Genomic DNA, 54759 nt, shown 5'->3' on the forward strand with positions numbered 1-54759 from the left:
CGAAAAAGTACAAAACCGAAGTTTTGTTTTTCGTCAGCGTTTGACTGACTACCTATGATATATCATAGGATTTTTTTATAAAAACTCGAATTAACAGGTACGTTTTGTCTTGTTTAGTTTTCAAAGATCATCTTCGCCGTTCTTAGCGGCTTTAAAAATATAACATTTCGCTTCATCTTATGTCAACAACTTTTTTTAAGTTTATTTCCCGAAGCGTTTTGTGTTTGTCACCGTGTGTCAGCGACGATTAATAACATATCACGAAAACTTTCTATTGGTCAACGCCTTTTCAAAATTTTTTTTGAAATAGTTTTATCGTGCATCTCAAACCCTTGTCCTGCATACAATCAAGTAACAATCTCGGACAAGGCAGGAGTGTTTGAATTGAGTCGACTATATGTGTTGCCTATTAAACGGCTGAAGCAAGTTGTCATTATTCTTGTAGCAGCCCTTGCAGCTGCAACCTTTTTTTATGTACAAAAGGCACCGCCGCTGTCGGTATTTAAAACAGAACACGGACCCCGAGCCATTTATAAAGGCGAGACTTCCTCAAAACATGTCTCCCTCACTTTTAATATCGGCTGGGGAGATGAGAAGGCTGTTCCTATTTTAAATGTCCTTCGAGAGTATGATATAAAGAACGCTACTTTCTTTCTGTCTGCTTCTTGGGCTGAGCGTCATCCTGATATCGTCAAACAAATTAGAGAGGACGGCCACCAAATCGGAAGCCTTGGCTATGCTTATAAAAATTATAGCCAGCTTGAAGACAGTGAAATCAAGCGAGATCTTGTCCGGGCACAAAATTCATTTCAAAAGCTTGGACTAGATGACATTCAACTATTAAGACCGCCAACTGGCCAATTTAACGAAAAAGCATTGAAAATTGCCACACAGTACGGTTATACAGTTGTCCATTACAGCGTCAATTCGCAGGATTGGCTGAATCCGGGCGTCGACCAGATTGTTCAGAATGTAAATGATCGAATGAAAAGCGGAGACATTGTTCTCCTGCACGCCTCAGATTCAGCAACCCAAACCGCTCAAGCCTTACCAGCTATTTTGAAACAAATCAAAGAAAAGAATTTAAAAAATGTGACGGTTGGCGAACTGATCTCCAATACCAAAACAAGGTCATCGGAAGTTAAGTAGTTTTCGCCTTTGAAAAACGCGGCATAGCTAATAACTGAAACGCATTACAGCCTAATAGCGGGAATAGCATCAAATACAGCCAGTCCTCTTCATTGACTCTGAGCGCCGGGAACCATTCTAACGACGTGATGACGACCATGAGAAACATTGCGGAAACAAAAGTTTTCTTAGAGGACTGCTGCTGTTTAAAGTAAGCCACGATCAATGCGAACACACCGATAAAGACAGGCAGCCATAGGTATGGAAGAAATGATTCATTCTCCCCGAAAAACAAAAATCGCAAGTAAGCTAAATCAAACAGCACAAAGATCACAAGAAACAGCTGAATGGTATTCCATAAAGAATGTGACCGGAATATCTCTAGCGCAAACCGGTGCACCGTCAAAAAGACAACAAACCCCATCTGGCTAATGACACTAAAGATCATCCCCACACCAATGAACCAAAACAATACAGATGCGATCTCTAGAATTTCAAACGATATAAAAAGCTTCTGATATTTCCCCCACTCCAGTGCAAAGCCTACTACGCTTGTAATGGCCGCTCCAACAGCTAGCACAGAGAAGAAAAAACGAACTAAATCCCGACTTTTCATTGAATTGATCCAACCCCTATTTTTGTTATGTATAAATTTACGTGAAACATTCATATTAAAAGTAAGACATGTAACGAAAGGAGCCACAGTATGTCAAAAGGCATCTTGCGTATAATGAGCTGTTTTCTTCTTTTATCTCTAACAGCTTGTGCTCCCAAAACCCAATCCTCATCTAATATGGACTATGACGAAACAAAGAAAATGGTCGTCGATATATTGAAGACAGATGACGGTAAAAAGGCCATTCAACAGTTATTAAATGACGAGGCAATGAATGAAGCTTTGGTAATGGATGAACAAACTGTGAAAAAAACGATAGAGAAAACACTGACTTCTGATAAAGGCAAAGAGTTCTGGAAGAAGGTCTTTGAGGATTCTAAATTTGCCGAGACTTTCGCAAAATCAATGCAGCAACAGCATGAAAAGATGTTAAAACAGTTAATGAAGGACCCTGACTATCAGCAATTGATGATGGATATTCTCAAGGATCCTGAAATGGAAAAGAAATACGGTGAACTGGTGAAAAGCAAAGAGTTCAGAAAGCACTTAGAAAAAGTCATTACAGAAACATTAAGCAGTCCTCTTTATAAGAAGAAATTCGAAGATGAGCTTAAAAAAGCAGCATCTGAAAGCAGTGATTCCGGTTCAAAAGGAAGCGAAGAAAGCGGCAGTTAAACATCACCCGAGTGAACATACATCCACTCGGGCTTTCATTATGCTTTTACTGCTAACTGTTCAATGACTTTATTCGCAATGTGTTGATACACTTCTCCTGTTGGATGACTCGCATCATAGACGGATGGAGCAAAATCATCTTCATTCCAATCAGGCTGTCTTAAAGGAATTTGGCCAAGGACCGATACACGCAGTTCTTCTGCCAGCTTGTCCCCGCCGCCTTTTCCAAAGACGTATTCTTTCTCACCTGTTTTTTTGCTTTCATAATAGCTCATATTCTCAACGACCCCTAGCACTTCGTGATCTGTTTGCAGTGCCATTGCGCCTGCTCTAGCAGCAACGAAGGCAGCTGTAGGATGCGGTGTTGTGACAATGATTTCTTTACAGCTTGGAAGCATTGTATGAATATCAAGCGCCACATCTCCCGTTCCAGGCGGAAGGTCTAATAGTAAGTAATCTAATTCTCCCCACTCGACTTCGTGGAAGAAGTTATTTAGCATTTTACCAAGCATCGGTCCTCTCCATATGACCGGTGCATTTTCTTCAACAAAAAAGCCCATTGAAATCACTTTGACACCAAAGCGTTCCACAGGAATAATTTTTTCCCCTTTAACCGTTGGTCTGACGGTGATTCCCATCATATCCGGTACACTAAAGCCATAAATATCTGCATCAATCAGTCCGACTTTTTTCCCTAGACGAGCCAGCGCTACAGCAAGGTTAACAGACACGGTGGATTTCCCAACGCCGCCCTTTCCACTCGCTATCGCTAAGAACTCAGGCGGATTTTTAGAGTTGAGCAGGTTTTCTTCCTCATCTTGTGCCGGCATAAACCTTTCAAGTGTTTCCTGAGGAAGTTCTTCAAAACGAAGTCCTACTGTGTTAGCACCCTCTGCTTTCAAGGCTTTTACGATGTCTTGCTGCAGCTTCATTTGCTCAGCAGTGCCCGTTTTGGCAATAGCCACCTTTAAGCTCACATGTTCTTTTTCAGGCTTTAGGCTGATTTCTTTGATGGCATCCAGCTCACCAAGCGGTATATGAAGGAAAGGTTCGTCCATCTTCCCAACTAGTTTTCTCACATCATCTTGTCCGATCATAGCAGAACCTCACCCTTTATTGAATTCGTTTACAATCCAAGTATATCATACATATCCTTACAATGTCTGTCCTGTTTGCCTGCGATCAAAAGGAAAAAGCCCCTTATTCAGGCGGCTCTTTTTGCTCTGTTAAATATCTGAGAATGCCTTTATAAATGGAGGCAGCAATTTGATCCTGATATTTAGGTGTTGCCAGCTGACCTGCCTCTTTCGGGTTGGAGAGAAATCCAATTTCCACAAGGGCTCCTGGCTTTGTGACATTTTGCATTAAATAAATGCCATTGATCCGCTTCGCCTTTCGATCTGTGTTTTCAAGATTCCTGCGTAATTCATCTTGGATGAACTTCGCTGCCTTTTCATTCTCTTCATACTTTCCATAAAAAAACGTCTGCGCTCCGCTCCATTTGTTCGATGGGATCGCATTTAAATGAATGCTTAAATAGAGATCCGCTTCAGACTCATTAATGACTTTTACGCGGTTCCTCAAATCCTCCGCTTTCTTCCGGGCATATCCCTTTGTATTCTTTGATGATAAATCAGAATCATCCTCGCGGGTCATAAGAACAAGCGCTCCCTGCTCCTGTAAATAGTCACGTATCTTCATGGATACATCCAGTGCAATTTCTTTTTCTAGCAGCTCTCCTCCTACGGCCCCGCCATCTGGACCACCATGACCTGGATCTAGATAGATGATCTTCCCGCTTAGAGGCAAATTCCACGATTTCCACGAATCATCATTTAGAAATTGAAACCTGAATAAGAATAAGAGGACAATAAACCCGATTAAAAACCCTGTCCATTTCAGCTTTCTTTTCATCCCTGTCCCTCCCATACACCATTATTTTATAGATATGGGACAAGGGCTGGAAATATGCTTAGTGCAGCCGAAGCTTATGCCTTTTTTGTGATTCTCGAAAGCCTTCCTGCCACCACATGCTTAAAAAATCCCTCGCAAATGGATACAGACATGACATCTTCCGCTCCATTCGGAACATATTTCCCCACGATTGCAAACACCCTGCCAGCTCTTCAACCAGCTCATCTTCCTCATGAATTGACCGCTTCTTCATATCATCGAACGATTCACTGTACTTACTTGACTCACCGTATTTCCCACCTGCTAAAAAAGCTTCAATGGCGAAATCGATACAGCCATCACTCATAATACCGGCTGGATCATCTGCAAATGGGAACAGTTTCTTCGTGAATTTCTCAGAAGCGACCGTCACTTGTTGAAGAGACAATGTACGCAACAGCTTCTTTTCAAGCGTGACATCTCTTTTTGTTTTCAATTGATAAAATGAAAGAACTTCTGCCATGGACTGAACTCCTTTTTTCTTTGTATTGTTCGTTGGTTTGAACAAAACATGCAGTTCAGTAAATGGAAATCGGAATGGAAAATTGTGATAAAATGAACTCTTATATAGAAAGAATGGAAAAGGGGCAAAATCAATGAAGAAATGGATGTATATCCTGCTGCTATTAACAGTCGTCCTATCTGGATGCAGCAGTCACGCGACCGAGCAGAAGAGCGACATAAAAGGAATAGAAGACATATCCTTAAAACAGCTTTCTAAGCACAAAAATTCTTATATTGGAGACAACGGAGCAATTGGCGCTATTTTATCAGATCTTCCAGGTAACGTGATTCGTGAGTTTGAAATCGTAGATGAAAAAGAGCTAAAAGTGACATACGGCGTGAAAGAAAATGCCAATTATACAGAAGAACAATTTGATACATTTTGGTTTGATAAGAAGGATACCATTGAAAAAAACTACTTATATAATGCATTGGCACTTTTTATTCTTATCGATAACGTAAAGCAAGTAACACTTAATATGAGCTCTAAAGACGAGCCGTCCGTCACGTTTAAAAGAAAACAGCTAGAAAAAAAGCTCCCTCACTCTTTTAAAGTTTACAAAGACGATACAGCGCTTTGGCAAAAGGAACTGGTTGATGGAGTTGTGAAGTCAAAAGAGAAACGCCAAGATGTATACAAAGTGTTTCCAATGCAGAAATAATAAAACAGAGGGGTATCTCCCTCTGTTTTTTTGATGATTATGTAGTAAAAGCCTTAATTAAACGTTGTCTAAAGTTTTGATCCACTGCTGCAGTAAGCATAAATTCATTGAATACTTCCTCAATCCAGTGAGAATTGTTCGCTTTCGGATCATTGATAAAAAGAGAGATGGATATAGAGGATGTATCTGTTCTTCGATATAAAGCACCTGTGAAAACAAACAATGTTGCTCCGCCTTTATACCAAAGGTATTGATCTGTTTCCGTCTTCAATGTTTCCCCCAGCACAATTTGGCTAAAAAGACGCTTTTCTTCTGTTGTTAACAGCTCATCCTGCAGACGTTTCATAAAATGTGCATATTGATTCGTTGTAGACTTTGTCATCTTTTGCGTCAGTAATGATTGAATACGCAAGCTTAATAAGTTCTTTTTCATCATTTTTTCTTCTAACGCCTTTTTTTGCTCTGGGTTATTTTTCATGATATTAAAAATCTCAATCATCAGAGATTTGTATTGCTCATCAGTTACACCGCTCATTTTCTTTAATGCATCCCGCCGATGATTAGATACATAGGCTGGCCACAACAGCTTGGGTGTCAGCGGCATGAGTTCATCATGTTCTGTAAGACCCGCTTGTTTCATCCGATCATTGATCTTATCTAAGCCGAGCCGGTCAATCAAATAATCAGTACAAGCATTCGAACTGACTTGCATCATCCCTTTGGCAACATCTAATAAAGTTGCATGCTCAGAAAAATCGTTGACCTCCAGCCAGTACGTGTGAGCACCTCCGTCTGTTCTATCAATATAAAACCGCTCTATATCAGACAATGCCACTTTTTCATCTAGCTTGATGTCACCGCTGGATACAGCTTTAACAAAATGAAACAAAACCACTAATTTCACCGTACTTGCAAGTGGTGTTTTTTGATGACCATTCCAATCTAATACCACATCTTCATTTTCAATGATTGTCACTGATACGTCCTTTTTGTTTTTTGTGACAAATGTCAAAAGATCTTCCTTCGTTTTCTTCATATCTTTTTTATACAGCAAGACATCAACCACCACGTAAAGTATGACCACACCTAAGACAACTAGACCGATTTTGAGTAACATGTTTCTCCTTTCCAAATAATTGAGGATTTATATATTTAATATAACAAATATTTCAAATAAAGGCACAAAAAAGCAAAGGCAAGTGAACCCTTCGCTTCTTGGTGTTCTTATTCATGGAGGAGATGTAGCTTCATTCCTTCATGCGTGGCTTCAAACCCTAATTTTTCATAAAAACGGTGTGCATCTGGCCTCTGTTTGTCTGTTGTTAGCTGAACCATATGACATCCGCGGTCGCTGGCGCATTGAATCGCCCATTTTATGAGCAGCGCGCCGACTCCTTTTCCTCTATGAGTAGAAGCCGTACGAACTCCTTCTATTGATGCTCTCCATCCTCCTTGATGTGTAAGAAATGGCGTCATGGTTAATTGGAGAACACCGACAGCTTCTTCCTGATCACACGCAACAATGAGTTCAATATTTGGATCAGCATCTATTGAGTGAAAGGCTTTGATATAGCTTTCTAATAATGGTTGAGTGTAGCGCTCTCTTTTTTGACCTAACATATCATCTGAAAGCATGAAGACGATCCTGTCGAGATCTTCCCGCGTGGCTTCTCTACAAGTCATTTGACTTAAATCCAAAGAACGCACCTCCTATGAAATGAAGTGGAACTTATTGACCAAAATACCAATGATGTGCGTTCTTATATAAGATGTGATCAGCTGCTTTTTCATCAAAAAGCTGTTGAATCAACTCAACATCACCGTATTCAAATGGACGCTTTGCCCTTGTGGATGGAAGGTCTGTTCCAAACATAAGGGCATCAGGATTCGTTTGATAAATAGACGTCAGCGCATGTTCGACGTTTAAATCAACACGTCCAAAACCTGTTGCTTTCACACGAACCCCTTTTTCAACCAGCTTGAGCAAATGCGGCAAGCCTTCTTCCGATAAGCCTAAATGATCAATTGAAACGGCCGGCAGCTTTTCAAGCGTAGATGAGATGTCAGGGAGATGCTTAGCGTCTATGTAGAGCTCACTATGCCATCCCGCCAGTTCATACACCCTTCTCGCAAAATAATCGAGCTTCGAAATATCCTCCGAACCGCCTCTCTCCACGTTAAAACGTAAAGCTTTTACCCCATGTTGATCCAAATGAACAATTTCATCATCAGTTGCAGTAAAAGGTAATTGAGTCACGCCGCAAAAAGCTGGGCCCAGTTCATCTAGCGCCTTCAACAAATAGCCTTGGTCAAAGCCTTGAAATGACCCCGACACAATCGCTCCACCTACAATCCCAAGATCAGCCGTCTCTCTCTTATAATCATTCACCACATAACTAGGCGGTGTGTACCCTTGGTTTTCTTGAATGGGAAAATCAAAATCAATGATATGAAAATGTGCATCAAAGATCCTCATGCTCGGCGCCCCTCTTCCGCTTATTTGACCTGATTATATCAACAGTGAAAGCCAAGGGATATTTGGAATGACGAATTACTTCATATCATGAAAACTTATCAAGCCCTCTTCATGAACCATTCCTCTCGTAAGATGGCATAGTAAAACTCATCCCACCACTCATTTCCTTGTGGTATACACTTTTTAAAATATCCTTCTCTTCTCATCCCCATTTTCTCCATCACTCTCCAAGATGGCACATTTTCAGGCTGACAAGTGGCAATGATCCGATGTAAATTCATTGTGTGAAAGCCATGATTTAGTACAGCAAACGCCGCTTCTGATGCATAGCCTTTGTTGTGATATGCAGGATTGAAGACCCACCCAATTTCATATGTGTGCTCACCAAAGTACGGATGAAACGCGATATGGCCAATGCATGTATGATCTTCTTTTATTAGAACAGCGACATACTTAGCATTTTCATGACGATTAATTTTGACAAATTCCTTCGCATCTTCTTTAGAAAATACACCTTCCGGAATATACATCATCACTGCCGGATCAGATGTATATGCATAGACATCCTGCCAATCATCATCAGCAAATGGACGAATGAGACACCTTTCTGTTGTTAGATTCATAGGACAACCTCCATAAAAAATCGTCTTTTAAACAGAAAACTTTCTATACTCATATTTTATACGTATTCAAAAGGAACTGACCAGTCATTATCTATCACATAAAAAAAAGCACCAGCAGGATGCTGATGCTTTTGTTATCAGGTTTGTCTGTAACAAACCTTTGTAAAACGTCCATACAATATAAAATTGATTAACGTTTTGAGAACTGAGGTGCTCTACGTGCGCCTTTAAGACCGTATTTCTTACGCTCTTTCATACGAGGGTCACGAGTAAGAAGTCCAGCACGTTTAAGTGATGTACGGTACTCAGGATCTACTTCTAGAAGAGCACGAGAGATACCGTGACGAATTGCTCCAGCTTGACCAGAGAATCCACCACCGTGAACCGTTACAAGAACATCGTAGCTGTTAGCTGTTTCTGTGATGTTCAAAGGCTGTTTCACGTCTTCGATTAAAGCAGCGAATGGAATGTATTCAGTAATTTCACGATTATTAACGACGATACGGCCTTCACCTGGAACTAAGCGAACGCGCGCTACAGAACTTTTACGACGACCTGTACCGTAATATTGAACCTGTGCCAAATTGTTAACCTCCCTTATAATTAACCGCGAAGTTCGTAAACTTCAGGTTGTTGTGCTTGATGTGGATGCTCAGAACCACGGTACACATTTAATTTTTTGAACATTTGACGGCCTAATGGACCCTTTGGAAGCATACCTTTGATAGCAAGCTCCAACATTTTTTCAGGGTAGTTTGTACGCATCTCAAGAGCAGTTCTTTGTTTCAAACCACCTGGGTGCATCGTGTGACGGTAGTAAATTTTGTCCGTCAATTTCTTACCTGTTAATTCGATTTTCTCAGCATTGATGATGATGACGTGATCACCTGTATCAACGTGTGGTGTATAAGTTGGTTTGTGCTTACCGCGCAAAAGTGATGCTACTTCAGTAGAAAGACGACCTAGAGTCTTGCCTGCCGCATCAACAACTAGCCATTTGCGCTCAATTGTGCTTGCGTTCGCCATTGGTGTTGTACGCATGAGTTTCCCTCCTAAATAAATCAATGATTTTTCCTTGAATCAAATGCTACGTTCTATTTCAAAACACAAGATAAGTCTTCCGGGGCTTATTTGTGGGGTTGAAATACATACCATATGATATCTTATAACTTTCTGCTTCCTGTGTCAAGAACATGTTACACCTGGTTTAGTTGTCATAGAAAACTTCCCATAAATACAGTCCGTGACTAGGCGCAGTCTTGCCTGCCGCTTCGCGATTTCGGGCGGCAAGCATGGCTTTTATCTCTTCAGGGTGAAATTTACCAGATCCGATTTCAAGTAACGTTCCAGCGATAATTCGCACCATGTTGTATAAAAAGCCATTTCCTCTCACACGCATTTCAAGCCCGTCTGAGACGTTTTTCCACTCGAGGGTGTAAATCTCCCTCATCTTGTCCTGAACCTCTGTATTGGCCGCACAAAAGCTTGTGAAGTCGTGTGTGCCAATGAGGTGCCCAGCTGCTTCTCTCATTTTGTCTGCATCCAGCCGGTAAGGAAAGTGGCAGGCATACTGTCTCGTGAACACATTTTGGTGCGTTTCCGTTGAGACCTTATAACGGTACTCCTTCGAAACGACACTAAAACGTGCATGAAACGACTCATCCACTTCCTCAGCCTTTAGAACCCTGATGTCATCCGGCAGGAGACTGTTGAGGGCAAATGGCCATCTCTCCATCGGGATCGAGAGCGGGGTGTCGAAATGGATGACCTGCCCCTTCGCATGGACACCGCTGTCCGTGCGGCCAGAAGCCACAATCGGAATCAGTTCACCCTGTTTGTGCATTCTTGCAAGGGCAGACTCGATCTCCGTCTGAACAGTCCGCTGCCCAGGCTGCACCTGATAGCCTTTAAAATGTGTCCCATCGTAGGATACGGTACATTTGACCTTCATCTAGGAATCACCTAATTTCTCAGAAGCACAAGGAGTGCTGTTAACAGGATGAATAGAAGCAGCGAGAACGTGTCTTTCATGCCCCAGACAAGCTGGCGGTATTTCGTCCGCCCTTCCCCTCCGCGGTAGCCTCTTGCTTCCATAGCAGTCGCCAGTTCCTCTGCACGCTTAAACGCACTGACAAAAAGCGGGACAAGTAAAGGAACGATTGCTTTCATACGATCTTTAAGAGGTCCGCTAGTAAAATCAACGCCTCTTGCCATTTGTGCCTTCATGATTTTGTCCGTCTCTTCTAGTAAAGTCGGAATAAACCGAAGAGAGATGGACATCATGAGAGCAAGCTCATGAACAGGCAGCTTGATTTTACGGAATGGGTGAAGCAGCTTTTCCATACCGTCTGTCACTTCTATAGGCGTTGTGGTTAACGTCAGAAGTGTCGTCATCATGATGAGATAGACAAAACGGAGTGAAATGAAAATCCCTTGCTTTAGACCTTCTTCATAAATATTCAAAAAACCAAAGTGAAATAGCAAGGCGCCATCCTTTGTCATGAAGATATGCAGAATGAAGGTAAACAGGACAATCCATAGGATCGGCTTCATTCCCTTGAGAATAAAGTATAGCGGCACCTGAGAAACCATCACCACAAGGATGGTAAAGACACCTAAAAGCCCGTATGTGATGTAATTATTAGCAAAAAAGACAATAAAGACAAAAAAGAAAATTGATAACAGCTTTGTCCTTGGATCAAGACGATGGACAAAGGATGAACCTGGCACATATTTGCCGATAATCATACTATCCATCATGATGTCGTGTCCTCCTGATAAAGAGCTGTTAAGGCTTCTGCCATTTCATCCATGGTCAGAAGCGGCCTTGGAAACGTAATGCCCAGCTTTTCTTCTACAGTCTGCTGGAATTTAATCGTTTCTGGGAGGTCGAGACCAAACGAAGACATGTCTGTACGATTGGCAAACAATTCTCTCGGCGTACCTGTCGCCTTCACCGTTCCTTTATGCATCACAATCATTTGATCCGCATAATGAGCGGCGTCCTCCATACTGTGTGTGACCAGAATCGTGGTGAGGTTTGCCTTTTGATGAAGCTCATAGAACATGTCCATGATTTCCTTCCGTCCGCGTGGATCTAATCCTGCAGTCGGCTCATCAAGCACAAGCACTTCTGGCTCCATCGCTAGAACACCCGCAATCGCCACACGTCTCATTTGACCGCCGCTTAGTTCAAAGGGAGATCGAGATAATAGGGATTCAGGAAGACCGACCAGCTTCAGCATTTCCTTTGCCTTCGCTTCCGCCTTTTCCTGAGGAACACCGAAATTCATCGGACCAAAACAGATATCCTTAAGGATCGTTTCTTCAAAGAGCTGATGCTCAGGAAACTGAAACACGATGCCTACTTTTTTCCGGAGGGACTTTAAATCTTTCTGCTTTTTATTGGCTTGTAAGACGGTATCTCCAAGCGCAATGCTCCCCTTCGTTGGTTTGAGCAATCCATTTAAGTGCTGCAGCAACGTGGACTTGCCAGAGCCTGTATGACCAATGACAGCGACATAGCTGCCCTCTTGGATGGAAGCATTGACATCATACAAAGCGAGACGCTCAAACGGCGTTTTCTTTTGATAACGATGCTCTAGTTCTTTGATCGTAATGTCCATAGCTCTTTCACCAATCCTTCTTGTGTCAAATGGGCATTTGCAAGCGGTACACCTTGCTGCTTCAATTGTTTGCTCAACCGATAGGAGAATGGCAGATCAAGTCCAATCTGAACCAGCTGTTCATCTAGTTCAAATACTTCCTCTGGGGTTCCCTCGGCAAATTTTTTCCCGCCATTCATTACAATGACCCGGTCTGCCTTGGCGGCCTCGTCTAAATCATGTGTGATAGAAATGACTGTGACCGTGCCTTGTTCCTTCAGTAGTCTAACAGTCTCTAACACTTCTTCACGGCCAATCGGATCAAGCATCGATGTTGCTTCATCCAAGATCATGATGTCAGGGCTTGCGGCAAGCACACCTGCAATGGCGACTCTCTGCTTCTGCCCGCCTGATAGATGGTGCGGCTCTTGATCAAGAAACTCCTGCATATTGACCTGTTTGACAGCCCAATCTACACGCTCTATCATCAATTCCCGCTCAACCCCGTTATTTTCTAAACCAAAAGCCACATCATCACGAACCGTTGAGCCAACGAATTGGTTATCTGGGTTTTGAAAGACCATTCCGACCTTTTTGCGAACATCCCAAACACTCTCTTCTTTGAGCTCAATCTCTCCAACCTTGACCGTTCCAGCATCCGGTAAAATGAGCCCATTCAGTACACGGGCAAGTGTGGATTTACCTGAACCGTTATGGCCAACAATGGCGAGCCATTCATTTTGATTCACATGCAATGACACTTGATCTAAAGCGGGCTTGTCCGCATCCTTGTGATAACGAAATACAATGTCCTTTACGTCAATTAATGTCTTCCCCATCTCTACCGGACCTCCTCTCAGCTCAACCTCTTCTTTGCTTATTGCTAAAAAGCCGTAGTATCTAAAAAAGGGCATAGATCCAGTTATGAACTGTCCCGCCCTTTCTTAGATACACGCTATATGATTAAACTAATTCAATGACAGCCATTGGTGCGCCATCGCCGCGACGAGGTCCAAGCTTCATGATACGAGTGTATCCACCTTGGCGATCTTCGTAGCGAGTTGCAACGTCAGCGAATAATTTTTGAAGTGCATCTTGGTTTGTTTCAGCGTTAGCTACTTCATTACGAATGTAAGCTGCAGCTTGACGGCGAGCATGAAGATCTCCGCGTTTGCCAAGAGTGATCATTTTTTCAACTACAGAGCGAAGTTCTTTCGCACGTGTTTCAGTTGTTTCGATGCGTTCGTTGATGATCAAATCAGTCGTTAGGTCACGAAGCATTGCTTTACGTTGTGCACTAGTGCGTCCTAGCTTTCTGTATGCCATGTGATGTCCCCTCCTTAGTTAGAGATGCTGTATGAATAAAAAACACACGAAAATCCTAGTTCACAATGAAACTAGTCAATCGTCTTTACGAAGACCCAGTCCAAGTTCTTCTAGTTTCGCTTTCACTTCTTCAAGAGATTTACGTCCAAGGTTACGAACTTTCATCATATCCTCTTCTGTCTTGTTAGCAAGCTCTTGAACAGTGTTAATACCCGCACGCTTCAAACAGTTGTAAGAACGAACAGAAAGATCAAGCTCTTCAATTGTCATTTCAAGCACTTTTTCTTTTTGGTCTTCTTCTTTCTCAACCATGATTTCAGCATGCTGAGCTTCGTCAGTTAACCCAACGAAAATATTCAGGTGTTCAGTTAAAATCTTAGAACCTAGAGCGATCGCTTCTTTCGGTCCTGTGCTTCCATCAGTCCATACATCTAGTGTTAATTTATCATAGTTTGTGATTTGCCCAACACGGGTGTTCTCCACTTGATAAGTCACACGAGATACAGGTGTATAGATTGAGTCGATCGGAATCACACCGATTGGCTGATCGTCTCTTTTGTTTGCATCAGCAGGATTATACCCGCGACCTCTTTGTGCAGTTAAGCGAACACGGAAGCTCGCATTCTTGCCAAGAGTTGCGATGTGGAGATCTGGATTTAAGATTTCAATATCGCTGTCGTGTGTAATATCAGCAGCTGTTACAGTACCTTCATCTTGTACATCAATTTCAAGCGTCTTCTCTTCTTCAGAGTAGATTTTGAGTGCAAGCTTTTTAATGTTTAAGATAATCGTTGTAACATCTTCAACCACGCCTTCGATCGTTGAGAATTCGTGTAAGACACCATCTATCTGGATCGATGTTACAGCTGCACCAGGAAGTGAGGATAAAAGGATACGACGAAGGGAGTTCCCTAAAGTGGTACCATATCCACGCTCAAGTGGCTCTACGACAAACTTGCCATACTTGGCATCGTCGCTGATTTCAACCGTTTCGATTTTTGGTTTTTCAATTTCGATCATCTAATAAAACCCTCCTTCAAAACGTCGAAACCTCGAATAGAATCATATGAGATTCCATCCGAAATTCCTCATTGTTTAGTCCCGTATGTGCTCAGGCAACGAGTCGTGTATTCGTCTCATAAATAACTGTATCATAACCCATTATTGACAGGGACACAAAATCTATACAAACAAATTACACGCGGCGACGTTTTGGTGGACGGCATCCGTTATGAGGAACTGGAGTTACGTCTCTGATTGCAGTAACCTCAAGACCTGCAGCTTGAAGCGCACGAATTGCAGCTTCACGACCAGAACCAGGACCTTTAACAGTTACTTCAAGTGTTTTAAGACCATGTTCGATAGAACCTTTAGCAGCAGTTTCAGCAGCCATTTGTGCAGCGAAAGGAGTAGATTTACGAGAACCTCTGAATCCTAATGCACCAGCACTTGACCAAGAAATTGCGTTTCCATGAACATCAGTAATCGTTACAATCGTGTTGTTGAAAGTGGAACGGATATGAGCGATTCCAGCTTCAATATTCTTTTTCACGCGACGTTTACGCGTATTTGATTTACGAGCAGCAGCCATTCTTTAACTACCTCCTTTACTTATTTTTTCTTGTTAGCTACAGTACGACGCGGTCCTTTACGAGTACGCGCGTTGTTTTTTGTGTTTTGTCCACGAACAGGAAGTCCTCTACGATGACGGATTCCGCGGTAGCTTCCGATTTCAATTAGACGCTTAATGTTAAGTGAAACTTCACGACGAAGGTCACCTTCTACTTTAAGTTTGTCAATGATATCACGGATTTTACCAAGTTCGTCTTCAGTTAGATCGCGAACGCGAGTGTCTTCAGAAACACCTGCTTCTTTAAGGACTTGTTGCGCAGTCGTACGACCAATTCCAAAAACATATGTTAAAGAAATGACAACACGTTTATCACGTGGAATATCTACACCAGCAATACGAGCCATGATTTGGGCACCTCCTTGTTATTAGCCTTGTTTTTGTTTATGTTTTGGGTTTTCACAGATCACCATTACTTTTCCTTTTCTGCGAATCACTTTACATTTTTCACAGATAGGTTTAACAGATGGTCTCACTTTCATGTGTTTCCAACCTCCTTCTTCCGGAGTTGCTTTATTTGTAACGGTACGTAATTCTACCACGAGTTAAGTCATATGGAGATAATTCTACCGTAACTTTGTCTCCAGGTAAAATGCGAATGAAGTGCATACGGATTTTTCCTGATACATGAGCCAAAACTGTATGACCATTCTCTAGTTCAACTTTGAACATTGCATTTGGCAAAGTTTCTGCTACAGTACCTTCCACTTCAATTACATCGTCTTTCGCCATTCAAGTGTTCTCCCTTCTTCAAATCAGTAACTTGCTCTCTGACAAATGTCCAAATGAGATCATCTCAATTGTCCATCTATCACCCGACCTGTTTTGAATATACTGTTCTGAACTTCCGGAGATACGCAACCATAAAAGGTTATATGATTGATATTTTTTCTTAGGAGAATGAAATTTACGCTTTTCTCCGTCTGCGATTAGTACATGGCACCGAACATGCCGATGACACCTGTATACTGATCTTGTTCTTTCCTTTGGACTATACAGACAACCTGCCCGATTTGGGTCTGAAAGGCTTCAGTGAAGACCTAAATCTTAGTCAGTATATCAAAACCTGTATCTGTAATCGCAATCGTATGCTCAAAGTGAGCACACTTTTTCCCATCAACCGTTACAACCGTCCAGTTATCAGCCAATGTTTTCACATATCGGCTGCCTGCGTTCACCATCGGTTCGATGGCCAACACCATTCCAGGTTTTAGCCGCGGGCCTTTGTTGGGCGGACCATAATGAGGAATTTGAGGGTCCTCATGAAGATCCTGTCCGACCCCATGTCCAACATATTCTCTAACAACTGAAAAATTCTCATTTTCTACATACGTTTGTATGGCATGGGAAATGTTCGACAGACGTTCGCCTGGCTTTGCTTCCTGTAAGCCTTTATATAGAGATTCCTCTGTGACTTCCAGTAGTTTGCGGTCTTCATCACTGATTACCCCAACTGGATAAGTCCAAGCAGAGTCACCATGATAGCCATTTAACTTTGCGCCAATATCGATACTAATGATGTCACCATCACGTAAAACCCGTTTACCAGGAATACCGTGAACGAGTTCTTCATTCACCGAAACGCAAATGCTCCCGCGAAAACCATTATACCCTTTAAAAGATGGGATTGCACCCTGCTTTGTAATAAAACGTTCGGCAATTTGATCCAATTCTTTTGTCGAAATACCTGGTTTTATGTGTTTCTTCAGCTCTTCATGAGTCAGTGCGACAATGCGTCCAGCTTCTCTCATAATCTCAAGCTCGCGAGGAGTTTTACAGATAATCATTTATTTAATCCCCCAAGCAGGTCCTTGATATCTGCATATACATCATTAATGTGCTTCGCACCATCAATGTTTGCAAGATATCCTTTTTCTGAATAGAAGTTCAGCAAAGGTTCAGTCTGCTTTAAGTTTACTTCAAGTCTAGTCGAAACGGTTTCTGCATTATCATCTGCACGTTGATAAAGCTCGCCTCCACACTTATCACAAACATTTTCTTTCGCAGGTGGATTGAATACTAAATGATATGTCGCTCCGCAATTTTTGCAAATTCTTCGGCCAGTCAGACGCTCCATCAAAGCATCTTTATCGACTTTAATATTAATGACATAATCAATCGTTCTGCCAAGGTCCTTTAGAATGTCTTCTAAAGCTTCAGCCTGAGCGACTGTTCGCGGAAATCCGTCCAGAAGGAAACCTTGTTCACAATCATTTTTGCCAAGTCTTTCTCTAACAATACCGATTGTGACCTCATCAGGAACAAGCTCTCCTTTATCGATAAAGGATTTTGCTTCGAGCCCAAGTTGTGTCTCCTCTTTCATAGCAGCGCGGAACATATCTCCTGTTGAGATATGAGGGATCCCATAATCATCAACAATTCGTTCTGCCTGAGTGCCTTTACCAGCACCCGGAAGCCCCATTAAGACTAAGTTCATTTCGGATTTCCCCTTCCTTACTTAGAGAGGTTGGGCAGGAGCCCAGCCCTCTGTTTTATTTCATAAATCCACGGTAGTTTCGTTTCACTAATTGGCTTTCAAGCTGTTTCATTGTTTCAAGTGCAACACCTACAACAATGAGAAGACTTGTGCCGCCAATTTGTGCAGCGGAAGGTAATCCAGCGAATTGAATGAAAAAGATAGGAAGTATTGAAATCACGGCTAAGAAAATGGCGCCCACAAACGTGAGTCGATACAAAATGCTCGTAATTCTATCTTGAGTCATTTTCCCTGGACGAACTCCCGGGATATAGCCACCCTGCTTTTGCAGATTTTCAGCCATTTGTTCAGGATTCACTTGGACAAAGGCATAAAAATATGTGAAAGCAACAATCAGTGCTACATAAATCGTCATACCGATTGGCTTAGTATAGTCAAAGTTGTTGGTTATCCAAGTTGTCACATTATTGGTTCCGAAGAACGATGCGACCGTCTGCGGAGTAATAATAAAAGAAACGGCAAAGATGACTGGAATCACCCCTGCTGGATTCACTTTCAATGGAAGGTGCGTTGCTTGACTAGCAGACATTTGTGCACGGCCAGTTCCTTTTGAATATTGAATCGCAATCTTTCTCACTGCCATTTGAATGTAAATAACACCTATAACAATGACAAGAATAGCAATTACAATAAGGGCAATTTTCAGGATTTGCATGAACAGCTGTCCATCTCCACCTACAAACTGCTGAGCGTACACTTGTTTTAATGTTTGAGGGATACCCGCGATAATCCCGGCAAAGATAATAATCGAAATACCGTTACCAACACCGTGAGCAGTAATCTGCTCTCCCAGCCACATTAAAAATGCTGTTCCCGCAGTGAGTACGACCGCAATTAAGAGATACGTTGAAACACCTGGGTTTTCAATCAGCATGCCTCCTGCCATATTGTTGAATCCATATGACATTCCTAACGCCTGGATAAAGCCTAGAACAATTGTAAAATACCTTGTGAATTGTGCTAATTTTCGTCGGCCAACCTCTCCTTGCTTTGACCACTCAGTGAACTTCGGAACAACATCCATCTGCAAGAGCTGAATGATGATCGAAGCAGTGATATACGGCATAATCCCCATTGCAAGAATGGAGAATTGGAAAAGTGCCCCGCCCCCAAACGTGTTGAGGATCCCGAAAACACTCATTTGATCCTGTGCCTGGAGAACTTCAGCGTTCACATTAGGCACAGGGATGAAAGCACCTATACGAAAGACGACTAACATTAAAAGTGTAAATATAATCTTATTCCGTATATCTTTCACGCGCATAAAATTGGAGATTGTCTTAAACAAGTTAGATCACCTCGGCTGTACCGCCAGCAGCTTCAATCGCTTCTTTCGCAGAAGCAGAGAATTTATTGGCTTTTACAGTTAATTTTTTTTCTAATTTACCGTTGCCAAGAATTTTTACTCCTGCTTTTAACTTGCTTATTGCACCAGTCTCTAGAAGAAGTTCAGGAGTGACTTCCGTTCCTTCGTCAAAACTGTTTAATCTGTCTAAGTTGATTACCGCATAATCTTTACGGTTGATGTTTGTAAAACCACGTTTTGGAAGACGTTGGAATAAAGGCATCTGACCACCTTCGAAACCAGGGCGTACACCGCCGCCAGAACGAGCGTTTTGACCTTTATGACCTTTACCAGAAGTTTTACCGTTACCTGATCCAATACCACGACCAACACGGTTGCGTACTTTACGTGAACCTTCTGAAGGCTTCAATTCATGAAGTTTCATTTGGGCACCTCCTTATCGATTAAAAATTGTTTTATTGTTCTTTAACAGAAACTAAATGAGACACCTTGTTAATCATGCCGCGGATCGCTGCATTGTCTTCATGTACGACTGTTTGGTTTGTTTTCTTTAGACCAAGAGTACGAACAGTGACACGCTGATCTTCAGGGCGACCGATTACACTGCGTTTGAGGGTAATTTCTAATTTATTTGCCATTATTGTTCCCTCCTTATCCTAACAGGTCTTCTACAGATTTTCCACGAAGCTTCGCAACGTCTTCAGCACGTTTAAGTTCACTTAAACCCTGAAGTGTTGCGCGGATCATGTTGATCGGTGTATTAGAACCTAGAGATTTAGAAAGGATATCAGCTAGACCAGCAAGCTCAAGAACCGCACGCACTGGGCCTCCAGCGATAACTCCTGTACCTTCTGAAGCAGGCTTCAATAGAACGTTTCCTGCACCGAATCGACCGATGATTTCATGTGGAATTGTAGTTCCAACCATTGGTACTTCAATTAAATTCTTTTTCGCATCTTCAACAGCTTTGCGGATCGCTTCTGGTACTTCTTGTGCTTTACCAGTACCGAATCCTACATGACCGTTTTTGTCACCGACAACAACTAAAGCTGCAAAACGGAAACGACGTCCACCTTTAACAACTTTCGCTACGCGGTTAACCGTAACTAAGCGTTCTTCTAACTCTAATTTGCTTTGGTCAATACGACTCATTCGGATGTGTCCCTCCTTCTTTTATTAAAATTTAAGTCCAGCCTCACGAGCAGCTTCAGCTAGAGCTTTTATACGTCCATGATATAAGTATCCTCCGCGGTCAAATACCACGTTAGAGATTCCTTTTTCAACAGCACGTTTTGCAACAAGTTCGCCAACTTTAGTAGCAGCTGCAGCGTCAGAACTATTCTCGATCTTTAACTCTTTATCAAGAGTAGAAGCACTTACAAGTGTTACACCGTTAACATCATCAATTACTTGAGCGTAGATATTCTTGTTAGAACGGAAAACGTTAAGGCGAGGTCTTTCAGCAGTACCTGAAAGTTTCGCACGAACACGAGCGTGTCTTTTAAGACGAGTAGCGTTTTTGCTAGTTTTCGTAATCATCCGAGTCACTCCTTTCTTCACATTAAGCGATCTTACTTACCAGTTTTTCCTTCTTTACGGCGAACGAATTCACCTTCGTAACGAATTCCTTTACCTTTGTAAGGCTCTGGAGAACGGACAGCGCGGATGTTAGAAGCAAGAGCTCCCACACGCTCTTTATCGATACCTTTAATGATTACTTTCGTTTGAGATGGAACTTCGATTTCAACTCCAGCCTCAGGAACGATTTCAACTGGATGAGAGTATCCAACGTTAAGAACAAGTTTGTTTCCAGATTTAGCTGCACGGTAACCGACACCGATAAGTTCTAAACCTCTTTCGAAACCTTTAGATACACCTTCAACCATGTTTGCAATCAAGCTGCGTGTTGTACCATGTAATGCACGGTGTTCTTTATGTTCAGACGGGCGGCTTACAGTTAAGACGCTGTCCTCAATTTTAATTTCCATATCAGGGTGAAATGTACGAGTTAGTTCACCTTTTGGTCCCTTTACTGTCACTGTGTTATCGTTGTTTGTCACAGTAACTCCTGAAGGGATCTCGATTAGTTTTTTACCTATACGAGACATACCAAGCACCTCCATTCATCTTAAACTTTTTTTACCATACGTAAGCAAGTACTTCTCCACCAGCTTGTTTAGCACGGGCTTCTTTGTCCGATAAAACACCTTGTGATGTAGAAATAATTGCGATTCCAAGTCCGTTAAGTACACGTGGTACTTCATTTGATTTCGCATATACACGTAAACCAGGTTTACTGATTCTTTTTAGGCCAGTGATAACACGCTCGTTGTTTTGGCCATATTTAAGGAACATACGGATAATTCCTTGTTTGCTGTCTTCAACATATTCAACGTCACGGATAAAACCTTCACGCTTTAAGATTTCAGCAATTTCTCTTTTGATTTTTGAAGCCGGTACTTCTAGCTTCTCATGACGTACCATGTTCGCATTGCGAATACGAGTCAGCAAATCTGCAATCGGATCTGTCATAACCATTATTTAATAACCTCCTTCCCATTTATGGGGATTACCAGCTGGCTTTTTTAACGCCAGGAATTTGTCCTTTATATGCAAGTTCGCGGAAACAAATACGGCAAAGTTTAAACTTGCGAATTACTGAATGTGGACGTCCACAACGTTCGCAGCGCGTATACTCTTGAACTTTAAACTTTTGTTTGCGTTGTTGTTTCGCAATCATAGACTTTTTAGCCACGATTTCGCCTCCCTTTCATTGATTATTTCTGGAACGGCATACCTACTTGAGTTAATAACTCACGTGCTTCTTCGTCCGTATTGGCAGTCGTAACGATAACGATATCCATACCGCGGACTTTTGTTACTTTATCGTAATCAATTTCTGGGAAGATTAACTGTTCTTTAATACCAAGCGTGTAGTTTCCACGACCGTCGAAAGATTTCTTAGAAATCCCGCGGAAGTCACGTACACGTGGTAAAGATACAGAAATAAGTTTATCAAGGAAATCGTACATGCGCTCTCCGCGAAGTGTTACTTTCGCACCGATTGGCATTCCTTCACGTAGACGGAATCCAGCAATAGACTTCTTCGCACGAGTAACGACAGGTTTTTGACCAGCGATAAACGTTAATTCTTCAACAGCAGTATCGATTGCTTTAGCGTTTTGAACGGCGTCACCAACACCCATGTTGATCACGATTTTTTCGATTTTTGGCACTTGCATTACTGATTTGTATTCAAACTTAGAAACTAATGCAGGTGTAATTTCTTTTACATACTTTTCTTTAAGGCGGTTCATGAGAAAGACCTCCCTTCCTTATTTACTATTTATCTAGAACTTGCCCAGATTTTTTCGCTACACGGACTTTCTTTCCGTCCTCAACTTTATACCCAACACGTGTCACTTCACCCGTTTTAGGATCAAGCGGCATTACGTTTGATACGTGGATCGGCGCTTCTTGTTCAGAAATTCCGCCTTGAGGGTTAGCTTGGGTTGGTTTAGAGTGTTTTTTCACAAGGTTAATACCTTCTACTAAAACACGGTCATTCTTAGGGAAAGCAGCAAGGATGACTCCTTGTTTACCTTTATCTTTACCAGAGATAACCACTACTTTATCGCCCTTTTTAACATGCATTTAATCGCACCTCCTTGAGTCGCGGATTGTATTCATTAAAGTACTTCTGGTGCTAGAGAAACAATTTTCATATAGTTGTTTTCACGAAGTTCACGTGCTACTGGTCCGAAGATACGAGTTCCACGCGGGCTCTTGTCGTCACGGATAATGACACATGCATTTTCATCGAAACTGATGTAAGATCCATCGTTTCTGCGAGCTCCGCTCTTTGTACGAACGATAACTGCTTTCACAACTTCACCTTTTTTGACAACGCCTCCTGGTGTTGCTTGTTTAACCGTACAAACAATGACATCACCGATGTTAGCCGTCTTACGTCCAGAGCCACCAAGAACTTTAATCGTTAGTACTTCGCGTGCGCCAGAGTTGTCAGCTACTTTTAAACGAGTCTCCTGTTGAATCATTAATGTTACCTCCTTTCGGAAAAAGAAATCCGAACTTTATTAGATAATAACGGCTTCTTCGACAACTTCAACTAGACGAAAGCGTTTAGTCGCAGATAAAGGACGAGTTTCCATGACCTTTACGATGTCTCCGATTTTTGCTTGGTTGTTTTCATCATGTGCTTTGAACTTCTTAGAGTATCTTACACGTTTGCCATAAAGTGAATGCTTTTTGTATGTTTCAACTACAACAGTGATGGTTTTATCCATTTTGTCAGAAACAACACGACCTTGATACACTTTACGTTGGTTACGTTCGCTCATGTTTGCGGGGCCTCCCCTCTAATTATTATTTATTAGCAGCGATTTCTCTTTGACGAATCACAGTTTTCATGCGTGCGATTGATTTACGCACTTCACGAATGCGAGCAGTGTTTTCAAGCTGCCCAGTCGCTAATTGGAAACGAAGATTGAAAAGTTCTTCTTTAAGAGACTTTACTTTTTGTTCAATTTCAGCAGTGGTAAGGTCACGAATTTCATTAGCTTTCATTTGATTCACCACCAATTTCTTCACGTTTTACGAACTTCGTTTTAATTGGCAATTTGTGAGATGCAAGACGAAGAGCTTCACGAGCAACTTCTTCAGACACACCAGAAATTTCAAATAAAACTTTGCCCGGTTTTACTACAGCTACCCAGCCTTCTGGAGCACCTTTACCGGAACCCATGCGGACCTCTAGAGGTTTAGCTGTGTATGGCTTAGAAGGGAAAATTTTAATCCAAACTTTACCGCCACGTTTCATGTAACGAGTCATAGCAATACGAGCAGCTTCGATTTGACGGTTCGTGATCCAAGAAGCTTCTAGAGCTTGGATACCGTATTCACCGAAATGTACTTCAGTACCACCTTTTGCACGACCACGCATTTTTCCACGATGTTCTCTGCGATACTTCACGCGTTTTGGCAATAACATATTATTTTCCTCCTTCCGCAGTATTCTTCTTAGTTGGAAGGACTTCTCCACGATAGATCCATACTTTTACGCCAAGCTTACCATAAGTAGTGTCAGCTTCAGCAGTAGCATAGTCGATGTCAGCACGAAGTGTGTGCAACGGAACAGTACCTTCACTGTAATATTCAGAACGAGCAATATCTGCACCGCCAAGACGACCAGAAACCATTGTTTTGATTCCTTGTGCTCCAGCACGCATTGTGCGTTGGATTGTTTGTTTTTGTGCACGACGGAATGAAATACGATTTTCAAGTTGACGAGCGATGTTTTCAGCAACTAGCTGAGCATCAAGATCTGCTCTCTTGATTTCAAGAATGTTGATGTGTACACGTTTGCCAGTTAGGCTGTTAAGAGCTTTACGAAGTGCTTCAACTTCAGATCCGCCTTTACCAATTACCATACCTGGTTTAGCCGTGTGGATTGTGATATTTACGCGGTTTGCAGCACGTTCGATTTCTACTTTAGAAACAGACGCGTCAGACAAACGCTTGCTGATGAATTCACGGATTTTCAAGTCTTCATGTAAGAAGTCAGCGTAATCTTTTCCTGCGAACCATTTAGATTCCCAATCACGAATGACGCCAATACGAAGACCTACTGGATTTACCTTTTGACCCACGGATTATCCCTCCTTCTTTTCTGATACAACGATTGTAATGTGGCTAGTACGTTTGTTAATTGCGCTCGCACGACCCATAGCACGTGGACGGAATCTCTTAAGTGTTGGACCTTCGTCAACGAATGCTTGAGTAATCACTAGGCTGTTAGCGTCCAACTCGTAGTTGTGCTCAGCGTTTGCGATAGCAGATTTTAATACTTTTTCAATAATTGGTGAAGCAGCCTTAGGTGTAAGGTTTAAGATAGAAACTGCTTCTCCTACTTGCTTACCTCGGATCAGGTCCATTACTAGACGTGCTTTACGAGGAGCAATACGGACTGTTCTTGCGACAGCTTTAGCTTGCATTTAAAAGCCTCCTCTCATTAGCGTCTTGTTTTTTTATCGTCACTAGCATGACCTTTGTAAGTACGGCTTGGTGCGAATTCGCCCAATTTGTGACCTACCATATCTTCAGAAATGAAAACAGGTACATGTTTGCGTCCGTCATAGACAGCGATTGTGTGACCGATGAATTGTGGGAAAATTGTAGAACGACGAGACCAAGTTTTTACGACTTGCTTTTTGTCAGTTTCATTCAATTTCTCGACTTTAGCCATCAAATGATCATCAACAAATGGTCCTTTTTTTAAGCTGCGAGCCATTGTGGAACCTCCCTTCGTGATTGAACTACGGTCCTAAATGAACCGTAGACAACCCCGTTACTTGTTTTTACGACGACGTACAATGAATTTATCAGACTTGTTGGTTTTCTTACGAGTCTTGAATCCAAGAGTCGGTTTACCCCATGGAGACATTGGTGATTTACGTCCGATTGGAGCGCGTCCTTCACCACCACCGTGTGGGTGATCGTTAGGGTTCATTACAGAACCACGAACTGTTGGGCGTACGCCTTTCCAGCGAGAACGTCCAGCTTTACCGATGTTAATTAATTCGTGTTGCTCGTTTCCAACTTGACCGATAGTCGCACGGCAAGCAGAAAGAATCATGCGAACTTCTCCTGAGTTCAAACGTACAAGAACGTATTTACCTTCTTTACCAAGAACTTGAGCAGAAGTACCAGCAGAACGAACTAATTGTCCACCTTTACCTGGTTTTAATTCAATGTTATGCACAACTGTACCAACTGGGATGTTGATAAGTGGAAGAGCATTACCTGGTTTGATGTCAGCTTCTGGTCCAGAAGTAACTTCAGTACCAACTTGGATTCCTTTCGGAGCAAGAATGTAACGTTTCTCACCATCTGCATAGTTTACAAGAGCGATGTTCGCTGAACGGTTTGGATCATACTCGATTGTAGCAACGCGTCCAGGTATACCGTCTTTATCACGCTTAAAGTCGATGATACGGTATTGACGTTTGTGACCGCCACCTTGATGACGAACAGTCAATCTACCTTGGTTGTTACGTCCGCCTTTTCTGTGAAGCGGTGCAAGCAACGATTTTTCTGGTTTGTCAGTCGTGATTTCAGCAAAATCTGAAGTAGTCATGCCACGACGACCATTACTGGTTGGTTTATACTTTTTAATCGCCATTTTGAATTTCCCTCCTTCTTTTTAAGATTTACGCTTCAAAAATTTCGATTTCTTTGCTGTCAGCAGTTAATTTCACGATCGCTTTTCTGCGACGGCTAGTCATACCAGTGTAGCGTCCAACGCGTTTAGATTTTCCTTTGTAGTTTTGAACGTTGACTTTCTCAACTTTCACTCCAAAGATTTCTTCAACAGCGTCTTTCACTTCTGTTTTGTTAGCTCTGACATCAACTTCGAACGTGTACTTCTTCTCTGTCATTAGATCAGCAGAACGTTCAGTAATGATAGGGCGCTTTAGAACATCACGAGGATCTTTCATTATGCAAGTCCCTCCTCTACTTTTTCAACCGCTGCTTTAGTGATCAGAAGTTTGTCGTGGTTGACAACGTCAAGAACGTTGATACCGTTAGCTTCAACAACTGTTACTCCAGGGATGTTACGAGCAGATAAAGCAACTGTTTCGTTTGCATCCGCAGTGACGATCAACGCTTTCTTCTCGACAGATAATCCTTTAAGGATGCCTGCGAATTCTTTCGTTTTCACTGCATCAAGAGTCAGATCTTCAAGAACGATGATGTTGTTGTCGATTACTTTAGAAGACAATACTGACTTGATAGCCAAGCGGCGAACTTTTTTAGGTAATTTATATGAATAGCTGCGTGGTGTTGGACCGAATACGATACCGCCTCCGCGCCATTGTGGTGAACGGATAGAACCTTGACGAGCACGACCAGTACCCTTCTGTCTCCAAGGCTTACGACCTCCGCCACGTACTTCAGAACGAGTTTTTACTTTGTGAGTTCCTTGACGTAAGGAAGCTCTTTGCATAAGAATAGCATCGAATACTACGCTTTCGTTTGGCTCGATTCCAAACACAGAAGCGTTTAATTCGATTTCACCGTTAGTAGAACCGTTTTGGTTAAATAATGCTACTTTTGGCATGACTTGTTTCCTCCTTTCCTAAGAGAGTTATTTAGATTTAACTGCACTCTTTACAGTTACTAGAGATTTTTTAGCTCCTGGTACGTTTCCTTTGATCAATAGAAGATTGCGTTCTGCATCAACTTTAACGATCTCAAGGTTTTGGACAGTGATTTGCTCTCCGCCCATACGACCTGGAAGAAGTTTACCTTTGAATACTCGGTTTGGATCAACAGGTCCCATTGAACCAGGACGACGATGGTAACGTGAACCGTGAGTCATTGGTCCGCGTGATTGTCCGTGGCGCTTGATAGCCCCTTGGAATCCTTTACCTTTTGATGTTCCTGTTACATCTACGATATCTCCATTTGCGAAAATATCAACTTTGACTTCCTGACCAACTTCATACGCATCTAACTCCGCACCGCGTAATTCTTTTACGAAGCGCTTAGGAGCAGTTTCCGCTTTAGCAACGTGGCCCTTCTCTGGTTTGTTAGAAAGCTTTTCACGTTTGTCGTCAAAACCGATTTGGATTGCTTCATAGCCATCCGTGTCAGCAGTCTTCTTTTGAAGAACAACGTTAGCAGCAGCCTCAACAACAGTTACAGGGATAAGATCACCGTTTTCTGCGAATACTTGCGTCATACCAATTTTTCTACCTAAGATTCCTTTGGTCATTAGTCACACCTCCTATAATATGTGTTTTCTATTTGAATTAAAGTTTGATTTCGATATCTACACCAGATGGTAAATCTAAACGCATAAGTGCATCAACTGTTTGCGGAGTTGGATTCACGATGTCGATTAGACGTTTGTGAGTACGCATCTCAAATTGCTCACGAGAATCTTTGTACTTATGCACCGCACGAAGGATTGTGTAAACTGATTTTTCAGTTGGAAGCGGGATTGGACCAGATACACTAGCACCAGAACGCTTAGCCGTTTCAACAATCTTCTCAGCAGATTGATCAAGAATTCTATGATCATATGCTTTTAAACGAATACGAATTTTTTGTTTTGCCATTATTTTCCCTCCTTTTCGCCTACTTACGTTAGACAGTTCTCCGTGAGAAAAACCTGATCACCTTGCCATGGCAAAGCGGCCGGGTGTGTCAGCAACCTCTCACTTCATCGCAGTCAAAGACCAACATGCACTATTGTACCAAATTGGCCTGCGTGTTGCAATAATAAATCGGATAAATTTATGATTTGCACACTTTTCATATTATACAGGGGTTCAGCCTATAAATCAAGCTTTCCCTGAAGATGATGTATAGCAGTCTTTCTTACGACACGAATAAATTCATCTGGCTCTTCAATATGCGGGGAATGTGCAGATTCTTTAAAGATGAACCATTCTTTTATTGGTGCTGTTAATTGATCAACATATGGTTTTGATACAGCAGCTGGTGTGATCATGTCATATGCGCCACTGATAAAGTAGCAAGGTATTAATATAGTAGAAACTCGGTATTCAATGCTCTCATTCATCAATTCATCCCATAGCATGTCCTGACTAAGCTTCTGTCCTTTAAGGAACTTCCACTTATCTTTCAGCTGATATTGCTTACTAAAAAGAAACCCGCGCAGCATTTGAATGAGCGGCTTCCACTTATGTGTGAGACCTACGCTGCCGAGCTCTTTATATAGAGAGAACAGAGCATGAGCTGATATTCGTTTCCACGGAGGAGGCGTCAGTAATCGCAGGCACCAAGTAAACAACCGATTCCGATGGTATTTCTCCATAAGGAGCTCGTACGACACAATATCTTCTTTTAATACATCTACTACCTGACTAATCCCATAATAAGCATGATATAGATCTGGGCGCTTATGTACTGCTTGTATGGCGATTAATGACCCCCATGAGTATCCAGCGATGTACAATTTTGAATGACCTAGATATGAAAGAACCTTCTCTGTCAGTTCAATCGTATCTTCAATAAATTGCCGAATGGTCATGGAAGTATCGGAGGGATTCTTTTGATAGGAAAGTCCCGCGCCACGCTGATCCCAATGAACAACTGTAAAATCTTGATTAAGTTCCTCATGAAACGAGTCGATATAGCTGATTTGAGCGGAGCCTGGCCCACCGTGTAAAAATAAAAGAACAGGCTTCGCTTCACTTGTATGATTTTCTTTGATCATAATCCATTGGTCAACCCCGCCGATTAACCATTTCTTCAAATATGTCTTCGCCATTCCAATGATCCTCTCGGTTCCATTTAGATTCTATAGCTTATAGTAGCCGTTCTGATCTGGAAAAGCAAAAAAAGAGACCCTTTTGCAAGGAGTCTCTTTATATATATTTTATTACTTAATGATATTTGAAACGACGCCAGAACCTACAGTACGTCCACCCTCACGGATAGAGAAACGAGTTCCTTCTTCGATAGCGATAGTAGAGATAAGTTCAACTTCCATCTCAGTGTTATCGCCAGGCATTACCATTTCAGTACCTTCTGGAAGATGTACGATACCAGTTACGTCAGTTGTACGGAAGTAGAACTGCGGACGGTAGTTAGCGAAGAATGGAGTATGACGTCCACCCTCTTCTTTAGAAAGTACATAAACTTCAGCTTTGAAACGGCTATGTGGAGTGATTGTACCTGGTTTAGCAAGTACTTGACCACGTTGGATATCTTCACGAGATACACCACGAAGTAGTGCACCGATGTTGTCACCAGCTTCAGCATAGTCAAGAAGCTTACGGAACATTTCAACACCTGTAACAGTTGTTTTACCGTTTTCATCTTGAAGACCGATGATTTCAACTTCGTCACCGACTTTAACTTGTCCACGCTCAACACGACCAGTAGCAACTGTTCCACGACCAGTGATTGAGAATACGTCCTCAACTGGCATCATGAATGGCTTCTCAGTGTCACGCTCTGGAGTTGGGATGTACTCATCAACCGCGTCCATAAGTTCAAAGATTTTTGCTTCGTAATCAGCATCTCCTTCAAGAGCTTTAAGAGCAGAACCTTTGATAACTGGAACATCGTCACCAGGGAAGTCATAGTCAGAAAGAAGGTCACGAACTTCCATTTCAACAAGTTCAAGTAACTCTTCATCGTCAACCATGTCACATTTGTTAAGGAATACTACGATGTATGGTACACCTACGTTACGAGAAAGTAGGATGTGCTCACGTGTTTGTGGCATTGGACCATCAGCAGCAGATACTACTAAGATCGCGCCGTCCATTTGAGCAGCACCAGTGATCATGTTTTTAACATAGTCAGCGTGTCCTGGGCAGTCTACGTGTGCATAGTGACGAGTTTCAGTTTCATACTCAACGTGTGCAGTTGAGATTGTGATTCCACGCTCGCGCTCTTCTGGAGCACCATCGATTTGGTCATAAGCCATAGCCGTACCTTTACCAGATTTCTTATGAAGAACTGTTGAGATAGCAGCAGTTAAAGTTGTTTTACCATGGTCAACGTGTCCAATTGTACCAATGTTAGCATGCGATTTGGAACGGTCGAATTTTTCTTTAGCCATTCTAAAAATCCTCCTTAAAGGTTCATTGTATTTGGTATAGAGTGATAGAAAGTGAAGAGTTACCTCTCACTTTCTGATCTTCAATAGTAGTTATACTTTAGTTTAAAGGCAAAATCAATTATTCACCTTTATTTTTTTTGATGATTTCTTCACTAATGCTCTTAGGCACTTCTTCATAGTGATCCATGTGCATAGTGAAAGTACCGCGTCCTTGTGTGTTAGAACGGAGTGAAGTTGCATATCCGAACATTTCAGAAAGTGGAACCATAGCGCGAACAACTTGAGCGTTACCGCGAGCTTCCATACCTTCTACACGTCCACGACGAGATGTGATATCACCCATGATGTCTCCCATGTATTCTTCTGGGATAACGACTTCTACTTTCATCATTGGCTCAAGTAGAACTGGGTTACATTTGCTGACAGCATTTTTCAATGCCATAGATGCAGCAATTTTAAACGCCATTTCGTTAGAGTCAACATCGTGGTATGATCCATCAAATAATTTAGCTTTGATGTCGATTAATGGGAATCCAGCTAATACACCATTTTCAAGTGAATCTTCAAGACCTGCTTGAATAGCTGGAATGTATTCACGAGGAACAACCCCACCGACGATTGCATTTTGGAATTCGAAGCCTGCGCCTTCTTCGTTTGGTTCGAATTCGATCCAAACGTGTCCGAACTGACCACGTCCACCAGACTGACGTACGAATTTACCTTCAACTTTTGCACTAGAACGGAATGTTTCACGGTACGCAACTTGAGGAGCTCCTACGTTAGCTTCAACCTTGAACTCACGCTTCATACGGTCAACAATGATATCAAGGTGAAGCTCACCCATACCAGAGATGATCGTTTGACCAGTTTCAGTGTTTGTTTGTGTACGGAATGTTGGATCCTCTTCAGCTAGTTTAGCTAAAGCGATACCCATTTTATCTTGGTCAGCCTTAGACTTAGGCTCGATTGCTACATCGATAACTGGCTCTGGGAAATCCATAGACTCAAGGATAACAAGACTTTTCTCGTCACAAAGAGTGTCACCAGTTGATGTATCTTTAAGACCTACAGCTGCTGCGATATCCCCTGCGTAAACAGTAGAGATTTCTTCACGGCTGTTTGCGTGCATTTGAAGGATACGTCCAACACGTTCACGCTTGTTCTTAGAAGAGTTCTTCACGTAAGAACCAGAATCAAGTGTTCCTGAGTATACGCGGAAGAAAGTTAGTTTCCCAACATAAGGGTCAGTCATTACTTTAAATGCAAGGGCTGCGAATGGTGCGTCATCAGTAGACTCACGTACAACCTCTTCATTTGAATCTGGCAACGTACCTTTGATTGCAGCAACATCAGTTGGTGCAGGAAGGTAATCAAGCACAGCGTCAAGTACAAGCTGAACACCTTTGTTTTTGAAAGCAGATCCAACAAGAACTGGATAGAATTCAACATTCAATGTTCCTTTACGGATTGCAGCTTTCAATTCAGGAATTGTAATTTCTTCACCCTCAAGGTATTTTTCCATAAGCTCTTCATCAAGCTCAGCGACAGCTTCAATTAAGCTGCTGCGAAGCTCTTCAGCTTTGTCTTTATACTCAGCAGGGATTTCTTGTGCATCAGAGCGAGTTCCAAGGTCATCTTCGTAGAAGTATGCTACGTTTTCTACAAGGTCGATGATTCCTTCGAATTGGTCTTCAGCACCGATCGGCAATTGAATTGCATGAGCGTTTGCTTGAAGACGATCTCTTAATGTGCCTACAGAGTAAAGGAAGTCCGCACCGGTTTTATCCATTTTGTTAACGAATACGATACGAGGTACTCCGTAAGTTGTTGCTTGGCGCCAAACTGTTTCAGTTTGTGGCTCTACACCTGATTGTGCATCAAGAACAGCTACCGCACCATCAAGTACACGTAAAGAACGTTCAACTTCAACAGTGAAGTCTACGTGTCCTGGTGTATCGATGATGTTTACACGGTAACCTTTCCATTGTGCTGTAGTAGCAGCAGAAGTGATTGTAATACCACGTTCTTGCTCCTGCTCCATCCAGTCCATTTGGGAAGCTCCTTCGTGAGTTTCACCAATTTTATGGATACGACCAGTGTAGTATAAGATACGCTCAGTCGTTGTCGTTTTACCGGCATCGATGTGAGCCATGATACCAATATTACGAGTTTTGTCTAAGGAGAACTCTCTTGCCATTGGGTAATTTCTCCTTCCTTATTAGGGAATAGTTTTTTTAGTTTGGTATAAATCCTACCAGCGGTAGTGAGCGAATGCTTTGTTCGCTTCTGCCATTTTGTGTGTATCTTCACGTTTCTTAACAGCAGCACCAGTGTTGTTAGCTGCGTCAAGGATTTCGTTAGCAAGACGCTCTTCCATCGTTTTTTCTCCACGAAGACGAGCGTAGTTTACTAACCAGCGAAGACCTAAAGTAGTACGACGGTCTGGGCGAACTTCTACAGGAACTTGGTAGTTAGCTCCACCTACACGACGTGCTTTAACTTCAAGAACTGGCATGATGTTTTTCAAGGCTTGTTCGAAAACCTCCATCGCTTCATTACCAGTACGTTCTTTGATGATATCAAATGACTTGTAGAGAATTGTTTGTGACTTTCCTCTTTTACCGTCGATCATCATTTTATTGATCAAACGAGATACAAGTTTAGAATTGTAAATTGGATCTGGCAATACGTCTCTTTTTGCTACAGGACCTTTACGTGGCATCTGATAGCCTCCCTTCTCATTTAAAAGGATTTCTATCTGTCTCTCATCTCAATATCATTGTCAGCTGCCTGACTCCACTGAGCTGATATCAACTTCTAAAAACCCTTATGTTTGTTTGTATTATTTGCTTTGTTTAGGGCGTTTTGTTCCGTATTTAGAACGACCTTGCATACGACCGTCAACTCCGGCAGTATCAAGCGCACCACGAACGATGTGGTAACGTACACCCGGTAAGTCTTTTACACGTCCGCCACGGATAAGTACTACACTGTGCTCTTGTAGATTATGTCCGATACCAGGAATGTAAGCTGTTACCTCAATCAGGTTAGACAAACGTACACGAGCATATTTACGTAGTGCTGAGTTTGGTTTTTTCGGTGTCATTGTACCGACACGAGTACAAACCCCGCGCTTCTGTGGAGATGTTACGTTAGTGTGCTCTTTTTTGAAACTGTTGTATCCTTTGTTAAGTGCAGGAGACTTTGAGTTTTCAACTTTACTCACGCGTCCTTTGCGTATTAGCTGATTAATTGTAGGCATGTTGTTATTCCTCCCTTCGTTGCTTTTTTTATAACCCACATACCCAGGTGGTTCATTAAAAGGCAAAAAACAATGCTTTTGCATTTACACATGCAAAAACAAAACAAGTACGCTATAACATAATGGCAACAGCTGCTGCCCCAACTTCAATTCCGCAGGCTTTGCCGAGCTTTTTCATGGAATCTACCACTAAAATGTCTACACCCTTCTCTTGCGCTAGTTTTGTTACACTAGCTGTTAAAGCAGGATCAGCATCTTTCGCTACGACGATTTCCTTTACTGAATCTCGTTTCAGAGCTTTTACTGTTTGCTTCGTACCAATAATAATGGATTGGGCCTGTGATACTTTATCATAAGACATCGAATATCCTCCAAAGTAACAGGTTTTATTTTGAGCACCTTGGTTATATTATCATCATGGCAGAAGGATGTCAATATCATATGACAGATTATCTTGACATCCTTCACCATTTTTTGATGATTTTATAGGAATCTCACGAGAAAGATTACTCTACAGGAACCATATCGTCAGACGGCTGCACTTGTGAAACCGGCTTAACTTTACGGTAGTTTGGCATTCCTGTTCCAGCTGGAACAAGTTTACCGATGATAACATTCTCTTTCAAGCCAAGCAGTTCATCACGTTTTCCTTTGATCGCCGCATCTGTTAGGACACGAGTCGTTTCTTGGAAGGATGCCGCAGACAAGAATGAGTCTGTTTCAAGCGATGCTTTTGTAATACCAAGAAGAACTGGACGACCTGTTGCAGGACGCTTGCCTTCGAATAGTACTTTTTTGTTCGCTTCAGTGAATTGATGTACATCAAGAAGTGTGCCTGGTAATACATCTGTATCCCCTGCATCAGCGACACGCACTTTACGAAGCATTTGGCGAACCATTACCTCAACGTGCTTATCTCCGATTTCTACCCCTTGCATACGGTATACTTTTTGTACTTCATGAAGCAGATATTCTTGAACAGCTGTCATGTCAGTCACTTTAAGAAGTTCTTTCGGATCGATCGAACCTTCTGTCAGTACTTGACCACGAGTGACTTTGTCACCTTCAACAACTTTCAGACGTGCATTGTAAGGAGCTGTGTAAGAACGACTTTCAACGTCGCCTTGAACCACAATTTCCTGCTGCTTGTCACGAACATCGTTAATTTCAGCAACGACACCATCAATTTCAGAAATGGTCGCTTGCCCTTTTGGATTACGCGCTTCAAATAGCTCTTGGATACGAGGTAAACCTTGTGTGATATCGTCTCCTGCTACCCCACCGGTGTGGAACGTACGCATTGTAAGCTGTGTTCCTGGCTCACCGATTGATTGAGCAGCAATGATTCCAACTGCTTCACCGACTTCAACGTCAGTACCAGTTGCAAGGTTACGGCCGTAGCATCGTTTACATACACCATGAGGCGTGTTACATGTAAATGCAGAACGGATCCATACTTCCTCAATTCCTGCTTCAACTACTTCAAGTGCTTTATCTTCATCAATTAGTTCGTTTTCGCCAACAATGACTTCGCCTGTTTCAGGATGAACAATTGGTTTTCTTGCAAAACGTCCGATCAGACGTTCTTCAAGCTTCTCAATAATTTCATTTCCTTCTCTAATGGACTTCGCCAAGATACCACGGTCTGTACCGCAATCTGTTTCACGGATGATAACATCCTGTGCAACGTCGACGAGACGACGCGTGAGGTAACCTGAGTCAGCTGTTTTAAGGGCTGTATCGGCCAGACCTTTACGCGCTCCGTGAGTGGAAATAAAGTATTCCAATACGGTTAAACCTTCACGGAAACTAGATTTGATTGGAAGTTCAATGATACGTCCAGCCGGGTTGGCCATCAGACCACGCATACCAGCCAGCTGAGTGAAGTTAGATGCGTTACCACGCGCTCCAGAGTCACTCATCATGTAGATTGGGTTGACTTCATCAAGGGACTTCATCAGTTTACCTTGGATGACATCTTTAGAAGAACTCCAGATCGAAATGACTCTCTCGTAACGCTCTTCTTCAGTAATCAAACCACGTCTGAATTGCTTCATGACGTTATCTACTTTTGCTTGTGCTTCTTCGAGGATCTTCTGCTTATCATCTAATACGACGATGTCAGACACACCAACCGTAATACCCGCTTTAGTAGAGTATTTGAAACCAAGATTTTTCATGCGGTCAAGCATTTTAGATGTCTCAGTGATATGGAATCTCTTAAAGATTTCCGCAATGATTTTACCTAAAATACCTTTTTTGAACGGCGCATTGATTTCTTGTTTCTCGATCGCAGCTTTGACATCCTCACCTTTTTCAAGGAAGAAGCGGTCAGGCGTTTTTTCTTCAATATTGCTCTTTGTCGGCTCATTCATGTAAGGGAATGATTCCGGTAAAATTTCGTTAAAGATCAGTTTTCCAACTGTTGTAATCAACAATTTAGAACGCTGTTCATCAGTGAATGTCACATTCTTCAACGAGCTAGCTGCAACAGCTACACGTGTATGAAGATGCACATATCCATTTTGATAAGCTAGAAGGGCTTCGTCAGTATCTTTGAAGACCATACCTTCTCCGATAGCACCTTTACGCTCAAGTGTAAGGTAGTAGTTACCAAGCACCATATCCTGAGATGGTGTAACAACAGGTTTTCCATCTTTCGGATTCAAAATGTTTTGAGCAGCAAGCATTAAGATACGAGCTTCGGCTTGAGCCTCAGCAGATAATGGTACGTGAACCGCCATTTGGTCACCGTCAAAGTCAGCGTTGTAGGCTGTACATACAAGTGGATGCAGACGAATTGCGCGTCCTTCCACAAGTGTAGGTTCAAACGCTTGAATACCAAGTCTGTGAAGAGTCGGTGCACGGTTTAGTAAGACTGGGTGTTCACGAATAACTGATTCTAAAACATCCCATACTTCCGGCTGCACGCGCTCAATTTTACGCTTCGCACTCTTGATGTTGTGAGCTAAACCTTTTTCAACAAGCTCCTTCATCACGAATGGTTTGAATAATTCAAGAGCCATTTCTTTCGGAAGTCCACACTGATACATTTTCAAATGTGGTCCTACGACGATAACGGAACGTCCAGAATAGTCAACACGTTTACCAAGCAAGTTTTGACGGAAACGTCCTTGTTTCCCTTTTAACATATGAGAAAGAGATTTCAATGGTCTATTTCCTGGTCCTGTTACTGGTCGGCCTCTACGTCCATTATCAATCAAGGCATCGACAGCTTCTTGAAGCATACGCTTCTCGTTCTGAACGATGATGCTTGGCGCACCAAGATCTAATAAACGTTTCAAACGATTGTTACGGTTGATGACACGACGATAAAGGTCGTTTAAGTCAGAAGTAGCAAAACGTCCACCATCAAGCTGAACCATTGGACGTAATTCTGGCGGAATAACCGGAAGTACATCAAGAATCATCCATGATGGTTTGTTTCCTGAGTTACGGAAGGCTTCTAGCACTTCAAGGCGTTTAATCGCACGTGTACGACGCTGTCCTTGAGCAGTTTTCAGCTCTTCTTTCAGTGTATCTACTTCTTTTACAAGATCGATATCTTGAAGAAGTTTATTGATTGCTTCTGCACCCATAGCTGCTTGGAATGTATTACCGTATTTATCTAAATACGCACGGAATTCTTTCTCAGAAAGAAGTTGTTTCTTCTCAAGCGGTGTGTTGCCCGGATCTGTCACAACGTAAGAAGCGAAGTAAATCACTTCTTCTAACGCACGTGGTGACATATCAAGAACAAGACCCATACGGCTTGGGATACCTTTGAAATACCAAATGTGGGAAACTGGGGCAGCCAGTTCGATATGCCCCATTCTCTCACGACGGACTTTTGCCCGTGTTACTTCTACACCACAACGGTCACATACAACACCCTTATAACGAACGCGTTTATACTTTCCACAATGACATTCCCAGTCTTTTTGCGGTCCGAAGATACGTTCACAAAAGAGACCATCTTTTTCAGGTTTCAGTGTACGATAGTTAATCGTTTCAGGCTTTTTCACTTCACCAAAAGACCAAGAACGGATTTTATCAGGTGATGCGAGACCGATGTTCATATACTCAAAATTGTTCACATCTAGCAAGGGGCCTACCTCCCTTTTAATCTTCGGGTTATACCCTAGTCACTTGCTCTAATCGTTTCTGCTATTCTTTTGTGACTGCGTCACGTTCAAGATCGACAGGTGCGAGGTCTGCAGCATCTTCGTCATTAGATAACGCTAGTCCGTCTGCTTTCTTCGTTTCCTCATCGTCTTCTAAATCTCTCATTTCTATCTCTTCTTCATCGCCAGATAGGATTTTGACATCCATACCTAAACTTTGAAGCTCTTTGATTAACACTTTGAATGATTCAGGGACACCTGGTTCAGGGACGTTATCCCCTTTGACGATGGCTTCGTATGTTTTCACACGACCCACAACGTCATCCGATTTAACTGTTAAGATCTCTTGAAGTGTGTATGCTGCACCGTAAGCTTCAAGTGCCCATACTTCCATCTCTCCGAAACGCTGACCACCAAACTGTGCTTTACCGCCAAGTGGCTGCTGCGTAACAAGTGAGTATGGTCCAGTTGAACGAGCGTGAAGTTTATCGTCAACCATGTGAGCCAGTTTGATCATGTACATGATTCCGACTGATACACGGTTATCGAATGGTTCACCAGTTCGACCGTCATAAAGGACTGTTTTCGCATCACGGGACATACCTGCTTCTTCAAGCGTTTCCCAAACATCTTCCTCACGCGCACCATCAAATACCGGTGACGCAATGTGGATGCCAAGGTAACGAGCAGCCATACCCATATGAAGCTCAAGTACCTGACCGATGTTCATACGAGATGGTACCCCTAGAGGGTTTAACATGATATCAATCGGTGTTCCATCTGGAAGATACGGCATATCTTCTTCTGGAAGGATTTTAGAGATAACCCCTTTGTTACCATGTCGTCCGGCCATTTTGTCACCTTCAGAAATTTTACGCTTCTGAACGATGTATACGCGGACTAACTGGTTTACACCTGGAGGTAATTCATCTCCATCTTCACGGTTAAAGACTTTGACGTCGTGGATAATTCCGCCGCCGCCGTGTGGAACACGTAGAGACGTATCACGCACTTCACGAGCCTTTTCACCGAAGATTGCATGTAATAGACGTTCTTCAGCTGTTAGTTCTGTTACACCTTTAGGCGTTACTTTCCCTACAAGAAGGTCTCCGTCTTTTACTTCTGCACCAATACGGATGATTCCGCGCTCGTCAAGGTTGCGTAAAGCATCTTCCCCAACGTTTGGAATATCACGAGTGATTTCTTCCGGTCCAAGCTTTGTATCACGAGCTTCTGATTCATATTCTTCAATATGAATCGACGTGTAGACGTCATCTTTTACAAGGCGCTCACTCATGATGATCGCATCCTCGTAGTTATAACCGTCCCAAGTCATGAAGCCGACCATGACATTACGTCCTAGAGCCAATTCACCTTTTTCCATTGAAGGACCGTCTGCAAGGATTTCTCCTTTTACGACTTCATCTCCAACACTTACGATTGGACGCTGGTTGTAGCAAGTCCCTTGGTTAGAGCGGACAAATTTCAGCAAGCTGTATTTGTCTAGGTTTCCTTTGACTTGTTGTCCGTCGACATCTTCATATCGGCGAACCCAAATATTTTTTGCTTCAACACGTTCTACAACACCTGGGTAACGGCAGATGACAGCAGCACCAGAGTCTTTACCTGATACATACTCCATACCTGTACCAACAATCGGTGATTCTGGCTGCATCAAAGGCACAGCCTGACGTTGCATGTTCGCTCCCATTAGAGCACGGTTAGAGTCATCGTTTTCTAAGAATGGGATACATGCTGTCGCAGCAGAAACAACCTGCTTTGGCGAAACGTCCATGTAGTCAACGCGGTTTCGAGGAACAACGGTGTTTTCCCCTCTGAAACGAGCAATGATATTATCATCGATAAACGAACCATCATCAGCTAACAGAGCGTTCGCTTGTGCTACTACGTAGTTATCCTCTTCATCAGCAGTTAAGTAGTCGATTCTCGGTGTCACTTTACCTGTTTCAGGATCAACCCGGCGGTAAGGTGTTTCAATAAAGCCGAAACGATTCACTTTTGCAAATGAAGATAGAGAGTTGATCAAACCAATGTTTGGACCCTCTGGAGTTTCAATCGGACACATACGGCCATAGTGAGAGTAGTGAACGTCACGAACTTCCATTCCTGCACGCTCACGTGTCAAACCACCAGGCCCAAGCGCTGACAGACGACGTTTGTGCGTCAATTCAGCAAGCGGGTTTGTTTGATCCATGAACTGAGAAAGCTGAGAGCTACCAAAGAACTCTTTGATAGAAGCGATCACAGGACGGATGTTGATCAGCTGCTGAGGTGTGATCGTGTTTGTGTCTTGGATTGACATTCTTTCACGAACAACACGCTCCATTCTGCTTAAACCAATACGGAATTGGTTTTGCAGAAGCTCACCTACAGAACGCAGGCGACGGTTACCAAGGTGATCGATATCATCTGTGTCACCTACACCATGAAGAAGGTTGAAGAAGTAACTGATCGATGCAATGATGTCAGAAGGCGTGATGTTTTTCACAGCTTCCTCTACGTATGCATTCCCGATCACGTTGATCATTTGCTCGCCCTCTTGATCAGACGGTGCATAAATCTTAATAGATTGAAGTTCTACTTCATCTTCTACTACGCCACCATTTGGATAAAGCTTTCTAAATCCGATGCCGTTTTCTAAGTATGGAAGAACTTTATCAAGAACTCTTCTGTCTAAAATTTGACCTTTTTCTGCTAGAATTTCACCTGTTTCAGGGTCAACTAACGTTTCAGCCAATTTTTGATTGAACAGTCTATTTTTTATATGAAGCTTTTTATTAATCTTGTAGCGTCCAACATTTGCTAGGTCATATCTCTTCGGATCGAAGAAGCGAGAGTCTAGCAGGCTTTTCGCATTTTCAACCGTTGGCGGCTCTCCAGGACGGAGGCGCTCGTAGATTTCGAGAAGTGCTTTATCCGCATTCTCTGTATTGTCTTTTTCCAGCGTGTTGCGTAAGTATTCATTCTCCCCAATGAGGTCAAGAATCTCTTGATCAGAGCTGAAGCCGAGAGCACGCAAAAGAACCGTAACCGGCAACTTACGTGTGCGATCGATGCGTACATAGACTACATCCTTCGCATCAGTTTCGTATTCTAACCATGCGCCACGGTTTGGAATGACAGTCGCAGTAAAACCTTTTTTACCGTTTTTGTCTACTTTACCACTGAAATATACACTTGGAGAACGTACTAACTGAGAAACGATTACACGTTCCGCACCGTTAATGATAAAAGTACCTGTGTCTGTCATGATTGGGAAATCACCCATGAACACATCTTGGTCTTTTACTTCTCCAGTTTCTTTGTTAATTAAACGAACTTTTACTCTTAGTGGAGCAGAGTAAGTTACATCACGTTCTTTTGATTCTGCTACAGGATACTTAGGATCCCCTAGGCTGTAATCAATGAATTCAAGAGAAAGGTTACCAGTAAAATCCTCAATTGGGGATATATCTTGAAACATCTCTCTAAGACCCTCATCAAGAAACCACTGATAAGAAGAGGTTTGAATTTCAATGAGATTTGGTAATTCTAACACTTCGCTTATGCGTGCGTAGCTTCTGCGCTGGCGGTGTCGTCCATACTGAACTAGTTGACCTGTCAACTGATTCACCCCTCAAATCATGCGTATTATATGTGTAAAAAGTATTTCAGCCTTTCAAATGTCAGTAAAGAAATACTTTTACAAGACAAAAGAAAAAAGGGTTTCTAAAATAAGAAAACCACATCCAAAAACAAATACCGATTTTATTAGTTTTCCCAAGTATGCATAATTTATACAAAATAGTTATTTTTTAAGCCTATCAAGTAAAATATACACATTGGCATTTTATAATGTTAACACAGCTAGGAAACTGCGTCAAACTTTTTTAGCTTTGATAATATAGTAGCCCTTTTTTTTCAATACAACCTCGACTTCTCCAAAGAGCTGTTCTAATTTTTCAATCGCAGATGGTCCGCCCTGCTTTTTCTGAATGACCACCCACAACTCACCTTCCGGCAATAAATGATCAGCACTTTTTTCAAAGATCGCATGTACAACTTTCTTCCCTGCCCGTATTGGGGGATTGGTCAGTATAGAGGCAAAAGCAGCTGATGAATGAACATTCGAGAACAAATCACTTTGATAGATGCGGACATTATCAATGCGATTATGTTTAGCGTTTTCCTTTGAAAGTTCGACTGCTCTTTCGTTCACATCAATCATATGAATGGTGCGGCTCGTCATTTCATTTGCTAACGATAAGCCAATCGGTCCATAACCGCAGCCGACATCTAAGATATCGCCATCCACGTCAGGTTCTTCAAAAGCTTCAATTAAAAGCCTTGAACCAAAGTCGACTTCTTTCTTAGAAAACACTCCACTGTCACTTGTAAAAGTAAAGGTACGGTTTCTCAAGGTGAAGTCCCATGTCTGTTTATTGCTTTTCACTGATGGCTTTTCCGTATAATAGTGGTCACTCATGGTGAATGGACCTCCTCTGGATTCAATCGTTTCAGGAGAATAGAAAAGAAAAAGCCCGCCAGTAAAAGCGAGCTTTCCCAAAAGATTAGGCGAAGATTACTTAACTTCTACAGAAGCGCCAACTTCTTCAAGCTTAGCTTTAAGTTCTTCAGCTTCTTCTTTAGCAATACCTTCTTTAAGTGGTTTTGGAGTGTTGTCAACAAGTTCTTTAGCTTCTTTCAAGCCAAGACCAGTGATTTCACGAACCACTTTGATAACTTTGATTTTTTGGTCTCCAGCACCAGCAAGTACTAGATCAAAATCAGTTTTCTCTTCAGCAGCAGCACCACCAGCTGCAGCTACAGCTACAGGAGCAGCAGCAGTTACGCCAAATTCTTCTTCGATTGCTTTTACTAAGTCGTTTAACTCAAGTACAGTTGCTTCTTTAACTGAAGCAATGATTTCTTCGATATTTAAAGCCATTTGTAATTCCTCCATTTTAAGTTTTTTACGTTAAGTACGCATTAAGCGCCTTGTTCTTCTTTTTGTTCTGCAACTGCTTTAGTAGCAAGAGCAAGGTTACGAACTGGAGCTTGAAGAACGCTAAGCAACATAGAAAGTAAGCCTTCGCGAGACGGAAGTTCCGCAAGAGCCTTTACTTCTTCTACAGTCGCTACGTTTCCTTCGATGACACCAGCTTTGATTTCTAAAGCTTCGTGGCTTTTCGCAAATTCGTTGATGATTTTCGCAGGTGCGATAACATCTTCGTTACTGAATGCGATAGCGTTTGGACCTGTTAAGAAATCGTTTAAACCCGTTAGTTCAACTTGTTCAACTGCACGGCGAGTCAAAGTATTTTTGTAAACTTTGAATTCTACGCCAGCGTCACGAAGCTGTTTACGAAGTTCAGTCACTTCAGAAACTGAAAGACCACGGTAATCTACAATTACAGTAGACATACTGTCTTTAAATTTAGAAGTAATTTCATCAACGACAACTTTTTTAGTATCGATTGCATTGCTCATGGTTACACCTCCTGTACATTCTTTGTGTAACACTTATACCGATCAGGCCATCACGTTCCTAAACGAACGGTTCTCCATATAAAAAGCCTCCATTAAGACATGGAGGCTGTATATACAAGCATACGTTAACGTAAGACTGTGACATATACACCTCGGCGGGTTAATTAAGCCATAAGGCCCCTGCTGTCTACGGTATAAATGGACATATTCTATTTTACAACATTTTGATATTATCAAAATGATTGTGATAAGTCAAGATTTATTTTGCAGAGAAAGAAGATGGATCCACTTTCACGCCAGGGCCCATAGTAGATGTAACAGAAACGTTTTTCACGTATACACCTTTAGCCGCTGCAGGTTTTGCTTTAAGGATCGTGTCATAGATTGTTGCAAAGTTCTCAACAAGCTTTTCGTCCTCGAAAGAAACCTTTCCGATTGGCGCGTGGATATTACCAGCTTTATCAACGCGGTATTCTACTTTACCAGCTTTGATTTCATTGATTGCTTTTTCTACTTCGAATGTAACAGTTCCTGTTTTAGGGTTTGGCATAAGACCTTTTGGTCCAAGTACACGACCGATCTTACCAACTTCACCCATCATGTCAGGTGTCGCAACGATTACATCGAATTCAAACCAACCTTGTTGGATTTTAGTGATGTAATCAGAATCTCCAACGTAGTCTGCTCCAGCAGCTTCTGCTTCTTTTGCTTTTTCGCCTTTAGCGAACACAAGAACGCGTTGAGTTTTACCAGTTCCGTTAGGAAGTACAACTGCACCGCGGATTTGTTGATCGTTTTTACGAGGGTCTACGCCCAAACGAAAAGCAACTTCTACAGTCGCATCAAATTTCGCTGTATTTGCTTTTTTTGTAAGAGAAACAGCTTCAGCTACATCATACGCTTTAGTACGTTCGATCAGCTTAGCAGCTTCTACATACTTTTTACCTTTTTTAGCCATTATAAAAATCCTCCTTATGTGGTTTTAGCGGAATAACCTCCCACGAATAAGGGTTGCGAACTTGTCAAAACCAAACTCGCAACCCAACAAGACAATAAATTAATCTTCGATGACAATACCCATACTGCGTGCAGTACCTTCAACCATGCGCATAGCTGATTCAACGCTAGCAGCGTTTAAGTCAGGCATTTTTGTTTCCGCGATTTCGCGTACTTTATCACGCTTAACAGTTGCCACTTTATTACGGTTAGGTTCACCAGAACCAGACTCAATACCAGCTGCTTTTTTAAGTAAAACTGCAGCAGGTGGAGTTTTAGTAATAAATGTAAATGAACGGTCTTCAAAAACCGAAATTTCAACAGGAATGATAAGACCAGCTTGGTCAGCTGTACGAGCATTAAACTCCTTACAGAATCCCATGATATTAACACCGGCTTGACCTAGTGCAGGTCCAACTGGTGGAGCTGGGTTAGCTTTTCCAGCAGGAATTTGCAATTTAACAACTTTAACTACTTTTTTAGCCACGAGACACACCTCCTTAAAGTCCGTGATGTGGTAATAGGGGGATCCCCCTCCCACTCAACAACTTCATTCTTTATATGAATGACGAAATAACTAGCTAGCGATCTTGAGCGAACTCAAGACGTACCTTTGCTATATTACCACTTCTATACACTCATTTCAAGCTCTTTTGAATTACAATTTGTCGATCTGCGTGAACTCAAGTTCCACGGGTGTTTCTCTACCAAACATATTAACGAATACTTTGACTTTGCTTTTATCGTAATCAATCTCTTCGATAGAGCCTGTGAAGTTAGCAAATGGTCCGTCGATTACCTTGACTGTTTCTTTCAATTCAAAGTCGATTTCTGTTTTGCGTTCTTCAAGACCCATTCTCTTCAGAATAGTTTCAGCTTCGCCTGGCAGCAGCGCTGTCGGCTTTGAGCCTGATCCAGCTGATCCAACGAATCCTGTGACACCTGGTGTATTACGAACGACATACCAAGAATCGTCTGTCATCACAATTTCCACTAGGACATAGCCAGGGAATACTTTCTTTTTGACAACTTTTTTCTTACCATTTTTAATATCTGTTTCTTCTTCTTCTGGTACGACTACGCGGAAGATTTTATCCTGCATGCCCATTGATTCAACACGCTTTTCTAAGTTCGCTTTTACTTTGTTTTCATAGCCAGAGTACGTATGCACAACATACCAATTCTTTTCCATTTTCGTTCAGGACTATTCAGTCCTTCCCTCCCCACATTTCGTAATGTCTATTTGACGAATCTCGAGTACCGGTAAATATTTTCAAGCAATTGAAAAAACCCGTAAAACGGGTTTTTTGGCAAGTCATATTATGATCTATTATAGCACGTTCAGCAGACCATTATTCAAGTATTAATGAATTAATTCGATTAATTGTGAGATTCCTATATCAAGAAAAGAGAAAAAGATTGCAAAGAATACGACTGTTAAAATAACAGTGATTGTGTAACGAATCATTTCGTTTTTCTTTGGCCAGCTGACCTTTTTCATTTCTTTTCCGACACTTTTTAAGAAACTGATAATACGCATGTAAAAGACCTCCACAGATTAAAGAACGCAAATCTTATTTCGTTTCTAAATGTGTTTTATGTGAATTACAAGTCTTGCAATATTTCTTAACTTCTAATCTTTCAGCTGCTGAAGCATCACTCTTCATTGTCGTATAATTGCGGCTTCCGCAGTCTTTACAGGCTAGAGTAATCTTTTTCCTCATATTTACACCTATTTTCTCGACATCATTTCCTTAGTACCTTATCACAGTGTCGAAAAAGCTGTCAATATAGGTTTGATTAGAGACTAATCTCGCGAAGCTCTAAATATTTCTCTAATTTTCTCTTTACTCTTTGGAGTGCGTTATCAATTGATTTCACATGACGATTTAAATCTTCAGAAATCTCTTGATAGGATCTGCCATCAAGGTAAAGCACAAGTACCTTTCTTTCCAGCTCGCTTAGTAGTTCACCCATTTTCATTTCGATATCATCAAATTCTTCTTTGCTAATGATTAAATCTTCTGGGTTAAGCGCTTTAGCACCGGAAATGACGTCCAACAATGTTCTGTCTGATTCTTCATCATATATTGGCTTGTCTAATGATATATAGGAATTTAACGGGATATGTTTTTGGCGAGTAGCTGTTTTAATTGCGGTGATAATTTGGCGGGTAATACATAATTCTGCAAAAGCCTTAAATGAAGTAAGCTTGTCCTCTCTAAAATCGCGGATAGACTTATAAAGTCCGATCATTCCCTCTTGGACAATGTCCTCTCGATCCGCTCCAATCAAGAAATAAGATCTTGCTTTTGCACGTACAAAATTGCGGTATTTCGTTATTAAGTAATCTAGCGCATCACTATCTCCGACATGAACCCTTTCAATGACTTGTTCATCTTCCAACTGGCAAAATTGCTCTCTGATGGATTTATCCTTGCTGTTGTTTAGATTCACTTCGATCCCCCCGACCGCACCTAGATAGAAATATTATACATTAATGGTTGAAATATCGTCAAGCTATTCCAGATTCCCACGCCGCCATTTTTCAAACGTTTTCAATACATCTTCTGACAATTCAATCTTGGATGCTGGTTTATCGGAAGTAATCTTTTTGACTCTCGTCTCAATCTTTCGTTCGATCACTTCAATCTCTCTTAAAAGCTCTCGAGCCGACTTACGAAGGGCTCCTTGTCCAAAAATTGCCCATTGTTCTGTAAAGTCTGAGGTCGCCACATGAATCTGCGTCCGAATATTATTCAAATCCTGGGCAAGCTTTTCAATCCGCTCATCAGCTGTTTCATTCTCTCTCGTAAAAATGACCTCTACTCGGTGGTTGATCCGTTTTTTTTCGATTCCTTTGACCATATGGGCATCGAATACGACAATGACTCGATACCCTGTGTATGCTTGATATTCTGCTAAATTTTGAATCAGCATGTCTCTGGCTTCTTCAAAGCTGTTTTCCTTTAAGTGCTGCAAGCGTGGCCACGCACCTATCATGTTGTATCCATCGACTAAGAGGATGTCCATCTCTATTCTCCTAACGGATAACGTTTTCGATACACTTCATACATCAATAGACTAGCGGCAACTGATGCGTTTAACGAAGTGACCTTCCCGGCCATAGGCAGTTTAATCAGAAAATCACACTTTTCCTTGATCAATCGGCCAATCCCTTTGCCTTCACTGCCAATCACAAGAGCAAGCGGCATCGTGCCATCAAATTGTCTGTAATCCTGTTTAGCAGACGCATCTGTTCCCGCGACCCAGATTCCTCTTTCTTTCATCTCATCAAGAGATCTTGAAAGATTGGTGACCTTAGCAACAGGAATATGTTCAATTGCCCCAGTGGATGCTTTGGCAACGGTTGTCGTTAAGCCGACCGCTCTCCTTTTCGGAATGACAATACCGTGTGCACCTACAGCATCTGCCGTACGCATAATGGATCCTAAATTATGCGGGTCTTCAATTTCATCTAAGATAAGAAAAAATGGCTGTTCATTCCGCTTTTCGGCGATTTGATACAGATCGTCCAATTCTGCATATTCATATGCTGCTACCTGTGCAACGATTCCCTGGTGCTGACCTGTTACCATTTGATCAAGCTTTTTCCTCGGAACATACTGAATGGTGATATTTTGTTTTTTAGCGAGTTCAATGACCTGCTGGGCTTGTCCTTTTACAGTGTTTTCTGCCATCCAGAGCTTGTATAACTCCCGATCTGACTTCAGTGTTTCAATCACTGCATTTTTCCCAATCACATAATCATGTTGCTGACTCATTTGTCTTCCTCCCTGACGTTCCGATTTCAATCGCCTGACTAATCAGCTCTTCTAAGCGTTCGTCCTGCTTTTCAATAAATAAATAACCCATGAGCGCTTCAAGCGCCGTACTATAACGATACGTTTGAACGTCTGTGTTTTTAGGCACTGTGCCTGATTTTGCATTTCTTCCTCTTTTCAGCACCGCTTCTTCTGCTTCAGTGAAAAAGCCTTGCTGCTGAAGCGTAAATAAAATAGCTGCCTGAGATTTAGCTGAAACAATCTTGCTTGCTCGTTTGTGCAGCTCATTTGGTTTTGTCGCCCCCGTTTGGAGGAGGTGATGCCTCACATAGACTTCAAAAATAGCATCACCCATATAAGCAAGCGCAAGCCCGTTCAACTGTTTACCGTCTTTCAGCTTTTCAAAATTCAACATGACCTATTCTCCTCTTTTCCAGCGAGTACCTTGAGGAGTGTCCTCCAATACAATATTCATGCTCTTTAGCTGGTCACGAATTTGATCAGATAGCGCAAAATCACGATTTCTTCTAGCCTCATTGCGTTTTTCAATTAACGCTTCTACTTCTTCGTCAAGCGTATGCTTTTCTTCTAATGAGAAGCCAAGAACAGACGTGATTTCTTGGAATAAGCCGATAAATGCCTTGATCACTTCCTCCGAAGTATGATCATTTTCCATATAATAATTCGCCTGTTTCGCAAGTTCGAATAAAACAGAAATTGCATTTGCCGTATTAAAGTCATCATTCATTTCAGAAATAAATGTCGCACGCTGCTCTTCAACCTTCGCCAGCCATTCAGCATTGTCTTCTGTGATATTCGTGCTGCTCTCAAGGCGATGATGTAAATTAGCATACGACGTTTTGAGCCGGTTAAACGCACTCTTTGTACTCTCTAGTAAATCCATTGAGTAGTTAATTGGATGACGGTAGTGAACCGACAACATAAAGAAGCGAAGCACATCAGGATCTTGTTCTTTCACAATGTCATGCACGAGCACAAAGTTGCCAAGTGATTTTGACATTTTTTCATTCTCAATATTAATATATCCGTTATGCATCCAATACTTCGCAAAAGGTTTCCCTGTCAAAGCCTCGGATTGAGCGATTTCATTTTCATGGTGAGGGAAGGTTAAATCCTGTCCGCCAGCATGGATGTCGATCGTATCACCTAAATATTTTTTGACCATGGCCGAGCATTCGATGTGCCAGCCTGGGCGTCCTTCTCCCCAAGGGCTATCCCATGAGATTTCTTGATCCTTTGCAGCCTTCCATAAAGCAAAGTCCAGTGCATCTCGTTTCTTCTCACCTACACGAATACGGGCACCTGTCTTCAGTTCATCAATCGACTGGTGAGAAAGCTTTCCGTAGCCTTCAAATGAGCGTGTGCTGTAATACACGTCGCCATCCGCTTCATAGGCGTAGCCTTTTTCAATCAATGTCGCAATAAATGCAATGATATCATCCATATTTTCCGTCACTCGCGGGTGAAGGTCTGCTTTTTTGCAGCCTAGTGCACTGACGTCTTCAAAGTAGGCTTGGATAAAGCGGTCAGCAATCGTCGGAACATCTTCTCCGAGTTCATTGGCTGCTTTGATGAGTTTATCATCCACATCTGTAAAGTTTGAGACAAAGTTCACATCATAGCCGCTGTATTCTAAATACTTACGTACAGTGTCATAAACAATAGCAGGCCTTGCATTCCCGATATGAATGTAGTTATAAACGGTTGGTCCGCACACATACATCTTGACCTTTCCTGGTTCAAGCGGGACGAATTCTTCCTTCTTACGTGTCAATGTATTATAAATATTGATTGTCATGATTGTTCTTCCTTTCTGCTCAATGAAGCCAGTTCACCTTTTAGCTTTTCCATTTCTCGTTCCAATTCTTTGAAACGATCGGAAATCGGATCTGGCAAATCTTGATGATTGAGATCACGATTGATTTTCTTTCCATTTTGAACAACGACTCGCCCAGGTATACCGACAACGGTGGAATGGTCTGGTACGTCCTTTAACACGACTGACCCCGCACCTATCTTGGCCCCTTTTCCCACTGTAATGGAACCAAGCACCTTTGCACCTGTCGCAATGAGAGCATCGTCTAAAATGGTTGGGTGCCGCTTTCCCTTTTCTTTCCCTGTTCCCCCTAATGTCACGCCTTGGAAAACAGTGACGTTGTCTCCAATTTCACATGTTTCCCCAATCACCACTCCCATGCCGTGGTCAATGAAGCAGCGCCTGCCAATGGTTGCCGCAGGGTGAATTTCCACCCCAGTGAAAAACCGGCTGACTTGAGAAATGATCCGCGCTAGAAAGTACAGCTTCCGCTTATAAAATGCGTGCGCGATACGATGAGCCCAAATCGCATGAAGCCCTGAATAGGTTAGCACTACTTCAATATAGCTTCTAGCAGCAGGATCTTGATCAAACACAGTATCAATATCTTCTTTCAGCATTTTGAAAAACACATGCTCCCCCCGTTCTTCCCCATCAATCTCTCTTAGGACTTGCTCTCTTTTTTGGACAAATAAAAAAACGCCTCTGCCATATGACAGAGACGTTTTGAAAACGCGGTTCCACTCTGTTTAGAAAGCTCCTCATTTTGCAGCCTTCTCAACTTAATCCCATAACGGAGGGTACCGCCCTTGCATACTAACGTACTCGTGTTCCTCAAGGGTCTTGAGGGTGCATTTCCAACGTCTGCCCATAAGTCTCTTTCAGCCGGTGAAGACTCTTTCTGTGATGGACGAAAACATTGTACTTCTCCCTCGCAACGATTTCCTTATATTTGTTTAATGCGGTTTAATACCGCTTCTTTACCTAGTAGTTCAATACTTTGCGGAAGTTCTGGGCCATGCGTTTGTCCTGTGACAGCCACACGAATCGGCATGAATAGTTTCTTGCCTTTATGCCCTGTTTCTTTTTGTACCGCTTTAATAGCAGCCTTGATTTCATCAGGTGTGAAAGACTCAAGTCGTTCAAGCTGACCAGCAAAAGATGCCATAACTTCTGGTACTTGCTCCTCTGCTAGAACTTCCTTTGCCTCTTGATTATACTCAATTTGCTCCTTAAAGAACAACTCTGTTAACTCAACAATTTCTGCTCCATAGCTTAATTGTTCGTGATACAGAGAAATAAGCTTGCGTACCCACGTGTTTTCTTCGTCTGAAAGCTGCTCGCTTACCTTGCCTGCCTTTTGAAGATGCGGAAGTGTTAACGCAACAACCTGATCAAGATCAAGTGCCTTCACGTATTGGTTATTTACCCATTTTAGTTTATGCATATCAAATAGAGCTGGTGACTTAGAAAGTCGGTTTACATCGAAAATGTCGATGAATTGCTCTTTTGTAAACAGTTCTTCTTCACCCACCGGAGACCATCCAAGTAGTGCAATGAAGTTGAACAGGGCTTCTGGTAAATAGCCCAAGTTTTTATATTGCTCGATGAATTGAATAATGGATTCATCACGCTTACTTAATTTTTTGCGGTTCTCGTTCACAATCAGCGTCATATGTCCGAATAGCGGAACATCCCAGCCAAATGCATTGAAGATCATGATTTGTTTAGGCGTATTCGAAATGTGATCCTCTCCGCGGAGAATGTGAGTCATTTTCATCAAATGATCATCCACTGCTACAGCGAAGTTATAAGTTGGCGTACCATCTTTCTTCACAATGACAAAATCACCGATGCCGTCTGTCTCAAATGAAATATCGCCTTTGACCATGTCGTCAAATTTGATGATTTCTCCTTTTGGCACTCGGAAGCGGATACTTGGCTCTCTTCCTTCAGCGATCAGCTTGTCCTCTTCTCCTTTTGATAAATGGCTGCATTTACCAGAATATCGAGGCATTTCACTGCGGGCGATTTGTGCTTCACGCTCTTCTTCCAGCTCTTCAGCCGTACAATAGCACTTATACGCCAAGTCTTTCTCTAGGAGCTCATCATAATATTTTTTGTAAATATCATTACGCTCTGATTGTCTGTAAGGACCATAGCCGCCATCTTTATCAATGCTCTCATCCCAATCAATACCGAGCCATTGCAAGTGGCGAAGCTGGCTTTCTTCTCCGCCTTCTACATTACGCTTTTGATCCGTATCTTCGATTCGAATAATAAATTTGCCGCCTTGACTGCGTGCGAACAAATAGTTGAAAAGAGCCGTTCTAGCATTCCCAATATGTAAATGACCAGTTGGACTCGGTGCATAACGAACACGCACTTCATTTCCCATGAGTTTAACTTCCTTTCATCTGCATCATGTTGTCTGACACCAATTTTTTATAAACGTATTTTATCATCAAATCCCATTCTCATCAAAATGGATTTCACTTTTTCTGAAGAAGCACTGTTGCCTGAGAAGCAATCCCTTCGCCTCTTCCTGTAAATCCGAGTTTCTCTGTCGTTGTTGCTTTGACATTCACCTGTGTGACATCTGCCTCAAGCGCTTCAGCAATCTTCTCACACATCGGTTGAATGTAAGGTGCCATTTTGGGCTTTTGCGCCATGATGGTGCAATCAATATTCACAAGTGTGTAGCCTTTTTCCTTCACTAGTGCCCACACATGCTGTAGTAATTTAAAAGAATCCGCATCCTTAAACTCAGGATCTGTGTCTGGGAAATGTCTGCCGATATCTCCTTCAGCAATCGCACCTAGGCAGGCATCTGCCACTGTGTGAAGCAGTACATCAGCGTCTGAATGCCCAAGCAGCCCCTTTTCATAAGGGATGGTGACCCCGCCGATAATCAAAGGTCTTCCCTCTGTTAATTGATGTACATCAAAGCCTTGTCCTATTCTCAACATGATCTAGTACCCTCTTTCCGCATCCATAATTGCCTTGGCAACCAATAAATCATCCGGTGTCGTCAGCTTAATATTGGTGTAATCTCCTTGGACAATATACACGTTTTCACCATGTAATTGTTCCACAAGACTGGCGTCGTCTGTTCCAAGAAAGCCTGCCTTCTCCGCATATTCATGCGCCTCTTTTAAAATAGAATGACGAAAAGCTTGTGGGGTCTGGACTGCCCACAAGCTCTGACGTTCAATGGTTTGTTCCACTTTGCCTTCTTGAACGCGTTTGATTGTGTCTTTCACTGGTACCGCTACAACTGCGGAGCCTTTTTCAATCGCTGCTTTAACGAGCAAGTCAATCTGTGTATGCTTAATAAAAGGCCTTGCCCCATCATGAACAAGCACGATGTCTGCATCTTTCACAGCCTTTAATCCTTCGTATACACTTTGCTGACGTTCTTCACCACCGGTGACAAGTGAAACAGGCGTTTGAAAAGCGTGTACCTTGAGTAGCCTTTCAAAGTCTTGACGCTCCTCTTCATTGATCGCTAGGATCATGCGTTTGCATTGCGAATGAGCGTCAAATACCTTAAGTGTATGAATAATGACCGGCATTCTTTTCAGCTCAATAAAAAGCTTATTGCGGCCGGCCTTCATTCGTTTCCCCTGCCCCGCAGCCGGAATAACTACTTCATAATACATGTTCGTTCTCCCTTTAGAGCGCCTTCTCCAGAAGTTTTGGCTTCGCAAAAATCATTCTTCCAGCAGCAGTCTGCAGCACACTTGTGACGAGCACATCGATGTCTTTTCCAATGTAATTGCGTCCTTCTTCGACCACAATCATCGTACCGTCATCTAAGTAAGCAACACCTTGGTTATGCTCTTTCCCATCTTTGATGACCTGTACCTTCATTTCTTCCCCAGGCAACACAACCGGTTTCACCGCATTGGCTAGATCATTGATGTTTAACACTGCTACTTTTTGAAGTTCGCATACTTTATTTAAATTAAAATCATTTGTCACAACAACACCTGAAGTTAATTTAGCGAGCTTCACAAGCTTGCTATCAACCTCTTGAATGTCTTCAAAGTCACCTTCGTAAATTTCAACTTTGATATCTAATTCTTTTTGAATACGATTTAAAATATCAAGACCTCTTCGGCCTCTATTTCTCTTTAATACATCAGAAGAGTCTGCAATATGCTGTAATTCCTCGAGCACAAATTGAGGAATGACCATGACACCTTCTAAGAATCCAGTTTGACAAATATCTGCGATTCTTCCATCAATGATAACACTTGTGTCTAAAATTTTCAGCTTTTTATCTTCTATTTCAGGTTCATCATCAGCTGCTCCTTTTTTCTTGGTGACCTTTGCAGATCGGGAGAACAGCCCCATCATTTCATCCTTCTTTTTAAACCCTACCTGAAATCCAAGATATCCTAAAAAGAAAGCCAGGAAAATCGGAATAATGGTACCAAAAATATGATATGGGATATTGTTTAGCGGGATCACGTTTACAATAAGAAATGCTAGAATAAGTCCAAATACTAATCCGAAACTTCCAGATATAAGATCAGGAAGAGGCGCCTTTAATAGAGAATCCTCGATCCATTTCACCCAATTAACCACATAGCCTGTGCACCATTTGCCGATGATAAAGAACACAGCGGCTCCTAT

At 42.1% G+C, this 54759-nt stretch carries 73 protein-coding genes, 1 pseudogene and 2 other annotated features (1 of these 76 only partly in view); of the genes and pseudogenes, 3 read left to right on the forward strand and 71 right to left on the reverse strand.

The features are described 5' to 3' along the window. The first annotated feature begins 384 nt into the window (after positions 1–384). Positions 385–1149, forward strand: coding sequence for a polysaccharide deacetylase family sporulation protein PdaB (pdaB, locus tag C6W21_RS18010; protein WP_106052192.1), 765 nt, complete (start codon positions 385–387; stop codon positions 1147–1149). Here pdaB and kbaA read toward each other — a convergent pair. Next, a complete protein-coding gene (gene kbaA / locus C6W21_RS18015) occupies positions 1142–1744 on the reverse strand; it encodes a KinB-signaling pathway activation protein (RefSeq protein WP_106056820.1) in 603 nt (200 codons plus the stop codon). The two genes, pdaB and kbaA, sit on opposite strands and share 8 nt — an antisense overlap. Before the next feature lie 90 nt (positions 1745–1834). Here kbaA and gerD point away from each other — a divergent pair, with 90 nt between their 5' ends. Next, positions 1835–2419: a spore germination lipoprotein GerD gene (gerD, locus tag C6W21_RS18020; RefSeq protein ID WP_003217144.1), complete on the forward strand. Its 585-nt coding sequence runs from the start codon at positions 1835–1837 to the stop codon at positions 2417–2419. A 38-nt stretch (positions 2420–2457) separates the two neighbouring features. Here gerD and C6W21_RS18025 read toward each other — a convergent pair whose 3' ends face one another. The 3 genes from C6W21_RS18025 to C6W21_RS18035 form a co-directional block, all read right to left on the reverse strand. Beyond that, entirely contained in the window at positions 2458–3516 is a 1059-nt protein-coding gene (locus tag C6W21_RS18025) for an Mrp/NBP35 family ATP-binding protein (RefSeq protein ID WP_106056822.1), read from the reverse strand. Positions 3517–3619: 103 nt separating this feature from the next. Continuing rightward, positions 3620–4333, reverse strand: a complete 714-nt coding sequence (gene cwlD, locus C6W21_RS18030; protein WP_024425615.1) for an N-acetylmuramoyl-L-alanine amidase CwlD — start codon at positions 4331–4333, stop codon at positions 3620–3622. 58 nt (positions 4334–4391) lie between these two features. After that, positions 4392–4835, reverse strand: a complete 444-nt coding sequence (locus C6W21_RS18035) for a YbaK family protein (RefSeq protein WP_106052185.1) — start codon at positions 4833–4835, stop codon at positions 4392–4394. A gap of 133 nt (positions 4836–4968) precedes the next feature. Between C6W21_RS18035 and C6W21_RS18040 the strand changes: the two genes are divergently transcribed. After that, positions 4969–5538 carry a DUF4825 domain-containing protein gene (locus tag C6W21_RS18040; RefSeq protein ID WP_106052181.1) on the forward strand — a complete coding sequence of 190 codons (570 nt, stop codon included), beginning with the start codon at positions 4969–4971 and terminating at the stop codon, positions 5536–5538. A 37-nt stretch (positions 5539–5575) separates the two neighbouring features. Here the strand turns inward: C6W21_RS18040 and C6W21_RS18045 are convergent, their stop codons facing one another. The 67 genes and pseudogenes from C6W21_RS18045 to C6W21_RS18375 form a co-directional block, all read right to left on the reverse strand. After that, entirely contained in the window at positions 5576–6655 is a 1080-nt protein-coding gene (locus tag C6W21_RS18045) for a serine hydrolase (protein WP_223260999.1), read from the reverse strand. Positions 6656–6762: 107 nt separating this feature from the next. Further along, on the reverse strand, positions 6763–7236 hold the full coding sequence (locus tag C6W21_RS18050) for a GNAT family N-acetyltransferase (RefSeq protein WP_106056824.1): 474 nt from the start codon (positions 7234–7236) through the stop codon (positions 6763–6765). Positions 7237–7267: 31 nt separating this feature from the next. Further along, positions 7268–8014, reverse strand: a complete 747-nt coding sequence (locus C6W21_RS18055) for an amidohydrolase family protein (RefSeq protein WP_106056826.1) — start codon at positions 8012–8014, stop codon at positions 7268–7270. A 98-nt stretch (positions 8015–8112) separates the two neighbouring features. Continuing rightward, positions 8113–8637, reverse strand: a complete 525-nt coding sequence (locus tag C6W21_RS18060; protein WP_106056828.1) for a GNAT family N-acetyltransferase — start codon at positions 8635–8637, stop codon at positions 8113–8115. 190 nt (positions 8638–8827) lie between these two features. Next, on the reverse strand, positions 8828–9220 hold the full coding sequence (rpsI, locus tag C6W21_RS18065; RefSeq protein WP_003217273.1) for a 30S ribosomal protein S9: 393 nt from the start codon (positions 9218–9220) through the stop codon (positions 8828–8830). 20 nt (positions 9221–9240) lie between these two features. After that, complete coding sequence (gene rplM / locus C6W21_RS18070; RefSeq protein WP_003217042.1) at positions 9241–9678, reverse strand: 50S ribosomal protein L13; 438 nt, start codon at positions 9676–9678, stop codon at positions 9241–9243. Positions 9679–9844: 166 nt separating this feature from the next. Beyond that, on the reverse strand, positions 9845–10588 hold the full coding sequence (gene truA / locus C6W21_RS18075) for a tRNA pseudouridine(38-40) synthase TruA (RefSeq protein ID WP_106052164.1): 744 nt from the start codon (positions 10586–10588) through the stop codon (positions 9845–9847). Between the two features lie 11 nt (positions 10589–10599). Beyond that, positions 10600–11397 carry an energy-coupling factor transporter transmembrane component T family protein gene (locus C6W21_RS18080; protein ID WP_106052161.1) on the reverse strand — a complete coding sequence of 266 codons (798 nt, stop codon included), beginning with the start codon at positions 11395–11397 and terminating at the stop codon, positions 10600–10602. Next, the gene (locus tag C6W21_RS18085; protein WP_106052157.1) at positions 11394–12263 is read right to left on the reverse strand and encodes an energy-coupling factor ABC transporter ATP-binding protein; all 870 of its coding nucleotides are present in this window, start codon (positions 12261–12263) and stop codon (positions 11394–11396) included. The genes C6W21_RS18080 and C6W21_RS18085 overlap by 4 nt, the downstream gene beginning before the upstream one ends. Further along, a complete protein-coding gene (locus tag C6W21_RS18090) occupies positions 12239–13081 on the reverse strand; it encodes an energy-coupling factor ABC transporter ATP-binding protein (RefSeq protein ID WP_095286189.1) in 843 nt (280 codons plus the stop codon). Before C6W21_RS18090 ends, C6W21_RS18085 begins: the two co-directional genes overlap by 25 nt. A gap of 124 nt (positions 13082–13205) precedes the next feature. Next, complete coding sequence (gene rplQ / locus C6W21_RS18095; protein ID WP_003216944.1) at positions 13206–13568, reverse strand: 50S ribosomal protein L17; 363 nt, start codon at positions 13566–13568, stop codon at positions 13206–13208. 75 nt (positions 13569–13643) lie between these two features. Then, a complete protein-coding gene (locus C6W21_RS18100) occupies positions 13644–14588 on the reverse strand; it encodes a DNA-directed RNA polymerase subunit alpha (RefSeq protein WP_003217009.1) in 945 nt (314 codons plus the stop codon). A gap of 175 nt (positions 14589–14763) precedes the next feature. Further along, the gene (gene rpsK, locus C6W21_RS18105) at positions 14764–15159 is read right to left on the reverse strand and encodes a 30S ribosomal protein S11 (RefSeq protein WP_008356548.1); all 396 of its coding nucleotides are present in this window, start codon (positions 15157–15159) and stop codon (positions 14764–14766) included. A gap of 20 nt (positions 15160–15179) precedes the next feature. After that, complete coding sequence (rpsM, locus tag C6W21_RS18110) at positions 15180–15545, reverse strand: 30S ribosomal protein S13 (RefSeq protein WP_003217023.1); 366 nt, start codon at positions 15543–15545, stop codon at positions 15180–15182. 21 nt (positions 15546–15566) lie between these two features. After that, positions 15567–15680, reverse strand: coding sequence for a 50S ribosomal protein L36 (gene rpmJ, locus C6W21_RS18115; protein ID WP_003156543.1), 114 nt, complete (start codon positions 15678–15680; stop codon positions 15567–15569). 31 nt (positions 15681–15711) lie between these two features. Then, positions 15712–15930, reverse strand: coding sequence for a translation initiation factor IF-1 (gene infA, locus C6W21_RS18120; RefSeq protein WP_003217190.1), 219 nt, complete (start codon positions 15928–15930; stop codon positions 15712–15714). Continuing rightward, positions 15908–16211, reverse strand: a pseudogene (locus C6W21_RS19315) (KOW domain-containing RNA-binding protein). Before C6W21_RS19315 ends, infA begins: the two are co-directional and overlap by 23 nt. A gap of 27 nt (positions 16212–16238) precedes the next feature. Then, the gene (gene map, locus C6W21_RS18130) at positions 16239–16985 is read right to left on the reverse strand and encodes a type I methionyl aminopeptidase (protein ID WP_003217210.1); all 747 of its coding nucleotides are present in this window, start codon (positions 16983–16985) and stop codon (positions 16239–16241) included. Continuing rightward, a complete protein-coding gene (locus C6W21_RS18135) occupies positions 16982–17635 on the reverse strand; it encodes an adenylate kinase (RefSeq protein ID WP_012008711.1) in 654 nt (217 codons plus the stop codon). The genes map and C6W21_RS18135 overlap by 4 nt, the downstream gene beginning before the upstream one ends. 55 nt (positions 17636–17690) lie before the next feature. Next, on the reverse strand, positions 17691–18983 hold the full coding sequence (secY, locus tag C6W21_RS18140; RefSeq protein WP_061417652.1) for a preprotein translocase subunit SecY: 1293 nt from the start codon (positions 18981–18983) through the stop codon (positions 17691–17693). A gap of 1 nt (position 18984) precedes the next feature. Continuing rightward, positions 18985–19425, reverse strand: a complete 441-nt coding sequence (gene rplO, locus C6W21_RS18145) for a 50S ribosomal protein L15 (protein ID WP_003216888.1) — start codon at positions 19423–19425, stop codon at positions 18985–18987. 31 nt (positions 19426–19456) lie between these two features. Further along, positions 19457–19639: a 50S ribosomal protein L30 gene (rpmD, locus tag C6W21_RS18150; RefSeq protein ID WP_003217067.1), complete on the reverse strand. Its 183-nt coding sequence runs from the start codon at positions 19637–19639 to the stop codon at positions 19457–19459. A 13-nt stretch (positions 19640–19652) separates the two neighbouring features. Next, positions 19653–20153: a 30S ribosomal protein S5 gene (rpsE, locus tag C6W21_RS18155; RefSeq protein ID WP_003217179.1), complete on the reverse strand. Its 501-nt coding sequence runs from the start codon at positions 20151–20153 to the stop codon at positions 19653–19655. Positions 20154–20177: 24 nt separating this feature from the next. Then, positions 20178–20540 (reverse strand): 50S ribosomal protein L18, encoded by a 363-nt coding sequence (gene rplR, locus C6W21_RS18160; protein WP_106052155.1) that lies wholly within the window; start codon positions 20538–20540, stop codon positions 20178–20180. 32 nt (positions 20541–20572) lie between these two features. Then, the gene (gene rplF, locus C6W21_RS18165) at positions 20573–21109 is read right to left on the reverse strand and encodes a 50S ribosomal protein L6 (protein ID WP_106052152.1); all 537 of its coding nucleotides are present in this window, start codon (positions 21107–21109) and stop codon (positions 20573–20575) included. A 31-nt stretch (positions 21110–21140) separates the two neighbouring features. Further along, complete coding sequence (rpsH, locus tag C6W21_RS18170; protein ID WP_003217040.1) at positions 21141–21539, reverse strand: 30S ribosomal protein S8; 399 nt, start codon at positions 21537–21539, stop codon at positions 21141–21143. 31 nt (positions 21540–21570) lie between these two features. Beyond that, on the reverse strand, positions 21571–21756 hold the full coding sequence (gene rpsN, locus C6W21_RS18175) for a 30S ribosomal protein S14 (protein WP_008356542.1): 186 nt from the start codon (positions 21754–21756) through the stop codon (positions 21571–21573). A gap of 22 nt (positions 21757–21778) precedes the next feature. After that, the gene (gene rplE, locus C6W21_RS18180) at positions 21779–22318 is read right to left on the reverse strand and encodes a 50S ribosomal protein L5 (protein WP_003217159.1); all 540 of its coding nucleotides are present in this window, start codon (positions 22316–22318) and stop codon (positions 21779–21781) included. 25 nt (positions 22319–22343) lie between these two features. Next, complete coding sequence (rplX, locus tag C6W21_RS18185; RefSeq protein ID WP_003217151.1) at positions 22344–22655, reverse strand: 50S ribosomal protein L24; 312 nt, start codon at positions 22653–22655, stop codon at positions 22344–22346. Between the two features lie 35 nt (positions 22656–22690). Next, positions 22691–23059, reverse strand: a complete 369-nt coding sequence (gene rplN / locus C6W21_RS18190) for a 50S ribosomal protein L14 (RefSeq protein WP_003216882.1) — start codon at positions 23057–23059, stop codon at positions 22691–22693. A 39-nt stretch (positions 23060–23098) separates the two neighbouring features. Continuing rightward, on the reverse strand, positions 23099–23362 hold the full coding sequence (gene rpsQ, locus C6W21_RS18195) for a 30S ribosomal protein S17 (protein ID WP_003216906.1): 264 nt from the start codon (positions 23360–23362) through the stop codon (positions 23099–23101). A 25-nt stretch (positions 23363–23387) separates the two neighbouring features. Next, entirely contained in the window at positions 23388–23588 is a 201-nt protein-coding gene (gene rpmC / locus C6W21_RS18200; protein WP_003217155.1) for a 50S ribosomal protein L29, read from the reverse strand. After that, positions 23578–24012 (reverse strand): 50S ribosomal protein L16, encoded by a 435-nt coding sequence (gene rplP / locus C6W21_RS18205; protein WP_003156478.1) that lies wholly within the window; start codon positions 24010–24012, stop codon positions 23578–23580. Before rplP ends, rpmC begins: the two co-directional genes overlap by 11 nt. Position 24013: 1 nt before the next feature. Then, entirely contained in the window at positions 24014–24670 is a 657-nt protein-coding gene (gene rpsC, locus C6W21_RS18210) for a 30S ribosomal protein S3 (protein WP_003217241.1), read from the reverse strand. A 3-nt stretch (positions 24671–24673) separates the two neighbouring features. Then, positions 24674–25015 (reverse strand): 50S ribosomal protein L22, encoded by a 342-nt coding sequence (rplV, locus tag C6W21_RS18215; RefSeq protein ID WP_007496316.1) that lies wholly within the window; start codon positions 25013–25015, stop codon positions 24674–24676. 17 nt (positions 25016–25032) lie between these two features. Further along, positions 25033–25311, reverse strand: coding sequence for a 30S ribosomal protein S19 (gene rpsS / locus C6W21_RS18220; RefSeq protein ID WP_003216920.1), 279 nt, complete (start codon positions 25309–25311; stop codon positions 25033–25035). 57 nt (positions 25312–25368) lie between these two features. Next, a complete protein-coding gene (rplB, locus tag C6W21_RS18225; protein WP_007496314.1) occupies positions 25369–26202 on the reverse strand; it encodes a 50S ribosomal protein L2 in 834 nt (277 codons plus the stop codon). Positions 26203–26230: 28 nt separating this feature from the next. Beyond that, entirely contained in the window at positions 26231–26518 is a 288-nt protein-coding gene (gene rplW, locus C6W21_RS18230) for a 50S ribosomal protein L23 (protein ID WP_003217016.1), read from the reverse strand. Then, a complete protein-coding gene (rplD, locus tag C6W21_RS18235; protein ID WP_007496312.1) occupies positions 26518–27141 on the reverse strand; it encodes a 50S ribosomal protein L4 in 624 nt (207 codons plus the stop codon). The genes rplW and rplD overlap by 1 nt, the downstream gene beginning before the upstream one ends. Before the next feature lie 27 nt (positions 27142–27168). After that, positions 27169–27798 carry a 50S ribosomal protein L3 gene (gene rplC, locus C6W21_RS18240; protein WP_003217069.1) on the reverse strand — a complete coding sequence of 210 codons (630 nt, stop codon included), beginning with the start codon at positions 27796–27798 and terminating at the stop codon, positions 27169–27171. 37 nt (positions 27799–27835) lie between these two features. Beyond that, positions 27836–28144: a 30S ribosomal protein S10 gene (gene rpsJ / locus C6W21_RS18245; protein ID WP_003156464.1), complete on the reverse strand. Its 309-nt coding sequence runs from the start codon at positions 28142–28144 to the stop codon at positions 27836–27838. 218 nt (positions 28145–28362) lie between these two features. Next, positions 28363–29322, reverse strand: coding sequence for an alpha/beta fold hydrolase (locus C6W21_RS18250; protein ID WP_106052149.1), 960 nt, complete (start codon positions 29320–29322; stop codon positions 28363–28365). 111 nt (positions 29323–29433) lie between these two features. Continuing rightward, positions 29434–30624 (reverse strand): elongation factor Tu, encoded by a 1191-nt coding sequence (tuf, locus tag C6W21_RS18255; protein ID WP_106052147.1) that lies wholly within the window; start codon positions 30622–30624, stop codon positions 29434–29436. Positions 30625–30742: 118 nt separating this feature from the next. Continuing rightward, the gene (gene fusA / locus C6W21_RS18260; RefSeq protein ID WP_106052145.1) at positions 30743–32821 is read right to left on the reverse strand and encodes an elongation factor G; all 2079 of its coding nucleotides are present in this window, start codon (positions 32819–32821) and stop codon (positions 30743–30745) included. Positions 32822–32875: 54 nt separating this feature from the next. Further along, positions 32876–33346 (reverse strand): 30S ribosomal protein S7, encoded by a 471-nt coding sequence (gene rpsG, locus C6W21_RS18265; protein WP_003216884.1) that lies wholly within the window; start codon positions 33344–33346, stop codon positions 32876–32878. Between the two features lie 120 nt (positions 33347–33466). Continuing rightward, on the reverse strand, positions 33467–33886 hold the full coding sequence (rpsL, locus tag C6W21_RS18270) for a 30S ribosomal protein S12 (protein WP_003216962.1): 420 nt from the start codon (positions 33884–33886) through the stop codon (positions 33467–33469). A 112-nt stretch (positions 33887–33998) separates the two neighbouring features. After that, positions 33999–34247 (reverse strand): 50S ribosomal protein L7ae-like protein, encoded by a 249-nt coding sequence (locus C6W21_RS18275; RefSeq protein ID WP_003216985.1) that lies wholly within the window; start codon positions 34245–34247, stop codon positions 33999–34001. A 145-nt stretch (positions 34248–34392) separates the two neighbouring features. Then, positions 34393–37992, reverse strand: coding sequence for a DNA-directed RNA polymerase subunit beta' (gene rpoC / locus C6W21_RS18280; protein ID WP_106052143.1), 3600 nt, complete (start codon positions 37990–37992; stop codon positions 34393–34395). A gap of 61 nt (positions 37993–38053) precedes the next feature. Then, a complete protein-coding gene (gene rpoB / locus C6W21_RS18285; protein WP_106056830.1) occupies positions 38054–41635 on the reverse strand; it encodes a DNA-directed RNA polymerase subunit beta in 3582 nt (1193 codons plus the stop codon). A 255-nt stretch (positions 41636–41890) separates the two neighbouring features. Continuing rightward, positions 41891–42496 (reverse strand): class I SAM-dependent methyltransferase, encoded by a 606-nt coding sequence (locus tag C6W21_RS18290; RefSeq protein WP_106052141.1) that lies wholly within the window; start codon positions 42494–42496, stop codon positions 41891–41893. Between the two features lie 96 nt (positions 42497–42592). Further along, a complete protein-coding gene (gene rplL, locus C6W21_RS18295) occupies positions 42593–42958 on the reverse strand; it encodes a 50S ribosomal protein L7/L12 (protein WP_003216952.1) in 366 nt (121 codons plus the stop codon). 41 nt (positions 42959–42999) lie between these two features. Continuing rightward, the gene (rplJ, locus tag C6W21_RS18300) at positions 43000–43500 is read right to left on the reverse strand and encodes a 50S ribosomal protein L10 (RefSeq protein WP_034665618.1); all 501 of its coding nucleotides are present in this window, start codon (positions 43498–43500) and stop codon (positions 43000–43002) included. Between the two features lie 70 nt (positions 43501–43570). Beyond that, positions 43571–43711: a sequence feature (ribosomal protein L10 leader region), on the reverse strand. A gap of 48 nt (positions 43712–43759) precedes the next feature. Then, a complete protein-coding gene (rplA, locus tag C6W21_RS18305) occupies positions 43760–44458 on the reverse strand; it encodes a 50S ribosomal protein L1 (RefSeq protein ID WP_007496292.1) in 699 nt (232 codons plus the stop codon). 99 nt (positions 44459–44557) lie between these two features. After that, entirely contained in the window at positions 44558–44983 is a 426-nt protein-coding gene (gene rplK, locus C6W21_RS18310) for a 50S ribosomal protein L11 (protein ID WP_003216956.1), read from the reverse strand. Positions 44984–45154: 171 nt separating this feature from the next. Further along, positions 45155–45688 carry a transcription termination/antitermination protein NusG gene (gene nusG / locus C6W21_RS18315; RefSeq protein WP_003217197.1) on the reverse strand — a complete coding sequence of 178 codons (534 nt, stop codon included), beginning with the start codon at positions 45686–45688 and terminating at the stop codon, positions 45155–45157. Between the two features lie 171 nt (positions 45689–45859). Continuing rightward, a complete protein-coding gene (secE, locus tag C6W21_RS18320; protein ID WP_003216942.1) occupies positions 45860–46036 on the reverse strand; it encodes a preprotein translocase subunit SecE in 177 nt (58 codons plus the stop codon). 34 nt (positions 46037–46070) lie between these two features. Then, positions 46071–46220 (reverse strand): 50S ribosomal protein L33, encoded by a 150-nt coding sequence (rpmG, locus tag C6W21_RS18325; protein WP_012008694.1) that lies wholly within the window; start codon positions 46218–46220, stop codon positions 46071–46073. Between the two features lie 76 nt (positions 46221–46296). Further along, on the reverse strand, positions 46297–46953 hold the full coding sequence (gene sigH, locus C6W21_RS18330) for an RNA polymerase sporulation sigma factor SigH (RefSeq protein ID WP_106056832.1): 657 nt from the start codon (positions 46951–46953) through the stop codon (positions 46297–46299). Between the two features lie 63 nt (positions 46954–47016). Next, positions 47017–47529 carry a ribosome-dependent mRNA decay endonuclease Rae1/YacP gene (gene rae1 / locus C6W21_RS18335; RefSeq protein WP_106052139.1) on the reverse strand — a complete coding sequence of 171 codons (513 nt, stop codon included), beginning with the start codon at positions 47527–47529 and terminating at the stop codon, positions 47017–47019. A gap of 2 nt (positions 47530–47531) precedes the next feature. After that, entirely contained in the window at positions 47532–48281 is a 750-nt protein-coding gene (gene rlmB, locus C6W21_RS18340) for a 23S rRNA (guanosine(2251)-2'-O)-methyltransferase RlmB (protein WP_106052137.1), read from the reverse strand. Next, positions 48265–48696 (reverse strand): Mini-ribonuclease 3, encoded by a 432-nt coding sequence (locus C6W21_RS18345; protein ID WP_034665636.1) that lies wholly within the window; start codon positions 48694–48696, stop codon positions 48265–48267. Before C6W21_RS18345 ends, rlmB begins: the two co-directional genes overlap by 17 nt. Positions 48697–48699: 3 nt before the next feature. Then, on the reverse strand, positions 48700–50100 hold the full coding sequence (gene cysS, locus C6W21_RS18350) for a cysteine--tRNA ligase (RefSeq protein ID WP_003217177.1): 1401 nt from the start codon (positions 50098–50100) through the stop codon (positions 48700–48702). Continuing rightward, a complete protein-coding gene (gene cysE / locus C6W21_RS18355) occupies positions 50097–50750 on the reverse strand; it encodes a serine O-acetyltransferase (RefSeq protein ID WP_106052133.1) in 654 nt (217 codons plus the stop codon). The genes cysS and cysE overlap by 4 nt, the downstream gene beginning before the upstream one ends. Before the next feature lie 82 nt (positions 50751–50832). Next, positions 50833–51065 (reverse strand) — a binding site (T-box leader). Then, positions 51065–52516: a glutamate--tRNA ligase gene (gene gltX / locus C6W21_RS18360; RefSeq protein ID WP_106052131.1), complete on the reverse strand. Its 1452-nt coding sequence runs from the start codon at positions 52514–52516 to the stop codon at positions 51065–51067. (Overlaps the previous feature by 1 nt.) A gap of 94 nt (positions 52517–52610) precedes the next feature. Next, complete coding sequence (gene ispF / locus C6W21_RS18365) at positions 52611–53087, reverse strand: 2-C-methyl-D-erythritol 2,4-cyclodiphosphate synthase (RefSeq protein WP_003216928.1); 477 nt, start codon at positions 53085–53087, stop codon at positions 52611–52613. A gap of 3 nt (positions 53088–53090) precedes the next feature. Continuing rightward, positions 53091–53780 (reverse strand): 2-C-methyl-D-erythritol 4-phosphate cytidylyltransferase, encoded by a 690-nt coding sequence (gene ispD / locus C6W21_RS18370; protein ID WP_106052129.1) that lies wholly within the window; start codon positions 53778–53780, stop codon positions 53091–53093. A gap of 13 nt (positions 53781–53793) precedes the next feature. Continuing rightward, on the reverse strand, positions 53794–54759 hold the 3' portion of the coding sequence (locus C6W21_RS18375; protein WP_106052195.1) for a PIN/TRAM domain-containing protein. The gene runs 135 nt beyond the window's last position; the window shows 966 of its 1101 coding nt (coding positions 136–1101); the start codon falls outside the window, past its right edge; its stop codon occupies positions 53794–53796.

It is taken from the genome of Bacillus sp. NMCN1, from assembly GCF_002998085.1.
Classification (GTDB): Bacteria; Bacillota; Bacilli; order Bacillales; family Bacillaceae; genus Bacillus.

What these genes read in the sequence shown, in the direction of transcription:
- C6W21_RS18250 (WP_106052149.1), bottom strand. Translation starts at nt 29,322, where the DNA reads ATGGCGAAGACATATTTGAAGAAATGGTTAATCGGCGGGGTTGACCAA.
- C6W21_RS18090 (WP_095286189.1), bottom strand. Translation starts at nt 13,081, where the DNA reads ATGGGGAAGACATTAATTGACGTAAAGGACATTGTATTTCGTTATCAC.
- rplE (WP_003217159.1), bottom strand. Translation starts at nt 22,318, where the DNA reads ATGAACCGCCTTAAAGAAAAGTATGTAAAAGAAATTACACCTGCATTA.
- rplX (WP_003217151.1), bottom strand. Translation starts at nt 22,655, where the DNA reads ATGCATGTTAAAAAGGGCGATAAAGTAGTGGTTATCTCTGGTAAAGAT.
- C6W21_RS18290 (WP_106052141.1), bottom strand. Translation starts at nt 42,496, where the DNA reads ATGAGTGACCACTATTATACGGAAAAGCCATCAGTGAAAAGCAATAAA.
- C6W21_RS18055 (WP_106056826.1), bottom strand. Translation starts at nt 8,014, where the DNA reads ATGAGGATCTTTGATGCACATTTTCATATCATTGATTTTGATTTTCCC.
- C6W21_RS18080 (WP_106052161.1), bottom strand. Translation starts at nt 11,397, where the DNA reads ATGATGGATAGTATGATTATCGGCAAATATGTGCCAGGTTCATCCTTT.
- rpmJ (WP_003156543.1), bottom strand. Translation starts at nt 15,680, where the DNA reads ATGAAAGTGAGACCATCTGTTAAACCTATCTGTGAAAAATGTAAAGTG.
- rplJ (WP_034665618.1), bottom strand. Translation starts at nt 43,500, where the DNA reads ATGAGCAATGCAATCGATACTAAAAAAGTTGTCGTTGATGAAATTACT.
- rplL (WP_003216952.1), bottom strand. Translation starts at nt 42,958, where the DNA reads ATGGCTTTAAATATCGAAGAAATCATTGCTTCAGTTAAAGAAGCAACT.
- C6W21_RS18345 (WP_034665636.1), bottom strand. Translation starts at nt 48,696, where the DNA reads ATGTTGAATTTTGAAAAGCTGAAAGACGGTAAACAGTTGAACGGGCTT.
- rplB (WP_007496314.1), bottom strand. Translation starts at nt 26,202, where the DNA reads ATGGCGATTAAAAAGTATAAACCAACCAGTAATGGTCGTCGTGGCATG.
- cysS (WP_003217177.1), bottom strand. Translation starts at nt 50,100, where the DNA reads ATGACAATCAATATTTATAATACATTGACACGTAAGAAGGAAGAATTC.
- rpsL (WP_003216962.1), bottom strand. Translation starts at nt 33,886, where the DNA reads ATGCCTACAATTAATCAGCTAATACGCAAAGGACGCGTGAGTAAAGTT.
- C6W21_RS18035 (WP_106052185.1), bottom strand. Translation starts at nt 4,835, where the DNA reads ATGGCAGAAGTTCTTTCATTTTATCAATTGAAAACAAAAAGAGATGTC.
- rpsH (WP_003217040.1), bottom strand. Translation starts at nt 21,539, where the DNA reads ATGGTTATGACAGATCCGATTGCAGATTTGCTGACTCGTATTCGCAAT.
- rplC (WP_003217069.1), bottom strand. Translation starts at nt 27,798, where the DNA reads ATGACCAAAGGAATCTTAGGTAGAAAAATTGGTATGACGCAAGTATTC.
- cwlD (WP_024425615.1), bottom strand. Translation starts at nt 4,333, where the DNA reads ATGAAAAGAAAGCTGAAATGGACAGGGTTTTTAATCGGGTTTATTGTC.
- ispF (WP_003216928.1), bottom strand. Translation starts at nt 53,087, where the DNA reads ATGTTGAGAATAGGACAAGGCTTTGATGTACATCAATTAACAGAGGGA.
- rpsE (WP_003217179.1), bottom strand. Translation starts at nt 20,153, where the DNA reads ATGAGTCGTATTGACCAAAGCAAATTAGAGTTAGAAGAACGCTTAGTT.
- rplV (WP_007496316.1), bottom strand. Translation starts at nt 25,015, where the DNA reads ATGCAAGCTAAAGCTGTCGCAAGAACAGTCCGTATTGCTCCTCGTAAA.
- rplD (WP_007496312.1), bottom strand. Translation starts at nt 27,141, where the DNA reads ATGCCAAAAGTAGCATTATTTAACCAAAACGGTTCTACTAACGGTGAA.
- rplQ (WP_003216944.1), bottom strand. Translation starts at nt 13,568, where the DNA reads ATGGCATACAGAAAGCTAGGACGCACTAGTGCACAACGTAAAGCAATG.
- C6W21_RS18100 (WP_003217009.1), bottom strand. Translation starts at nt 14,588, where the DNA reads ATGATCGAAATTGAAAAACCAAAAATCGAAACGGTTGAAATCAGCGAC.
- rpsS (WP_003216920.1), bottom strand. Translation starts at nt 25,311, where the DNA reads ATGGCTCGCAGCTTAAAAAAAGGACCATTTGTTGATGATCATTTGATG.
- C6W21_RS18045 (WP_223260999.1), bottom strand. Translation starts at nt 6,655, where the DNA reads ATGTTACTCAAAATCGGTCTAGTTGTCTTAGGTGTGGTCATACTTTAC.
- nusG (WP_003217197.1), bottom strand. Translation starts at nt 45,688, where the DNA reads ATGGAAAAGAATTGGTATGTTGTGCATACGTACTCTGGCTATGAAAAC.
- rpsM (WP_003217023.1), bottom strand. Translation starts at nt 15,545, where the DNA reads ATGGCTCGTATTGCTGGTGTAGATATTCCACGTGATAAACGTGTTGTC.
- rplM (WP_003217042.1), bottom strand. Translation starts at nt 9,678, where the DNA reads ATGCGTACAACACCAATGGCGAACGCAAGCACAATTGAGCGCAAATGG.
- rplO (WP_003216888.1), bottom strand. Translation starts at nt 19,425, where the DNA reads ATGAAACTTCATGAATTGAAGCCTTCAGAAGGTTCACGTAAAGTACGC.
- rlmB (WP_106052137.1), bottom strand. Translation starts at nt 48,281, where the DNA reads ATGAGTCAGCAACATGATTATGTGATTGGGAAAAATGCAGTGATTGAA.
- kbaA (WP_106056820.1), bottom strand. Translation starts at nt 1,744, where the DNA reads ATGAAAAGTCGGGATTTAGTTCGTTTTTTCTTCTCTGTGCTAGCTGTT.
- gerD (WP_003217144.1), top strand. Translation starts at nt 1,835, where the DNA reads ATGTCAAAAGGCATCTTGCGTATAATGAGCTGTTTTCTTCTTTTATCT.
- rpsG (WP_003216884.1), bottom strand. Translation starts at nt 33,346, where the DNA reads ATGCCACGTAAAGGTCCTGTAGCAAAAAGAGACGTATTGCCAGATCCA.
- rplN (WP_003216882.1), bottom strand. Translation starts at nt 23,059, where the DNA reads ATGATTCAACAGGAGACTCGTTTAAAAGTAGCTGACAACTCTGGCGCA.
- rpsK (WP_008356548.1), bottom strand. Translation starts at nt 15,159, where the DNA reads ATGGCTGCTGCTCGTAAATCAAATACGCGTAAACGTCGCGTGAAAAAG.
- rpsQ (WP_003216906.1), bottom strand. Translation starts at nt 23,362, where the DNA reads ATGAGCGAACGTAACCAACGTAAAGTGTATCAAGGTCGTGTTGTTTCT.
- rplP (WP_003156478.1), bottom strand. Translation starts at nt 24,012, where the DNA reads ATGTTATTGCCAAAACGCGTGAAGTATCGCAGAGAACATCGTGGAAAA.
- fusA (WP_106052145.1), bottom strand. Translation starts at nt 32,821, where the DNA reads ATGGCAAGAGAGTTCTCCTTAGACAAAACTCGTAATATTGGTATCATG.
- infA (WP_003217190.1), bottom strand. Translation starts at nt 15,930, where the DNA reads ATGGCGAAAGACGATGTAATTGAAGTGGAAGGTACTGTAGCAGAAACT.
- C6W21_RS18025 (WP_106056822.1), bottom strand. Translation starts at nt 3,516, where the DNA reads ATGATCGGACAAGATGATGTGAGAAAACTAGTTGGGAAGATGGACGAA.
- rplF (WP_106052152.1), bottom strand. Translation starts at nt 21,109, where the DNA reads ATGTCTCGTATAGGTAAAAAACTAATCGAGATCCCTTCAGGAGTTACT.
- rplA (WP_007496292.1), bottom strand. Translation starts at nt 44,458, where the DNA reads ATGGCTAAAAAAGGTAAAAAGTATGTAGAAGCTGCTAAGCTGATCGAA.
- gltX (WP_106052131.1), bottom strand. Translation starts at nt 52,516, where the DNA reads ATGGGAAATGAAGTGCGTGTTCGTTATGCACCGAGTCCAACTGGTCAT.
- map (WP_003217210.1), bottom strand. Translation starts at nt 16,985, where the DNA reads ATGATTATCTGTAAAACTCCTCGCGAGCTTGAGATTATGAGAGAAGCT.
- tuf (WP_106052147.1), bottom strand. Translation starts at nt 30,624, where the DNA reads ATGGCTAAAGAAAAATTCGACCGTTCCAAATCGCATGCTAACATTGGT.
- C6W21_RS18040 (WP_106052181.1), top strand. Translation starts at nt 4,969, where the DNA reads ATGAAGAAATGGATGTATATCCTGCTGCTATTAACAGTCGTCCTATCT.
- rplW (WP_003217016.1), bottom strand. Translation starts at nt 26,518, where the DNA reads ATGAAAGATCCTCGTGATGTTCTAAAGCGCCCTATCATTACTGAACGT.
- C6W21_RS18135 (WP_012008711.1), bottom strand. Translation starts at nt 17,635, where the DNA reads ATGAACTTAGTCTTAATGGGGCTTCCGGGTGCTGGTAAAGGCACTCAG.
- truA (WP_106052164.1), bottom strand. Translation starts at nt 10,588, where the DNA reads ATGAAGGTCAAATGTACCGTATCCTACGATGGGACACATTTTAAAGGC.
- rpmD (WP_003217067.1), bottom strand. Translation starts at nt 19,639, where the DNA reads ATGGCAAATAAATTAGAAATTACCCTCAAACGCAGTGTAATCGGTCGC.
- rplR (WP_106052155.1), bottom strand. Translation starts at nt 20,540, where the DNA reads ATGATTACGAAAACTAGCAAAAACGCTACTCGTCTTAAAAGACACGCT.
- rpsJ (WP_003156464.1), bottom strand. Translation starts at nt 28,144, where the DNA reads ATGGCAAAACAAAAAATTCGTATTCGTTTAAAAGCATATGATCATAGA.
- C6W21_RS18275 (WP_003216985.1), bottom strand. Translation starts at nt 34,247, where the DNA reads ATGTCTTATGATAAAGTATCACAGGCCCAATCCATTATTATTGGTACG.
- rpmG (WP_012008694.1), bottom strand. Translation starts at nt 46,220, where the DNA reads ATGAGGAAAAAGATTACTCTAGCCTGTAAAGACTGCGGAAGCCGCAAT.
- secE (WP_003216942.1), bottom strand. Translation starts at nt 46,036, where the DNA reads ATGCGTATTATCAGTTTCTTAAAAAGTGTCGGAAAAGAAATGAAAAAG.
- C6W21_RS18085 (WP_106052157.1), bottom strand. Translation starts at nt 12,263, where the DNA reads ATGGACATTACGATCAAAGAACTAGAGCATCGTTATCAAAAGAAAACG.
- C6W21_RS18060 (WP_106056828.1), bottom strand. Translation starts at nt 8,637, where the DNA reads ATGAATCTAACAACAGAAAGGTGTCTCATTCGTCCATTTGCTGATGAT.
- rae1 (WP_106052139.1), bottom strand. Translation starts at nt 47,529, where the DNA reads ATGGACATCCTCTTAGTCGATGGATACAACATGATAGGTGCGTGGCCA.
- ispD (WP_106052129.1), bottom strand. Translation starts at nt 53,780, where the DNA reads ATGTATTATGAAGTAGTTATTCCGGCTGCGGGGCAGGGGAAACGAATG.
- rpmC (WP_003217155.1), bottom strand. Translation starts at nt 23,588, where the DNA reads ATGAAAGCTAATGAAATTCGTGACCTTACCACTGCTGAAATTGAACAA.